Genomic DNA, 57671 nt, shown 5'->3' with positions numbered 1-57671 from the left:
GGCGGCTGCTCCCCGGCCCGCCCCGCCCCGCCGGGCACCGGCGAGCCCGGGGTGAGCCAGCCCTCGGCCAGTCCGCGCAACGGCACCGTGCGCAGCAGCGGGCGCAGCCACGCTCCCGCGTCCACGAAGGGGCGTCGCAGCCGCTCGCGCCGGGCTTCCCGGAGTGCCTGGGCGACGAGCCGGTGCTGGGTGGCGAAGTCTCCGCCCTCGCCTGCCGCCTGGGCTCTGACCAGAGCGGCCCGTACCGCGATGGCGGGGCCCGTACGGGCCTGTGGCCGCACTTCGTCGAGCAGTGCGGCCGCGGCCTCGGGTCTGCCCGCGGCGAGCTCGGCCTGCGCGGCTGCCACGAGGCACACCGGATCGCCGTCGGGCTGTTCCGCCAGCAGCTTGACGGCGATCTCCGGCCGGCCCTCGGCGAGGTGAGCGGCGGCGGCCACGCAGACCGTGTGCGCTTCGGCCCAGGGGGACGCCACATCGGCCACGACGGACCGGTCCGCCGCTTCGAGTGCGGCCTGTGTGTCGCCGCGGGCCAGGCACAGGCGCCCGGTGACGATGGACCGCTCCGCTTGTGCCACCGGGTCCAGCGGCAGGCCCTGTCCGTCCGCCGCGGCATCGAGGAACGCCTCGGCCCGGTCCAGCTCGTCGCGGTCGACGGCCACCGCGGCCAGGACCAGTGATGCCAGCCCCGGCCCGGGCGCCGGGGGCGGGCTGCCGCTCCCCGCCGTGGTGACCGTGGCCAACGCCTTGCGCTCGGCTCTGCCCGGCCAGCCCGTCAGATGGTCGATCAGCGCCAGGTGGCCCAGACACTCCTGGCGCGCCTGTGCCGTTGCCGCCGCCCGGCCGGAGTCGACCACCGCGGTCAGGGCCGCTCGGGCGTCCCGGACACGGCCGGCCCACAGGCGTGCCGAGCCGAGATGGGTGAGCAGAAGTGCGATCAGCTCGGGGTGCGCTTCCAGAAGCCGGCCGGGCACGTCGCGCCGAAGCTTCTCAGCCGCCTGTGCCGCCGCCTCCGCCCGTCCCGGCGCACCGGTCAGGCGCGCTGCCAGGGCTTCCAGGAAGGCGCAGCTCAGCCGGGTCGCGGCCAGGTCGTCCGCGGCGACGTCGTCGTCGCCGGCTGGTCCGTTGCGCGGTGCCAGGGCCTGTGCCGCCCGTTGCAAGCGGGACAGGCCGCGCTCGACGTCGCAATGGGACAGTTCGCGGGCCGCACGGACCAGGTCCGTGGCGGAACCGGTGGGCTCGGACCCCATGTGTGAGAACAGTTCGGACAGATCGTCCGCGTGCAGGCCGGTGAAGATCTCCCCGATGGCGAGATCGCCTATGAGGGCGCCGGCGGCGGTCTCCCAGTCGTGCGCCGCAGCCGCGTGGCCGAGCGTTTCACCGAGGGACCCGAAGTGCCGCAGCCAGTGGGCCGCGCGTCGGTGGAGTTCGGCTTCCAGCCCTGGAGAGCGCACCCGGAGGTGGGCGCGGAGGATCTCCCCGAACAGCGGATGGAGCCGGAACCAGGCGTGCCCAAGGTACTCGACGAATGCGTTCTCGCGGTGCAGCCCGGTCAGGACGCGTTCGGCGTCGGTGCGCCCGGTGAGGGCGTTGGCGAGCTCCGGACAGCAGCGTTCGAGGACGCTGATCCGCAGCAGCAGATCCTGCGTCTCGGCCCGCTGCCGCTTGAGCACCTCGGCCAGCAGGAAGTCGGCGATCGTGGTGCGGTCGGCCTCGAACTCCTTCAGATACCTGCCCGGGTCGGGCTCTCCCTGCGCGGCCAGGGCGCACAGCCGCAGTCCGGCAGCCCAGCCCCGGGTGCGCTCCACCAGCGCACCCACGTCGTCGGCCGGGAGGCGCAGCCCGTGCAGCGCCAGAAGATCCGCTGCCTCGTCGCGGGTGAAGGCCAGCTCGGCGTTCCTGATCTCCGTGATGGCGCCGGCCGCCCGGTACCGGTGCAGCGGGAGCAGCGGTTCGGTGCGGGTGACCAGGACCAGGCGCATGCCGTGTCCCGCCTGCTGGAGGACGAATTCCAGCTGATCCGCGATCTCGGGGTCGGCCGCCCGGTCGTACTCGTCGATGATCAGGATCACCGGAGCGTTCCGGGCGCTCAGTTCGGCGGCGAGCCGCGTGAGCAGCGTGTCGTGCACGTGGCCGGGTTCGGTGGGGAAGCCGACATCGGGGGTCAGGGGCACGCCGACAAGGCGCAGGGCCTTCAGGAGATACGCCCAGAAGGTTCCGCAGCCTTTGTCCGCCACCCGCGCGGTGAGCCAGGCGACGGGCCCGTCCCGCGCCGAGGCCCAGTCGGCGACCAGCAGCGTCTTGCCGGCTCCCGCGGCTCCATGGACCACGGTCAACGGGGTCGCGGGGGCCCCGTCGAGGTGACCGACCAGCCGGTCGCGGCGCAGGAACGTCACGGGCCGCGTCGGAACGGCGAACTGCGTCAGGAGGAACGGATCCCCTCGGGGATCGGCAGGGGATGTGGTCGGCGCCGGTCCGTTCCCGCCTGGTACGGCCATGGTGTTCACCACCACTCATGATCCTCAGGTAGCGGACAACGCTTCTCCCCCCACCATCAAGCATCTCCCCGCACTGTCACGCGGAACAGGGGCCACAGGTCCCTGGGAAGGGCAGGACAGCCCTGGCCGGTGCTTGTCCGGTCCCGCCCGCCGCACTAGGGCCTGTCCGGCGGATCAAGTCGGAGGGAAACAACGGGGCCTGATCAACGCAGATGGGCGTACCAGCCCCCGTGTCTCCGGCATGATCCGCCGGACAGGCCCTAGCCTCCGTGCGTGATCACTGGTGCACACGTGGTGCTCTACAGCAGGGACCCCGAGGCCGACCGGGCCTTTCTGCGGGGCACCCTCTGCTGGCCGTACGTCGACGCGGGCCGCGGATGGCTCATCTTCAAGGCGCCACCTGCCGAGGTGGCCTGTCATCCCACCGACGGCGAGCCCTCGCACGAGCTGATGCTGATGTGCGACGACCTGGACGAGACCCGGCGTCAACTCACCGAGCGGGGAGTGGAGTTCACCCGCCCGGTGGAGGAGGCCCGCTGGGGCAGGGTGACCGCCCTCAGCCTGCCGGGCGGCGGCGAACTCGCGCTGTACGAGCCGCGTCACCCGAGGCCGTAGACAGCAGGGCTTCAGCCCCGACCCGCTCGGCCCCTGTCGCCTGCTTCCCCGCGGCGCGGCCGAGCCGGTCGCCGATGTGCCCGAGGGGCGTGGGTGTGCGCGGACCGGAACGCGGTGGTCCGTGCGTGCGGGCGCGTCAGCCGGCCGCCCGCTCCGCCGTCAGGTAGGCGATCACCATGTCGCCGAGCATGGTCCGGTAGTGCTCCCGCTGCGCGGGGTCCACCAGGTCCCGGCCGAACAGGGCGCCGAAGGTGTGCCGGTTGGCCACCCGGAAGAAGCAGAACGAGCTGATCACCGCGTGCAGATCGACCGCGTCCACGTCGGCCGTGAACAGCCCCGACTCCTGCCCCGCGGCGAGGATCCGGCGGATCACCTCCAGCGCCGGCGAGCCGATCCTCCCGAGCTTCCGGGAGGCCGCGATGTGCTCGGCGCCGTGGATGTTCTCGATGCTGACCAGGCGGATGAAGTCGGGGTGGCGCTCGTGGTGGTCGAAGGTCAGCTCGGCCAGGCGCCGGATCGCGGCGACCGGGTCCAGATGCTCCACGTCCAGCTGCTGCTCGGCCTCGCGGATCACCCCGTACGCCCGCTCCAGCACGGCCGTGAACAGCTGTTCCTTGCCGCCGAAGTAGTAGTAGATCATCCGCTTCGTGGTGCGGGTGAGGGCCGCTATCTCGTCGACCCGGGCGCCGTCGTAGCCGGCCCGGGCGAACTCCTGCGTGGCCACGTCGAGGATCTCGGCCTTGGTGCGGGCGGCGTCGCGCACCCGTCCACCGGGTCGTACGGGCTCTTCGACGCTGGTCATCGGTGTCCTTCGGGCCGGTGGACGCCTGGGCGGCGCGCTCGCTGTGCGTGCCGGTGATTGTAGAAGCAGGGTCGCGGTCCGCGGCCGGGGTCTTCCTCACAGCACGTACGGCTGACAGCGCCACGAACACGCCGGTGCGGCTCGCGGCCCAGCACGCCGGGCGGTGGTGACAAGGCGGTGGAAAAGCGGTGGAAAAGCGGTGGAAGAGGAGGTGAAGGAGCCGGTGAGTCCGCGGTGAGACCTCGGTGAGACCCGGACCGGCCAGGCGCGACTCCCCGGTGGGGCGGTCGATACTCACACGGTCCGGGACGTAACCCGGTGTCCCGGACCGAGAGTCCCCGGACCGGGTGCCTGGACGTCCCATGCCGATACCCGCCGGCCGGCCGCTACTGCGCCCCGACCTGCCACCGACCGCACCCATCGCGCCCGCCGTGGCCCGCACCGAGCGCTACGAGCGGCCGGTGCTCGCCGCGATCGCCGTGCTCGCCGCCGTTCTGTGCCTGTGGGGCCTCGGCCACAGCACCTACCACGCCTTCTACGCGAGCGCGGTGCGCAGCATGACCGACAGCCCGGCCGACTTCTTCTACGGCTCCTTCGACCCGGCGGGCTCCATCACGCTGGACAAGCTGCCCGGCTTCCTGTGGCCGCAGGCCCTGGCCGCGCTGGTGTTCGGCTTCCACCCGTGGGTGCTGGTGCTGCCCCAGGCCCTGGAGATGGTGGCCTGCGTCCTGCTGCTGCATCTGCTGGTGCGCCGCTGGGCCGGGGTGCCCGCCGGGCTGCTGGCCGCCGCGTTCCTCACGCTGACCCCGGTGACGGTGGGCCTAGGCCGCTCGGTCACCGAGGACGCCCCGTTCGTGCTGCTCCTGCTGCTGGCCGCCGAGGCGACCTGGCGGGCCACCGAGAAGGCCCGCCCGCGCACCCTGCTGCTGGCGGGTCTCTGGGTGGGCCTGGCCTTCCAGTGCAAGATGCTGGAGGCCTGGGCGGTGCTGCCCGCGCTGGCCGTGACCTACCTCGTCGCCGCGCCCGCCGCACTGCGCCGCCGTATCGGCCATGTGGCCCTGGCCGGCGCGGTGACCGTGACGGTGTCGCTGTCGTGGATGGTGGCCGTCGCCCTCACCCCGGCGGGCGCCCGCCCGTACCTGGACGGCACCACCGACGACTCGCCGTTCGCGCTGGTCGTCGGCTACAACTTCCTGACCCGTTTCCACGACGTCGGCATCGACGCGGCCGGCACCGGCAGCATCGTGGCGAGCCGCACGGCGCACGAGGCCGGACACCTGGGACCGGGCATGGGCGACGGTGTGGGGAAGATGTTCAGCCCGGGCCTGGCCACCCAGACCGGCTGGCTGTACCCGCTGGCCGCGCTCGGCCTCGTCGGCGGGCTGCTGGCGCTGCGGCGGCGCCGCGTGCCGCGCACCGACCGGCTGCTGGCCGGGTATGTGCTGTGGGGGGTGTGGCTCGCGACCTTCTTCGCCGTCTTCAGCTTCGGCAGCGTCACCGGCCACACCTACTACATGGGAGTCGTCGCGGTAGCCGTCGCCGCGCTCGCCGCGGCCGGCGTCGTCCAGGCCCGGCGCTCCCGGGTGCTCGCCGCCGTCCTCGCCGTCGACCTCGTCTGGTGCGCGGTCCTCACGCTGTGGTACCCCCGCTTCCAGCCCTGGTCGGCGCCCTGTGCGGCCGCCGTCGGCCTGCTCGCCCTGCTGCTCGCGGGCCTGCGCCGGCCAGCCGCGCTCGCCACCGCCCTCGCCGCGGTCCTGCTGATCCCGGCCGTGTGGACGGCGTCCGCGCTGTCCCCGCGCTACAACCAGCCCGGCGGCTTCGGCCGGGTCGGCCCCACCAGCCCCCACGGCGGCGCGCCGGCCACCCTCGGGCCCCGGCACCGGCGGCTGCTCGCCTACCTGACCGCGCACCGCGACGGCGCCCGCTACCTGGCCGCCGTGCCCGGCTGGCAGAGCGCCGCGCCGTTCGTCATCGCCGCCGACGCCCCCGTGCTGCCGATGGGCGGTTTCACCGGCCGCGTCCCCTATCCGACACCGGCCGCCTTCCGCCGGCTGGTGGACACCGGGCGGCTGCACTACGTCCTGGTCCCGCGCGCCGATCTCACGGCCGCGGGTCCGGTCGGCGCAGTGCTGCGCTGGACCGCCGCCCACTGCGCGCTCGTCCCGCCGGCCGCCTACGACCCAGGTGACCGGACCCGGCTGCTGTACCGCTGCGGCCCGGCTCACCAGGGGTGAACCGGGCCGTGGGCAAAAGGCCTCGTGGGTAAAGAGCCTCGTGAGCGAAAGGCCCCGCGGCCGACAGGCCGTTACGGCCGTCTGTTCCACTCGGCGATCACGGGCCGCCCGTGCTCGGTGGACAGCCTGCTGACCGTCCCCGTGGCCAGCTGGAACAGCCGGCCCTCGGCGGGCGGCAGCCCCAGCCGGCGGGCGGTGAGCACCCGCAGGAAGTGGGCGTGGGCGACGAGGATCACGTCCCCCTCCGCCAGGGCCGGGGACACGCGAGCCAGCACCCGGTCGGCGCGGGCGCCGATCTGCTGCGGTGACTCGCCCGGGTGCCCCTCGGGACCGGGCGGCACCCCGTCCGTCCACAGGTCCCAGCCGGGGCGCGCCCGGTGGATGTCGACCGTGGTGACGCCCTCGTAGCCGCCGTAGTCCCACTCGTGCAGATCGGGGTCGGGCACGACGCCGGTCAGGCCCGCCAGTTCGGCGGTGCGCAGCGCGCGGTCCAGCGGGCTGGCCAGCGCCAGGGCACAGGTCCGGCCGGTGAGCAGCGGGGCGAGGGATTTGGCCTGTTCCTCGCCGGGCCCGGTCAGGGGCAGGTCGGTCCAGCTGGTGTGCTGTCCCGACCGGCTCCATTCCGTCTCACCGTGGCGGACCAGCAGGAGGTCCCCCACGGCGGGTCAGTCCTTCTTCTCGACCGCGTGGCCGCCGAACTGGTTGCGCAGCGCGGCGATCATCTTCATCTGCGGGGAGTCGTCCTGCCGCGAGGCGAACCGGGCGAACAGGGAGGCGGTGATCGCGGGCAGCGGCACCGCGTTGTCGATGGCCGCCTCGACCGTCCAGCGGCCCTCGCCGGAGTCCTCCGCGTAACCGCGCAGCTTCTCCAGGTGCTCGTCCTCGTCCAGGGCGTTGACCGCGAGGTCCAGCAGCCAGGAGCGGATGACCGTGCCCTCCTGCCAGGAGCGGAACACCTCGCGGACGTTCTCCACCGAGTGGACCTTCTCCAGCAGTTCCCAGCCCTCGGCGTAGGCCTGCATCATGGCGTACTCGATGCCGTTGTGGACCATCTTGGAGAAGTGCCCGGCGCCGACCCGGCCCGCGTGGACATAGCCGTACGGGCCCTCCGGCTTGAGCGCCTCGAAGATCGGCTGCAGCCGGTCCACGTGCTCCTTGTCGCCGCCGACCATGAGCGCGTAGCCGTTCTCCAGACCCCACACACCGCCGGAGACACCGGCGTCGACGAAGCCGATGCCCTTGATACCGAGGGCGGCGGCGTGCTTCTCGTCGTCCGTCCAGCGCGAGTTGCCGCCGTCGATCACCGTGTCGCCGGGCTCGAGCAGGTCGCCCAGTTCGTCGACGACCGTCTGCGTGGCGGTGCCGGCCGGGACCATCACCCACACCTGGCGCGGCGCGTCCAGCTTCTCGACCAGTTCGGCGAGGGACTTGACGTCGGAGACCTCGGGGTTGCGGTCGTAGCCGATGACGGTGTGGCCGGCGCGGCGGATCCGCTCGCGCATGTTGCCGCCCATCTTGCCGAGACCGATGAGACCGAGCTGCATGATCAGTTCACTTCCTGAGCGTTCTTGAGGGTGCGGTAGGCGGCGACGAGGGCCGTGGTGGACGGGTCGAGACCGGGGACGTCTGCGCCCTCGGTGAGGGCGGGCTCGACGCGCTTGGCGAGGACCTTGCCGAGTTCCACGCCCCACTGGTCGAAGGAGTCGATGTTCCAGACCGCGCCCTGCACGAACACCTTGTGCTCGTAGAGGGCGATCAGCTGGCCGAGCACGGACGGGGTCAGCTCGCCGGCGAGGATCGTGGTGGTGGGGTGGCCGCCGCGGAAGGTGCGGTGCGTGATCTGCTCCTGAGGCACGCCCTCCGCGCGGACCTCCTCGGCACTCTTGCCGAAGGCCAGCGCCTGGGTCTGGGCGAAGAAGTTGGCCATCAACAGGTCGTGCTGCGCCTTGAGCCCACCGCTCAGCTCGCCGACGGGCCGGGCGAAGCCGATGAAGTCCGCCGGGATCAGCTTGGTGCCCTGGTGGATCAACTGGTAGTAGGCGTGCTGCCCGTTGGTGCCCGGTGTGCCCCAGACGACCGGTCCGGTCTGCCACTGCACCGGCTCGCCGTCGCGCTGCACCGACTTGCCGTTGGACTCCATGTCCAGCTGCTGGAGGTAGGCGGTGAACTTCGACAGGTAATGGCTGTACGGCAGCACCGCGTGCGACTGGGCGTCGTGGAAGTTGCCGTACCAGATGCCCAACAGGCCCAGGATCAAAGGCGCGTTGGCCTCGGCGGGCGCGGTGCGGAAGTGCTCGTCCATCAGCCGGAAGCCGTCGAGCATCTCCCGGAAACGCTCCGGGCCGATGGCGATCATCAGGGACAGGCCGATCGCCGAGTCGTACGAGTACCGGCCGCCGACCCAGTCCCAGAATTCGAACATGTTGTCCGGGTCGATGCCGAACTCGGTGACCTTCTCCGCGTTGGTCGACAGCGCCACGAAGTGCTTCGCGACGGCCTTCTCCTCGCCCTCCAGCCCGTCGAGCAGCCACGTGCGCGCGGACGTCGCGTTCGTGATCGTCTCGATCGTGGTGAACGTCTTGGACGCGACGATGAACAGGGTCTCCGCCGGATCCAGGTCACGGGTCGCCTCGTGCAGGTCGGCGCCGTCCACGTTCGACACGAAGCGGAACGTCAACTCCCGTGCGGTGTACGGGCGCAGCACCTCGTAGGCCATCGCGGGGCCGAGGTCGGAGCCGCCGATGCCGATGTTGACGACGTTCCTGATCCGCTTGCCGGTGTGGCCGGTCCACTCGCCGGAGCGGACCCGGCCTGCGAAGCGGGCCATCTTGTCGAGCACGGCGTGCACCTTCGGGACGACGTTCTCGCCGTCGACCTCGATCACCGCGTCCCGCGCGGCGCGCAGCGCGGTGTGCAGCACGGCACGGTTCTCGGTGACGTTGATCTTCTCGCCGCGGAACATGGCGTCCCGGAGCGCGAACACGCCGGTGGCGGTGGCGAGTTCCTGGAGCAGGGCCAGGGTCTCGTCGGTGATCAGATGCTTGCTGTAGTCGATGTACAGGTCGCCGACCCGTACGACGTACCGCTCGGCGCGGCCGGGGTCCGCCGCGAACAGCTCGCGCAGGTGCGGCCGGCCCTCGGCGCGGTGGTCGGCGAGGGCCGCCCACTCGGGCCGGTTGCTGAGATCCGGGAACCTCGGAAATTCGGACTCTGCCATCTCAGGCGTTCTCCTTGGCGGCCTCGCCCCTGAGGGCGATGGCGTACATCTCGTCGGCGTCGAGGCGGCGCAGTTCCTCGGCGATGAGTTCGGAGGTGGGGCGGACCTTCAGGGCCAGGGTGCGCGGCGGCTGGCCCGGCAGGGACAGCGTGGCGAGGGGGCCCTCGGGGCGGTCGATGCGGACCTCGCCGTTCGCGGTGCCGAGGCGCACGGCCGTGACGACCGGGCCCCCGGTGACCACACGCTCCACGCTCACGTGCAGCCGGGCCTCCAGCCAGCGGGCCAGCAGTTCGGCACTGGGGTTGTCCGCCTCGGCCTCGACGGCCGCCGAGGTCACCTTCTCCCGGGCCTGGTCCAGGGCGGCGGCCAGCATCGAGCGCCACAGCGTGAGCCGGGTCCAGGCGAGGTCGGTGTCGCCGGGGGCGTAGTTGCGGGCGCGGGTGTCCAGGACCTCCATCGGCCGCTCGAACGCGTACAGGTCGGTGATCCGGCGCTGGGCGAGAGCGCCGAGCGGATCCCTGGACGGGGCGTCGGGCGCGTCCACCGGCCACCACACGACGACGGGCGCGTCCGGCAGCAGCAGCGGCAGGACGACCGAGTCGGCGTGCTCGGACACCTCGCCGTAGGTGCGCAGCACCACCGTCTCGCCGGTGCCCGCCTCGGAGCCGACCCGGACCTCCGCGTCGAGCCGGGAGTGCGTGCGGTCGCGCAGGGTGCGCACATGCCGCTTGATGACGACCAGGGTCCGCATCGGGTGCTCGTGCGAGGCGTCCTCGGCGGCCTTGATCGAGTCGTAGGCGTTCTCCTCGTCCGTGACGATGACCATCGTCAGGACCATGCCCACGGCCGGGGTGCCGATGGCGCGGCGGCCCTGCACCAACGCCTTGTTGATCTTGCTTGCCGTGGTGTCGGTCAGGTCGATCTTCATGGCCTGCGCCAGCTCCGTCCGTCTCGTGCGAGCATCTCGTCCGCTTCCTCGGGTCCCCAGCTGCCCGACGCGTACTGCGCCGGCCTGCCGTGCGCCGCCCAGTACTCCTCGATCGGGTCGAGGATCTTCCAGGACTCTTCCACTTCCTGGTGACGGGGGAACAAATTCGCGTCGCCCAGCAGTACGTCCAGGATGAGCCGCTCGTACGCCTCCGGGCTGGACTCCGTGAACGACTCGCCGTAGGCGAAGTCCATGGAGACGTCCCGGATCTCCATCGAGGTGCCCGGCACCTTCGAGCCGAACCGCACGGTCATGCCCTCGTCGGGCTGGACCCGGATCACGATCGCGTTCTGGCCGAGTTCCTCGGTGGCGGTGGAGTCGAAGGGGGAGTGCGGGGCCCGCTTGAAGACCACCGCGATCTCGGTGACCCGGCGGCCGAGCCGCTTGCCGGTGCGCAGGTAGAAGGGGACACCCGCCCAGCGGCGGTTGTCGATGCCCAGCTTGATCGCGGCGAAGGTGTCGGTCTTCGACGCGGGGTCGATGCCCTCCTCCTGCAGATAGCCGACGACCTTCTCACCGCCCTGCCAGCCGGCCGCGTACTGACCGCGTACGGTGTGCTCGCCGAGCTCCTCCGGCAGCCGCACCGACTTCAGCACCTTCAGCTTCTCGGTGAGCAGCGCCTCCGCGTCGAACGCGATCGGCTCCTCCATGGCGGTCAGCGCCATCAGCTGCAGCAGGTGGTTCTGGATGACGTCACGGGCCGCGCCGATGCCGTCGTAGTAGCCGGCCCGGCCGCCGATGCCGATGTCCTCGGCCATCGTGATCTGTACATGGTCGACGTACGACCGGTTCCAGATCGGCTCGTACATCTGGTTGGCGAAGCGCAGCGCCAGGATGTTCTGGACGGTCTCCTTGCCGAGGTAGTGGTCGATCCGGAACACCTGGTCCGGCTCGAACACGTCGTGCACGATCGCGTTCAGCTCGATGGCGCTCGCCAGGTCGTGCCCGAACGGCTTCTCGATGACCGCGCGCCGCCAGGAACCCTTGGGCGGACTCGCCAGGCCGTGCTTCTTCAGCTGCTGCACGACCTTGGGGAAGAACTTCGGCGGCACCGAGAGGTAGAACGCGAAGTTGCCGCCGGTGCCGCGGGAGGCGTCCAGCTCCTCGACGGCGTCCTTCAGCTGCTTGAACGCGGTGTCGTCGTCGAAGTCGCCGGGGATGAACCGCATGCCCTCGGCGAGCTGCTGCCACACCTCCTCGCGGAACGGGGTGCGGGCGTGCTCGCGCACGGAGTCGTGCACGACCTGCGCGAAGTCCTGGTCCTCCCACTCGCGGCGGGCGAAGCCGACGAGGGAGAAGCCCGGCGGCAGCAGACCGCGGTTGGCCAGGTCGTACACCGCCGGCATCAGCTTCTTGCGGGACAGGTCACCGGTCACACCGAAGATGACCAGCCCGGACGGGCCCGCGATCCGGGGCAGCCGGCGGTCGCGGGTGTCCCGCAGCGGGTTCTCCCAGCCGGCGGCCGGCGCCACCGGGACCTGCACCGCCTCGGGTGCGGGTGCCTCGGGGGCGGGTGCCTCCGGTGCGGGTGCCTCGGCGGCGGGTGCGTTCTCGGTCATCGGGCGTCAACTCCCTTGCTCTTCAGGGACGTCGCCACGGCCTCCAGCAGCTCCTGCCAGGCCGCCTCGAACTTGGCCACGCCCTCGTCCTCCAGTTGCTGGACGACCTCGTCGTAGGAGATGCCGAGCCGCTCGACGGCTGCCAGGTCGGCGTGGGCCTGCGCGTAGCCGCCGGTCACCGTGTCGCCGGTGATGTCTCCGTGGTCGGCGACCGCGTTCAGCGTGGCCTCCGGCATGGTGTTGACGGTGCCCGGCGCGACCAGCTCGTCCACGTACAGGGTGTCCTTGTATGCGGGATCCTTCACACCGGTGGACGCCCACAGCGGACGCTGCTTGTTGGCCTTGTCCCCGGCGAGCGCCAGCCAGCGGTCGGACGCGAAGACCTCCTCGTACGCCTCGTAGGCCAGGCGGGCGTTGGCGAGGGCCGCGCGGCCCTTGAGGGCGAGGGCCTCGTCGGTGCCGAGGGCGGTCAGCCGCTTGTCGATCTCGGAGTCCACGCGGGAGACGAAGAAGGACGCCACCGAGTGGATGGTGGAGAGGTCGATGCCGCGCTCGCGGGCCTTCTCCAGGCCGGCCAGATAGGCGGCCATGACCTCGCGGTAGCGCTCCAGGGAGAAGATCAGGGTCACGTTGACGCTGATGCCGAGCCCGATGACCTCGGTGATCGCCGGCAGGCCCGCCTTGGTCGCGGGGATCTTGATCATCACGTTGGGGCGGTCGGCGAGCCAGGCGAGCTGCTTGGCCTCGGCGACGGTGGCCGCTGTGTGGTGGGCCAGGCGCGGGTCGACCTCGATGGAGACGCGGCCGTCACGACCGGCGGAGGTCGTGTATACGGAATCCAGGATATCGGCGGCAGACCGCACATCGGCCGTCGTCATCATCCGCACCGCCTCGTCCACCGTCACCCCCCGTACGGCGAGGTCGGTCAGCTGCTCCTCGTAGCCCTCGCCGGAGCCGATGGCGGCCTGGAAGATGGACGGGTTCGTGGTGACACCGACGGCGCTCCCGCTCGCCACCAGCTCGGCGAGGCTGCCCGAGGTGATCCGCCTGCGCGACAGGTCGTCCAGCCAGATGGACACGCCCTCGTCGGCGAGGCGCTTGAGGGCTCCCGGGGTCGCGATTGCTTCGGTCACAGTGATCATCTTTCTTCTTGTGTCGGTATCGGGCGTCGGTGTCAGGCGCGGGCCGCGGCGAGCGACTCGCGGGCCGCCGCGGCGACGTTCCCGGGGGTGAAGCCGAACTCGGCGAACAGCGTCCCCGCGTCCGCGGAGGCACCGAAGTGCTCGAGGGAGACGATGCGTCCCGCGTCGCCCACGTACCGGTACCAGGTCAGCCCGATCCCGGCCTCGACGGCGACCCGGGCCTTCACGGCCGGCGGCAGCACCCGCTCGCGGTACTCGCGCGGCTGCTCCTCGAACCACTCCACGGACGGCATCGACACCACGCGCGTGCCGATCCCCTCGGCCTCGAGCAGCTCCCGCGCGGCCACGGCGAGCTGCACCTCGGAGCCCGTAGCGATGACGATCACCTCCGGGACCTCCGTCGAGGACTCGCGCAGCACATAGCCGCCCTTGGCCGCGTCCTCGTTCGGCGCGTACACCGGCACGCCCTGGCGGGTGAGCACGAGCCCGTGCGGGGCGGGGTTCGTGGCGTGCCTCTTCAGGATCTCGGCCCAGGCGATCGCGGTCTCGTTGGCGTCGGCCGGGCGGACGACGTTCAGACCCGGGATCGCGCGCAGCGAGGCCAGGTGCTCGACCGGCTGGTGGGTGGGGCCGTCCTCGCCGAGGCCGATCGAGTCGTGCGTCCACACGTACGTCACCGGCAGCTGCATCAGCGCCGACATCCGCACCGCGTTGCGCATGTAGTCGGAGAAGACCAGGAAGGTGCCGCCGTAGACGCGGGTGTTGCCGTGCAGGGCGATGCCGTTCATCTCCGCGGCCATGGAGAACTCGCGGATGCCGAAGTGGACGGTACGGCCGTAGGGGTCGGCCTCGGGCAGCGGGTTGCCCTTCGGCAGGAAGGAGCTGGTCTTGTCGATGGTGGTGTTGTTGGAGCCGGCGAGGTCGGCGGAGCCGCCCCACAGCTCCGGGATCACCGGGCCGAGCGCCTGCAGCACCTTGCCGGAGGCGGCACGGGTCGCGACCGACTTGCCCTCCTCGAACACCGGCAGCGCGTCCTGCCAGCCCTCGGGCAGCTCGCCCTTGGCGATCCGGTCGAACAGCCCGGCCCGCTCCGGCTGCGCGGCGCGCCACTCGGCGATCCGCCTGTCCCAGGCCACGTGCGCCTCGGCGCCCCGGTCCAGGGCCCGGCGGGTGTGCTTCAGGACGTCGTCGCCTACCTCGAAGGCCTGCTCGGGGTCGAAGCCGAGGAGCCGCTTGGTCGCGGCGATCTCCTCCTCGCCGAGCGCGGAGCCGTGGGAGGCCTCGGTGTCCCGCGCGTTCGGGGCGGGCCAGGCGATGATCGTGCGCATCGCGATGATCGAGGGCAGCCCCGTCTCGGCCTGCGCGGCCCTCAGCGCGGTGTACAGGGCCGGGACGTCGATGTCGCCGTCGGCGGTGGGCTCGACGCGCTGGGTGTGCCAGCCGTAGGCCTCGTACCGCTTCAGCACGTCCTCGGAGAAGGCGGTCGCGGTGTCGCCCTCGATGGAGATGTGGTTGTCGTCGTAGAGGAAGACGAGATTGCCGAGCTTCTGGTGGCCGGCCAGCGAGGAGGCCTCGGCGGAGACGCCCTCCTCCAGGTCGCCGTCGGAGACGATCGCCCAGATGGTGTGGTCGAAGGGGGAGGTGCCCTCGGCGGCCTCCGGGTCGAACAGGCCGCGCTCGTAGCGGGCCGCCATCGCCATGCCGACCGCGTTGGCGACGCCCTGCCCGAGCGGGCCGGTGGTGGTCTCGACGCCCGCGGTGTGGCCGTACTCGGGGTGGCCCGGGGTCTTGGAGCCGTGGGTGCGGAACGCCTTCAGGTCGTCCAGCTCCAGCTCGTACCCGGAGAGGAACAGCTGCGTGTACAGGGTCAGCGAGGTGTGCCCGGGGGAGAGGACGAAACGATCCCGGCCGGTCCACTCGGGGTCGGCGGGATCATGACGCATCACCTTCTGAAAGATCGTGTACGCGGCAGGTGCCAGGCTCATCGCCGTGCCCGGGTGCCCGTTGCCCACCTTCTGCACCGCGTCGGCCGCGAGCAGACGGGCGGTGTCCACGGCACGCCGGTCGAGGTCGGTCCACTCGAAGCCATCGGAAGTCTGCGTGGTCATCTTCAAGAAGTCCTCGTTCAGTGCGGAAGCGCTGGCTTGATGCGTTCAAACTTAAAAGTCTGACTTTTTCGAGGAAAGGTCGGGGTGTGTCAGCCTGTGGTGAATCTGGGACAGCGATCGCGCGACAGGGACGGCACGAAAAGGACATGGCTGACACAAACCCCGAAGCCGGCGGCGACGGCATCAGAACCTTCCCCTTCCCGGCCGAACTGGCCGTCGGCGGTGTCGGCATGCAGATCGGCCCGATGGGGACCGAGCGCACCTGGCACGCCGACGCCCCCCTGCACCGCGTGCACCGCATCGACTTCCACGTCGTCATGCTGTTCACCCACGGCCCCGTACGGCACATGATCGACTTCGCCGAGTACGAGGCCGGCGCCGGCGATCTGCTGTGGATCCGCCCCGGACAGGTCCACCGCTTCTCCCGCGAGAGCGCGTACCGCGGAACCGTCCTGACCATGCAGCCCGGCTTCCTGCCGCGCGCCACCGTCGAGGCCACCGGCCTGTACCGCTACGACCTCCCGCCCCTGCTGCACCCGGATCCGGCCCAGCTCACCGCCCTCCGGTCCGCCCTCGAACAGCTGCGACGCGAGTACGAGGACACCGCCACGCTCCCGCTGAGCCTGCACGCCGCCGTCCTCCGGCACACCCTCACGGCGTTCCTGCTGCGCCTCGCGCACCTGGCGGCCAGCTCGGCGGAGGCCACCCGGCAGCAGGCGGACAGCACGTTCACCCGCTTCCGGGACGCCGTCGAGCACGGCTTCGCCACCAACCACAGCGTCAGCGCCTACGCCGACGCCCTCGGCTACTCCCGCCGCACCCTCGTCCGGGCCGTCCGCGCCGCCACCGGCGAGACCCCCAAGGGCTTCATCGACAAACGCGTCGTCCTGGAGGCCAAACGCCTCCTCGCCCACACGGACATGCCGATCGGCCGCGTCGGGGCAGCGGTGGGCTTCCCCGACGCGGCGAACTTCACCAAGTTCTTCCATCTGCACACCGGGCAGACGCCGGTGGCCTTCCGGGCGGAACTTCGCTGAAGAGCCGCCGAGTCGCGCCGAACGGCTTCAGGGCCGTCGTCAGTGGCCGAAGTCGAACCAGTTGACGTTCACGAAGTCGGACGGCTGGCCACTGGTGAAGGTCAGATAGACGTCGTGCGTGCCCGTGACCGAGCCGATGTTGGCCGGGACGGTCCGCCAGGACTGCCAACCGCCGGTGTTGCCGACGGCGAAGCTGCCGATGGGAGCGTTGCCGCGGCTGTCCAGGCGCACCTCGACCAGTCCGCTGACGCCGTCGGCCGCGCCGCTCGCCACCCGGGCGTAGAACTGCGCGGCCGGTGTCGAGCCGAAGTTCACGCCCTTGTACAGCGCCCAGTCGCCGTTGGCGATCCAGCCGATGTCCTGGCCGCCCCCGGCGTCCGCGGTCGCCTCGGTGCTGATCCCGGACTGGCTGTCGCAGGACTCGGCCTGGACGGCGCTGTAGGCGTCGCGGTTGCCGGTCGGCGGGGGAGTGGTGCCGCCGCTGCCGGAGGACTGCAGGACCTGCACGTAGTCGACGACCATGGGGTGACCGGACTCCGTGGCGCCGGTCGGACCGCCGCCGAAGGCCGCGGGGAAGCCGCCGCCCATCGCCACGTTCAGGATGACGAAGAAGCCGTGGTTCGTGGCGTTGGCCCAGGTGGTCGCGTCCACCTGGTTCGCGGTGACCGTCTGGTAGTTCACGCCGTCGACGAAGAAGCGGATCGCCTCGGGGCTCGCCGAGCGGTCCCACTCCATGGTGTAAGTGTGGAAGCCCGACTGGCAGGTGGTGCCCGGACATGCCGTCGAGTTGCCGAGGCCCGTCGTCTCGTTGCAGGGGCCGCCCGGGTTGGTGCCGCAGTGCATGGTCGCCCAGGTCTTGTTCAGGCCCTGGACGTTCTCCATGACGTCCAGCTCGCCGACGCCCGGCCAGTTCTGGTAGTTGCCACGGTAGGGCGCGCCCAGCATCCAGAAGGCGGGCCAGTAGCCGGCGGCCGCGTCCCCGGTCACATCGGGCATCCGGATCCGGGCCTCCACGCGCAGCTTGCCGCCGGCCGGGGGCTGGAAGTCGGTGCGGGTGGTCTCGATCCGGCCCGAGGTCCAATTGCCGGAGGCGTCGCGGCGCGGGGTGATGAGCAGGTCGCCGTTGCCGTCCAGCGCCACGTTGTTCGCACTGGAGGTCATCGTCTCGACCTCGCCGGTGCCCCAGTTCGCGGCACCGCCCGGGTACGAAGTCCCGGTGTCGTACTGCCAGTTGGACGTGCTGACGCCGGAGCCCGCCGAGCCGTTGAAGTCGTCGAGGAAGACCTGTGTCCAGCCGGACGGGGGTGTGGGTGCGGAGGCGTCGGCGGGCAGGGTGCCGACGGTCGCCAGGGCCGCCGCGAGGCCCATCGTGCCGAGGACGGCGACGAGGATCCTGTGGACGGAACGCCGCCGCCGATGTACTGCATGCGGCTGTCTGTCGTCTGTATGCGATATGCCGGGGGTTTCGCTCATGGGGTGCCTCCCGGGGGCGGTGCCATGCGAGAGCGTCATCTGAGAGCGCTCTCAGGGTGCCGCCAATGTGCTCCCCGCCCCCTGGGCCGTCAAGGCTTGAAGCAAGGAAACTCCCCATCCCTCAAGGGAGTTCACCGGGTGAAGCCTCCCGTACCGGTTCGATAGGTGCGCCCCGCGAGGCGGCCCTGCCGCTCTACGCCGACGACTTCAACCCGGCAGGCCGCTGCGCCCTGCCGGTTCACCGCTCGCGCCGCTCCGGGCGCCAGCCCAGCGCCCGCGACATCCCCCGGGCCGCCAGTCGCACCGCCGGGGCCAGCGCCGGTATCTGGGCGCCCGCCCGGGGCACCACCACCGACACCGCGGCGACCACGTTCCCGGCCCGTCCGCGCACCGCCGCCGCCACCGACAGCGCGTCCTGCGTCACCTGACGTTCGCTCACCGCGACGCCCGAGCGGCGCACCTCGGCGAGCATGCGCCGCAGCAGCACCGGATCGGTGATCGTGTACGGCGTGAAGGCGGCCAGCGGCCCGGTGCAGTACTCCTCCTGGAGGTCCGGGTCCGCGTGGGCGAGGAGGGCGAGCCCGACGCCGGTGGCGTGCAGGGGCCAGCGGGCGCCGACCCGGATGTGCACGCCCACCGCCGAACGGCCCGACAGCCACTCGATGTAGACGACCTCGGCCCCGTCCCGCACCGCCAGCTGCACGTTCTCGTGGGTCGCCTCGTACAGGTCCTCCAGGTACGGCAGCGCCAGCTGCCGCAGGCCCAGGCCGCGCGGGGCGAGCGCGGCGACCTCCCACAGCCGCAGGCCCACGTGGTACACCCCGGACGCGTCACGCTCGAGGGCGCCCCACGCCGTCAGGGCGCCCGCCAGCCGGTGCGCGGTGGTCAGGCTGAGCCCGGCCCGGCGGCTGATGTCCGTCAGGGACAGGGCGGGGTGCTCGTGGTCGAAGGCGGCGAGCACGGCCAGCAGCCGGTCGGCCGCGGACCGCTCGCTCACGCGCACCTCGCCCTGTCGCCGTACGTTCCGGCCCGGATCGTAGCCGACGCCCTCCTGACGGGTGACTTACCGGGCCCCGGTCACATCGACGAAGGCGGGGTTGGAGTAGCACCACGTGTCGGCCCACGGGTCGCCGTCGCCGGGCTCGTGCGGGACCGGGCCGTGCGGGTCGACGGCCGCGCCGAGGTAGCCCGTGCCGTGCCGGTTGCCGTCGCTGCCGCGCAGGCGGACGTAGAAGGACTCCTCGCCGGCGGTGAGCGGGATGCGCAGGGTGTACGTCCCCGTGCGGCCGGACACGTCCGTCGTGTGGACGACGCCGGTGTCGGGCGCCTTCCAGGTGTCCCGGTCGGACACCGGGCCGCGCACCGCGCCCCGGATCACGTCCACGTGCGCCAACCGCGGCAGGATTCCTCGCGGGTTGGGGCGGGAGGCGGTCGTCACCGTCACGTACAGGGTGATCCTCTCGCCCTTGCGGACGCGCAGCCGGCCGCCCAGCGTGACACCGCGCCCGGGGTCGCAGTCCCGCTTCAGCCGGACGTCGAGCCCGTCGAGCAGGTGCCCGTGGTCGACCCAGACGCGGCCCGCGCGCAGGCCCGCCATCACGGCGCGGTAGCCGTAGCGGGTCACGCCGACGTGGGTGCGGCTGAACTCGCCCGGCCAGAAGTCGCTGCCGGGCTGCGGGGTGTCCGTGTTCACCGGGTCGGGGAGCCTGCCGGTGTTGTCGAAGTTCTGCCCCGGCGCCCAGTCGCCGTTCTTCCAGGTGTCGAAGACGGTCCGGTGGTTGTCGGAGTTGGAGGTGATCGTGAACAGCCGGCCCTCGGCCAGCATCGCGTCCCACAGCCCGCCGACGGTCGCGGTCGCCCAGTCGAAACCGCCGTACGTCGCATACGCGTCCGCCGGGTAGCCCGCCCAGGACTGGGCGGAGGGCTTGTTCTCGTACTCGCCGCGGATCGAGGTGGCACCCCGCCAGCCCGGGATGGCCGCGCCCTGGGCGCCGGGCGCGCCCTCCATGCCGATCATGATCTCGGGGGCCGCGTCCCGCCAGGCGCGCATCTCGTGCGGGGAGTCGATGCCGAGGCGCAGGGGGTGGTTGGCGAGCACGAGGACGTCGTCGACGTAGCCGGTGCGGCGCTGCTCGGCCAGCCACTGGATGGCCTTGACGGCGTGGGCCTCGTTGCGGGCGGTGTCGGCCGCTCCCGCGGAGCCCTCGGTGTAGCCGAGCACCTTGCCGTCGTAGGCCAGCTCGAACCGGGTGAGCAGGTCGGTCTCGTGGGGGCCGGGCGCGGCGAACACCGTGGCGTGCTCGGCGGCCGGGATGTACCACTCCAGGCCTTGGAAGATCAGCTGGCGCGGGTTGTCGGCGCGGGCCTTGAGGATCTCCTCGTGCTCCAGCTTCGCGCCGTAGGAGGCGTGCCCGAAGTTGGCGTGCTCGTTGAAGACCATCCAGTCCAGGCCGTACCGGGCGGCGGCCCGGGCCTGCTGGGAGAACGTGTACTTGGCGTCGTGGCTGTAGACGGAGTGGACGTGGTGGTCGCCGACGAGGTAGGCGAGCCGAGGGTCCTCGCCGCCGGGACCGCCCTGCGGGGAGGCGAGCGCGGGGGCAGCCGCCGGACCGAGGGCGAAGGCGGCACCGAACAGGCCCGCACGGGAAAGGAGTCGGCGCCTGGACATACCCTGGGCGTCGAGGCCGGCGGGGGAGACGGCCGGGTCGGCCCAGGCGGGCAACTGCTGCTCGGTCATGGTGATCCTCGTCAGGGGGTCAGTGGGTCATGAAGGCGGTGACGGGCAACGCCCGTGCGACGATGCGGACGTCGCCGAGCCGTCCGTGCAGGATCTGGTCGATCTTCCCGCCGTACTGGTAGCCGCCGATCAGCCACGGCTGCCCGGCCGACGCCACACCGTGCGCGCCGGCGTGCGGATTGCGGACCACCGGGCAGCCCTGGACGTACATCGTCGTGTGCCGTCCGTCGTTGACCACGGCGACGTGCCACCAGGTCTCCCGCGCCGTCTCGTCACCCCAGTTGGTCAGGAGGGCCTGCTGGTTCAGCGGGCGGGCCGCCCACTGCGGGCCCGGACCGTCGGTGATCGACAAGGTGGCGGGCGGCTCGTCCGGATCGTCCGTCGGCCGGCCGATGTCGCCGTTCCGGCCCGCCCGGCCGACCAGCCCGGACCAGGAGTTGTGGGAGCTGTCCCAGTCGGCGGGCAGCCGGTAGAAGGCCTCGATCGTGTAACCGTCCTCGAACACGGCCGAGTTGAGGGGCGCGCCGTCGACCGTGCGCAGGTAGGCGCCCCGCAGCGGCGACTTGTAGCCCTGGAACTCCAGGCTGCCGTGGCCCGGCTGGTCCGGGTGGTGGTCCGGTGACCAGCCGAGCGAGCCGCCGCCCACCGGGACCACGGTGAGGTCGTTGCCCCGGCCGGACAGGTCCCGGACGGTACCGGAGACGGGCGACTCGAAGCGCCAGTACGCGACCGTGCCCGGTGCCAGCATCCTCGACGCCGGCCGGGCCGGGCGGTCGGGCACCGGGTCGAAACCGGCGAAACGGGCGGCGAAGTCGATGCCGACCGAAAAGCGGTCCGCGTCGCCGCTGAGCTCGATCTCCCGCCGCTCCAGCTCGCCCAGCCCCTTCCCGGCCCGGCCGAGGATCCACGGTGAGACCGTCTCCACGTCGATGACGTCGCGGTCCAGGTCGAAGTGGTAGAGGCGGATCATCGCCGCGCCGCCGAAGTAGCGGTTCTGGTAGTTCGTCAGGTGCAGATGCACCTCGTTGCCGGCCGCGTTCTTGCGGATCGCGCGGTGCGCGGGCCAGTAGTGGCCGTTCAGGGTGAGGAAGATCTGGCCGTGGTCCTCGATCAGCTGGTCCCACAGCTGCTGCCCGTACGACGACAACGTGTCCTCGTCGGCGACCAGTTCGTGCGTGGTGAGGATCACCGGCGTCTTCGGGTGCCGGGCCAGCACGTCCTTCGCCCAGGCGTACCCCTTGGCCGACAGCCGCCAGTCCAGCGCGAGCACCATCCACTGGCGCCCGGCGGCCCGGAACAGATGGAAGGTGTTGTAGCCGTCCGGCGAGGCGCCCCCGAACGTCGGCTTGTCCCTGAAGCGCCGCGGCCCGAAGGTGTCCAGGTACGGCGTCGGGCCGCGCTGGTCGTCCGTCGACGACCTGACGTCGTGGTTGCCGGCCAGCACGCTGTAACCGACGCCCCGCCGGTCGAGGATCCCGAACGCCTCCCCGATCGCGGCGAATTCCTCCTCGGCGCCGTTCTGGGTGAGGTCACCGAGGTGGGTCAGGAAGACGATGTTGTCGTCCCCGCCGTGCTCCAGCAGATAGCGCAACGAGGCCTCGAGCGGCGCCGGGTAGATGCTGGGGCCGTCGAACAGGTACTGGGTGTCGGGCATCACCGCCAGCGTGAACCGGCGGCTGTCCGCATCCGGCCGCCGGCCGCCCTTCCCGGCCGCCTGCGCGACCGACGGCAGCGCGACCCCGGCCGTGGCGGCGGCGCCCAGCAGCGCGGTGGCCCTGAGGAAACCACGTCTCGCGGCACCGGCCTGCGGGGCCTCGCCCTGGTTGTGGTCATGCGACGTACACACGTGAACTCCGTGAAGGTGACGGGACGGGGGAAGACGGGGCCGGAGTGAGCATCGGTGCCGTCGTCGGCGGTGGATGTACCAGCAGTCCCTCGTCGTCCGCCTGCACCGCCCGTACCGGCCGGGCCGGGGCAGCCCTCCGCAGCCGGATCCGCGGTGCGCACACCTCCGTGCTGCGCGGCGCGCACGGTTGGTCCTCGGCCGTGACCACCCGCAGCGTCAGCCACGCCGCGCCGCCGTCCGCCGGCAGCGCGAAGGGAAACGGTACGGCCGCGGTCTCGCCCGGCCGCAGATCGGGCAGCTCGGCCGGAGCGGTGCGGATGCGGCCGTCGGCCGGCGCCAGCTCCCAGGTCGCCGCAAGCCCGCCAAGGCCCTCGAAGCGCTGGTGGTTGGCGACGACGATCCCCTCGTGCCGGTAGCACCGGATACGGACGGGCGCCTCGATGACGAACGGGCGGTCGCGCACGGCCTCGCCGGTGCCATCGCCGTACTCCCAGCAGTAGCCGGGCCTGGTGACACCGTTGTCGTACAGCCCGGCACCCGCGCGCCCGGCCGGTCTTCCGTCGCTCACGCGCTGCAGGATTGCGTGGTCCCAGGACTCCCGGATGAAGCGCCCCTGAAGGCCCGGGGTGGACTCGATGGCCGCCGAGTGGTCGGCGAGCGTGCCGGGCCGGCCCTTTCAGGCGCCCGTGTGCAGGTATGCCGCCCACAGGGTCGGAGCGGCTCGGTAGGTGTTGCGGGCGGCGCGGAGGCAGTGGTGGAGGGCGAGTGCCGGGTGCGGGGGCGGGGCCGTGCCGTGGCCGTCGGGTCGGGGCGAGTGGTAGAAGGAGGCGGCGAGGCGGGCGGCGAAGGCGTCGTTGACCGGCCACAGGGTGCCGATCACCGCCGGGAAGCCGGCCAGCTGGAAGGCGCTCGTGATGTGGATCGCCTCGTCGACCAGCCGTACGGCGTTGCGCGCGGTGTCGCAGGCCGACAGGAACGCCAGCCGGGAGCCGCTCAGTTCCATCCGGGAGATGTCCTGGACGGTCAGCGGGGTGTCGGCGTGGTCGTGGAGCAGCAGCCTGCTGAGCGACGGGTCGGACGGCTCGCTGACGGCGTGGCAGGCGAAGTGCACACCGCGGTGCCGGGCCATCGCCGCACGCACGGCCGCGGATGTCGCCTCCGCTCCGCTGAGCACCGTCGGCCGCCGGGCGCGCAGCGACTCGACCTCCCGTTGCGCACCAGGCAGGGGCCGCGCCCCGGGTGTACGGGGCATGGCGACGACGAGCAGACCGTCCTCGGCGGGCGGGGCCGCGATCCGGCCGCGGGCATGGACGAGCGCGCGCATGGTGGGCGTGTAGGAGGACGCCACCCGGTCGAGGACCGTACGGGGGCGGGCACCGTCCTCGTCGGCGCCTTCGTGGTGCCCGGCAGCGTGCAGCGGGAGGAAGACGAGCTGTCCGGTCGGCGACCACCAGACCCTGGGCGGCGCGCCGCCGTCGGGGCCGTCCGCTCCCGCGCCGAGGAGCCCGAGCGCTTCGAGCCGGTCCAGCACCGGTCCGGTGACGGTGTCCCAGAGCCAGCCCAGGATGCCGTGGACGGTCCGCTGGGCGGCCCGCTCGTCCCCTCCTGCGCCGGCCCCGTCGGCGACCGCCCGGTCGAGCCGCATGACCTGCTCCTCGACCGTCTGCGGGGTAAGCCCGGGCAGGGGGACCGTATCGACGCCGTCCGGGGTGACGAGCAGGGCGTCGCAGCGGTACACGCTGACGTTGACGACCACGATCGGTCCCTCGGCGGCGGCCCGCAGCAGCGCCCCGGCGTCCGGCGAGCCGAGGAAGTTCCCGAAGCCGGGCAGCTCCCGGATGCGGCCGAGCAGGTCCTCCCAGGCGCTCGTCACCTCCCGGGTCGCCTGCTCGGCCGCGGTCGCTGCGGTCCGGCCCGCGACGGTATGCGGCGCGAGGGTGTCCTCGTGGGCGTCGCCGTCCTGCAGCTGCGCGGTCAGCCGGGCGAACTCCGCGGCGAGGTCCGGGTACCGCTCGCGCAGCGCCGCCAGATCACCGCTCCCGTCGACCGTCCGGGCGAACAGCACCCCGCGGCCCTGTTCGAGAATCCGCAGCGCGCCCAGCGGATCCCCGGTCGTCAGAGCGCATGCCGCGGCGTCGGCGGCCAGGCCCATGTGCCGGCCCAGCCCGTATTCCTGGTCGTGCCGGGCCAGCGAGCGCGGGGCCACCCTCGGCAGGAGTCCCACGCCGAGCGCGAAGGCGTCGCGCGCCTCGGCCCACCGGCCGTCGGCGGCCAGCAGGACCCCCCAGTTCCGGGCGTCCTCCACGCGGTCCAGGGGCGGCGAGGCAGCGGTCAGCGCGGCCTCCCGGTACGCCTCCCTCGCCTCCTCCCGGGCCGCGTCGTCTCCCTGTACGTCGGCCTTCCTGCGCAGCGCGAACGCCAGGTTGCTCAGCCGTGAGGCTCGAGCGCCCCGGCCTTCCGGCACCATCGCCGCCGCCTGCCGCAGCAGGGTCACCGCCTCGTCCAAGTCGGCCGGGTCGCCCGTCCGTTCGGACCGCAGCCGCAGGGCCACGGCCAGGTTGTTGCGGTAGCTGCCCAGGTAGGCGTCCGCAGTGTGCCCGGTGTCCCGTACCACGGCGACGGCCTGCCGGTAGAGGCCGATCGACTCGTCGAGGGCGTCCGTGTCGCCGGTGCGCTGGAAGACCATCCGCAACGCGCCCGCCAGGCTCTCCAGCCTGCTGGCCCGTTCCGCGTGCCCCTGCGGGGTCAGTTCGACGGCCTGCCGGTACCGGCCCACCGCCTCCACGAGCGGTTCCGACATGTCGGTGCGCCGGGTGAGGGCGGTGAGGATCTCGGCGAGCACCGTCATGCGGTGAGCCCGGGCGGCGTGGCCGGGCGGGGTGAGCTCCAGTGCCTCGCGGGTGACGTTCATGGCCTCGATCAGCGCCTCGGAGTCGCCCACACTGTGGTAGCGGGCCTTGAGGGCGTACCCGAGCTGCATCAGCTTTCCGGCGCGCAGGGGGCCGTCCGGGGGGAGCGCGGCAAGGACCTTCCGGTGCAGCGCCAGCGACTCCTCAAGGACCTCCGGCCGGGAGTCGTAGCGGAACCACGCGCGCAGGACGTGCGCCAGGGTGCCCTGGGCGGACAGCCAGGCCGGGGTTCCTCGCTCCAGGAGACCGGCCGCCTCGCGGGCCAGGCCCACGGCCTCCTCCACCAGTTCCGGTGACTGGCCCCGGTAGTGGTCCAGTTCCAGCAGATCGACGGCGAGGTTCATCCGGACGAGCGCGTAGATCTCCTGACCGGGCGGCGCGTCCGCCACCGCCTGCCGGCGCAGGTCGATCGCCTCGTGCAGGACCGCTGGGTCGGCACGGCGCTCGAAGCCGGTCTTGAGCGCTCCCGCCAGGGTGCTGAGCAGGCTGACCCGGTCGACGGAGTCCCCGGGTGTGTCGCGCAGCCCCCGGCGCAGTACCGCGACGGCCTCGTCCAGGTCCGCCGGGCGGTCCGTGTGCTGGGCGAGGTCGAGCAGGGCCTGGCCCAGCGTGCCGAGCGCGGCAGGGCGGTGTACGTCGTCGGGCGCGGCCTCCACGGCGGCCCGCCCGGCCTCGACCGCCCGGTGCAGGGACACGGCGTGACCGGTGAACTCGTACCGCAGACGGCATGCCTGGCTCAGGTCCGTCAGCGCGGCACACCGGTTGGGGTCCGACGCGGAGACGGTGGCCACGGCCTCGTCGAAGAGTTCTACGGCCTCGTCGAGGACGGCGAGGTCACGCGTCCGTTCGGCGGTGTCCTTCAGCGCTGCGGCCGTGATGGCCAGTACGGTGCCGCGCAGCGGTTCGTCCCCGGGGGTCAGCGCCACCGCCTTGCGGCCCGTCACGACCAGCAGACGCAGGTCTTCCGGATCGGCCGCCAGCCGGTACCGGGTGTGGAGCGCCATCAGCAGATTGCGCCGGTACTCCGCTTCGTCCGGCATCCCGCTCCGCCCGATGGCCGCGTACAGCAGATTGTCGACGGCACAGTCCAGGTAGACGCGGTTGCCGGTCTCGAAGTACTGCTCCATCAATCCGATGGCGAAGTCGCTCCAGTCGGCCGGGCTCGCGCCGATCCGCTCGACGTGTTCGCGTACGACATCGGGTACCACACCCGGGTGAGTCACCGTCAGCGGCAGCAGATGCAGGCCCGCGCTGCGCAGCTCACGCATCGCGTCGGGCCCGAACGGCAGCTCGGCGAAGCGCCAGAAGCACAGCATCCCGATCCAGTACATGGCCTCCGGATCCTGACGCCCACGCAGGAGCGAGATCAAGCGGTCGACTTCCTCCGAGGCCTCCGGATCCAGCACCGGGGCCGGGTCACGCTCGTCCTGGCACCGCCGCACCCGATCCCGCACCTGCGCCACCAGGCGATCCCGCCGCTCGGCCCAGCCGGCCTGGCCACCGTCCGTCATGCTCGCTCCCCCTCAGGTGTCCTTCCGCAACGACTTCGTGACCTGTTCGCCCACCTCGCGCGTCAGCCGCTGCGGGCACTCGAAGCCCAGGGCCCGCGCCAGTCCGGCTCCATGGACGTCCACCACGGACTCGACCAGCAGGGCGAGCACCTCCGCGGTCGCCCTGCCGCGCCACCATCCCGCCACGCCCACCGCACCGGCGACCACCGCCGCGGGCCACCACCACACGGCCAGTACGGCGTAACCGCCGGCCCACGCGATCAGCTGGGCCGCGGTGGAGAAGGCGGCCCGTGCCTGGTGGAGGTCCGAGCGGGCACCGTCCGGCAGGACCAGCCACAGGCGGGGCCAGGCCGAGACGAGATCCAGGTCGTACGCCTCGTGAACGCGGGCTTCCGCGGCGGCCAGCCGGTCACCGATCCAGGTCGGGTGACACGGCTCGCGCAACGAGATCCGGTTGCGCACCGCATAGGCCCGCTCCGCCCGGCGGATCAGGGCCTGCCGCTCGTCCGGGCCCGCGGAACGCCCGGCTCGCGCCGCCGCCAGATGTGCGCCGTGGGCCGCATGCGCCGCCGTTAGGTACCGCGCACGCCGCCGTCGGATGAGCCACGCCACCGGCCCCGTCGCGTCGGGATCGCCCTCGATCAGCCATGCCCGTTCCACCAGGCCGCCGAGCCCGCGGGCCGTGACCGCGGCGCCCGCGGCGCAGGCCAGGAGCATGAAGACCGCCAGCAGAACGGCTCCGGGGCCATGACCGGCCGTGCCCGCCGCCGTCGCCGCGAGCCGTCGGTGCGCCTCCGGGGCGGGGTACCAGGGGTGCTGTCCCAGCGCGGCGGCGAGAACGGCGACCGCCACATACAGCAGACCGGGCAACGCCAGTGCCGTGGCCCAGCGTTCGGCGAGTTTCCCGCCGAGTGCCCCGAGCACGCCGGTGGTCACGCGATGCGGTCGCGTCGCAGGGCCCGCCCCCACACCGCGCACACGGGAGGGTCCTCCCGCGCCCCCCGGGGCAGTTCGACGCGCGGGCACCGGCCGGCGGGGCACACCAGGGCCTCCAGCACCGGATGCCCGCCCGCGGAGGCTCCCGGCAGCAGGGAGAACACCGGGCCCTGGCCGGTGCGGTAGGCCCCCAGCCCGCCGGCGTAACCGGCGCGCAGCAGGAGATCGTCGAGCAGGTCGAGCCCGGCCGTCGCGTCCCGGCCGGACCGCACCAGGTCGAGCACGCGCTCGGACGCCGCGGCGAGCTGCGGATCGGTGGCCAGTGGCCCCGCGCGGTCCGCCAGCCGCGCACACAGCTGGCCCAGGCGCGCGTCGACCCCCTCGCCCTCGCCCTCGGACGGACCGGTCACCGGCGTACCCCCTGTCAGCCGCATCGGCGGACGCGGGGCGCGACCGCCACCATCCGTCAAATCTATCGCGATGCCGGTGGGGTGAGCCGGAGACGCCGGCCGGAACAGCCGGATGCGACGCCCCTGCCTACGCGGAGGGCCCGGCGGGGCCCGGTGGGGCCCGGCGGGGCCGGGCAGTCCTCGGCAGGCCACTGGCCCAACGGTCGGCTGATCGGCGGAAGTTCTACTCTTGATCAATCAACTCGGCCGTCAACGGCCGCCCGGTGACAGGAGATTCGATGACCGCGAACCGCCCCACACTGATCGACGCCGCCGATGGACTCCCGGCAACGTCCGCCGGTGAGACGGACTCCTGGTGGTTCGGCGCCAAGCTGCACGACGGCGAGAAGGTCTTCTGGGCGAAGATCCACACGATGGAGATGAACGGTGCCAGTCTGAGCACGGTCGCGCTGCTCCAGGAGCCGGACGGCCGCGCGAGCGACGAGCACACCGTCGAGGGCGTCGACGGCGTGACGGTGTCCGCGGACTCGCTCGACGTGCGGACATCGATCCTGACCCTGAGCGGGGACCTGGACAAGCTGGAGATATCCGCAGCCACGGACAGCGCGTCGATCCGGCTCGCCCTCCGTCGCGAGGAACCGGTGCTCTACAGCGGCGGCGCCGGCGTGTTTCCCTTCTTCGGCGGGACGACGGGGCAGTACGCGCTGCCCGGCCTGACCACGTCGGGAACCATCACCGTCGAGGGGGTCACGCATGAGGTCACCGGACGCACATGGTTCGACCGTCAGTGGATCTCCGGGGCCACCGAGGCGCCGCGCTTCACCTGGCTCGGGCTCGACCTCGGCGCGGGCCGGTACGTGAGCGTCTGGGACGCCGGGGGAGACGGTACGTGCTGGCTCACCGAGCTCAAGGCCGACGGCTCACACCTGATCACCCAGGCGCAGCGAACCGACCGCGACGGGCACTGGGTCCTGACCGTTCCCAGCCTTGACGCATCCCTCGACATCACCCATCAGAAGCTGTTCAGCACCCAGGGCGCCTACACCGGCGCATGCCGGGTGACGGGCACCCTCGCGGGAGAGGACATCACCGGGCACGGCTTCACGGACGTCATCGGCTCCTAACGGGATACAGAATTCACCATGAAATCCGTCATCCGGGTGTGAGGTGGTCGGGGCGGGAGGCGAGGGAAGAGGGAAGGGTGCAGACGTGAAGCTGACGATTCTGGGCGGCGGCGGGTTCCGGGTGCCGCTTGTCTACGGCGCACTGCTGGCCGACCACGCCGAAGGGCGGGTCACCGAAGTCGTTCTCCAGGATCTGGACGACCGTCGACTGTATGCAGTGCGCCGTGTACTGGATGAACAGGCCGCCGGCATCCCCGACGCGCCCCGGGTGACCGCCACCACCGACCTCGACGCGGCGCTCGCCGGCGCCGACTTCGTCTTCTCCGCGATCCGTGTCGGCGGCCTGGAAGGCCGGGCGAGCGACGAGCGGGTGGCGCTCGCCGAGGGCGTCCTCGGCCAGGAGACCGTCGGCGCGGGCGGCATCGCCTACGGCCTGCGCACCGTCCCCGTCGCCGTCGACATCGCCGAGCGGGTGGCGCGCCTCGCCCCCGACGCCTGGGTCATCAACTTCACCAACCCGGCCGGCCTGGTCACCGAGGCCATGTCCCGGCACCTCGGCGACCGCGTCATCGGCATCTGCGACTCGCCCGTCGGGCTCGGCCGCCGTATCACCCGCGTCCTCGGCGCCGACCCGGAGGAGGCCTTCGTCGACTACGTCGGCCTCAACCACCTCGGCTGGGTGCGCGGTCTGCGCGTCGCCGGGCGCGACGAACTCCCCCGCCTGCTCGCCGACCCCGCCCTGCTGGGCTCCTTCGAGGAGGGAAGGCTGTTCGGCGCGGACTGGCTGCACTCGCTCGGCGCGATCCCCAACGAGTACCTGCACTACTACTACTTCAACCGCGAAGCCGTACGCGCCTACCGGGAGGCGGAGCAGACCAGGGGTGCCTTCCTGCGTGACCAGCAGGCCCGGTTCTATGCGGAGGCGGTGCGTACGGACAGGTCCGCCCTGGACGTGTGGGACCGCACGCGCGCCGAGCGCGAGGCCACCTACATGGCCGAGAACCGGGAGAGCGCCGGGGCGGGCGAGCGCGAGCCCGACGACCTGTCCGGCGGCTACGAGAAGGTCGCGCTCGCCCTGATGCGGGCCATCGCCCGCGACGAGCGGACCACGCTGATCCTCAACGTGCGCAACATGAACACGCTTTCGGCGCTCGACGCCGACGCGGTGATCGAGGTCCCCTGTCTGGTCGACGCGGGCGGCGCTCACCCCGTGGCCGTCGCCCCGCTGACCGGTCACGCCACCGGGCTGGTCTGCTCGGTCAAGGCCGTGGAACGGGAGGTGCTCGCCGCCGCCGAGTCCGGCTCCCGTCAGACGGCCGTGAAGGCCTTCGCGCTGCATCCGCTGGTCGACTCGGTCAACGTGGCCCGCAGACTGGTCGAGGGCTACACCGAGGTCCATCCTGGCCTGGCCTACCTCAAGTGACCGCCGTCCTCGGCCACTGAGCACGGCCGTGCCGACGGCCCGTGCTGCCCATCCGGGTCGGCCGGTCGCCCCCCGTTCCCGCGACCGACCGACCCGTTCCCCCGCGGCATCCCCCGTTGCTTCCCCCCCGGGCGGGTCCTCCGTTCCCGTCATGAAGAGCCGCGGGGCAGCGCTCTGATACACCCCGACGAAAAAAATGTCCCCCCGGTCCTGGAACCGGGGGGACACCGAGGGCGCGCTCAGCCGGTGAACCCGGCCGTGATCGAGGTGAACTGCCAGTTGTTCTGGCCGATGCCCGAACAGTTGCTCACCACGCCGCCGCCCGCGCACGGCCGGTCACGGTTGACCGACCAGAAGGCGAGCCGCGCGATGTGGTGGGAGTTCGCCCAGTCCCGGATCTGGGTCCAGATCGCCGGGGTGGTCGTCTCCTGCTGGTCGGACAGGCCGTTCATGCCCGAGATGCCGATGTGGGAGTAGGCGGTCGCGTCGTCCCAGCCGAACGTCGACTTCAGCTTGCTCTTCAGGCCCTCGGCGGCGTTTACCGTGTTGCCGTACATGTCCGAGCCGCCGCCGAAGTCGAACGGCATGATGGTGAACACGTCGATGTTCGCGCCGAGCGACTGCGCCTGCTCGATCAGCCGGTTGCCGTAGTACGTCGGCCCGGTGGTGGAGGTGCCGAAGGTGACGATGGTCCTCAGGCCGGGGTTGTTCGCCTTGAGCGTCTTCAGCGCGGTGAGGATCTTCGCCTGCACGGCCTCGTTCTCGAACTCGTCCGAGTTCTCGATGTCCATGTCGACGGCTTTCAGGCCGTAGGCGTCGATCACCTTCTGGATGGCCCCGGCGAGCGCGGCCGCGGAGGAGCAGTTGGCGCCGAGCTTGCTGCCCTGCCAGCCGCCGAAGGACGGGACGATGTCACCGCCCGCGGACCGGACGGCGTTGATGGCGCTCTGGTCGGCGCCACCGGTGAGCGGCCGGCTGCCGTCCCAGGCCGGGGTGCAGCCGCCGGAGTCCAGCACGAACGCCATCGTGAACCACTTGATCCCGGTCGCGCTCATCACCGTCGTCGGACTCGGCGGATCGCCCCAGCCCTCGTACAGATACGGCGCGGCCTGCTTGAACCCGCTGCCGCCGCCGCTGCCCGCGTCCGTCGTCACGGAGACGGCGTTGGAGGCCCCCGAGACGTTCCCGGCGGCGTCGTGCGCCTTCACCGTGAAGGTGTACGACGTGCTGGGCGACAGCCCGCCGACCGTGGCGGACGTGCCGGAGACGGTCAGCACCCGGTTCGAGCCGCTGTAGAGGTCGTACCCCGTCACGCCCACGTTGTCGGTGGACGCGTTCCACGACAGGGACACGCTGGACGACGTCTTGCCGGTCGAGGTGAGGCCCGTGGGGGCGGTCGGCGCCTGGGTGTCCCCGCCGCCCCCGCCGCCCGGGCCGTCCAGGCTGATGTCGTCGGCCCAGTAGGTGCCCTGGGCGTACCAGCCGTGGACATAGATGGTGGCGCTGGTCTGGGAGGCGCCCGTGGTGAAGGAGACACTGAGCTGGTTGTACGTCGACGGCGACGTCGTCCAGGTCGACGCGCCGCCGTTCACGCCCAGGTACACGTAACTGCCGCGCACCCAGCCGCTGAGGCTGTACGTCGTGTTCGGCTGGACGGCGACCGTCTGGCTGCACTGCGCGTTGTCGCTCGACGTCACCGCGCCCTGCAGCGCCTTGCCGCCGCTGTGCACGGGTGAGGAGACGACCGAACCGAGATTTCCGGTGCAGGTCCAGGGGGAGAGGCCGCCGGACTCGAAGCCGGCGTTGGAGAGGATGTTGGCCGCCTGAGCGGTACCCGGAAGGGCGATGACCCCGCCGACCGCGAGGGCGACGGAACCGAGCAGAGCGAGAAGCCGACGTCTGGGACGTCCGAGTGGATTGCGCACGCGATCTCCCTGTGGGGATGGGGTGTTCGGGAGTGCACGGATGTGCGGAGGTGCGCCAAAGAATTTGGTATGGACCAATCCTGCTGTCAAGGAAAGAAACAGAACTGGTCCATACCGGTGAACTACAGCGGCAGGACCTCCACCGCCGAAGCGGCCTGCACGGGCAACGCCGGCAGGGCGATCTCCGCTTCCCGCTGCCGAGGAAGTGCCGTGGGCAAAAGGGATCGCGGCCCCGAAACCACCGTGTAGTCCTGCCCCAGGAACGGCAGCTCGATCACCCCGGGATCCTCGCCCAGGGCCAACCGCACGGCAGCCCAAGGCATGTTCACCCCGCACAGCGACACCTGGTGCAAGCCCCCGGAGGGCCTCGTGTTGACATCGAGCAGCACCGGCCGGTCGCCGAGCATGCGGAACTGGATGTTGGACAGGTGGTGCAGCCCGAAGCCCTCGGCGATCAGCCGGGCCGGCTCCAGCCACCGCTCGTCCAGGGTGAAGCCCCTGCGACGGCCGTTCTTGGTGCGGCCCACCGCGAGCCGCAGCCGGTTGTCCGGCCCGGTCAGGCAGTCGACGGACACCTCGGGCTGCTCCAGGCGCGGCATCACCAGCCAGTCCACCGGCTCCCCGGATCGCCGCAGCGCCTCGACGACCAGGTCCAGCTGGACGTACGGGCTCGGGAACCCCTCGAGGCCGGCCAGTGAGAACGGGGTGCGGGTGATCACCCGGAAGCCGACCCCGCCGGCACCGGCGGCCGGCTTGAAGCAGGCCTTGTGCCCGGCCGCCTCCAGCTCCTCCACGGCGGCGAGGAGTTCGTCCACCGTACGCACCCGCCACCACGGGGGTACCGGGACCCCCACCGAGCGGACCGCCTCGTACGCGGTCGCCTTGTCCTCGAACACCGCCACCGCCTCGGGCGTCGGCGCCAGCAGCGCCGTACCGGCCGCCGCGAACTCCGCGCGGTGCCTCACGATCGCCGCCTGGTGCAGCCGCGGCACGAACACATCGATGCCGCGCCGGGCACACTGGTCCAGGGCGTACTCGACGTACGCGGCCGGGGACAGCCCCTCCGGCTCCAGGTCGGCGGTGTCGGCGGCGGCCAGCACGGGGGAGTCGGGGTCCCCGTGCGTGGCATGGATCTCCACCGCGCGATCGCTGGGATTTCTGCGCAGCTGATCCATGAAGAACACGTTCTCCGCGTACGTGCGGTTGAGCCAGACGCGTACGCGAGAGAGCATGCAGGCCGCCTTTCAGGGTTTTCGGGCAGGGCTCGGTGGCCCGTGCCCGGGCAGGAGGGAGGAAGGGACGCCGAACAACCCCTGAGAAGAGGGAGGTTGGGGTGATGGTGTCGGGGCGATCATACGGCTTTCAAGAGCCCGCGCGTGCAACGCGGATGTTACGGATTTCCGGGCCTTGTCCAGCAGGCTCGCCGGGGCCTGCCCAGAAGGCCTCCGGGGTCCGGGCCCACCGGAACCGGCCCGTTGCCACGCCCGCGCGGCGGGCGGCCGGGTAGTCACTTGTCCCGTGTCCGGGAATGTGTTGTTGTGGTCCCGGCAGAGGATGATCGGAAGGGGTGCAGGGGTGGAGTCCGAGGCCGATGCCGGAGAGCTGCTGGCCATCAGCGACCTGCACATCTCCTATGCGGAGAACCGTGCCCTGATCGAGGACATGCGGCCGACGAGCGACGAGGACTGGCTGATCGTGGCCGGTGACATCGGCGAGGTGGTCGCCGACATCCGCTGGACGCTCGAGAAACTGGCGGGCCGCTTCCGCAAGGTGCTGTGGGCCCCCGGCAACCACGAGCTGTGGACCCACCCGAAGGATCCGGTCACCCTGCGCGGCGTCGCCCGCTACGAGCACCTGGTGGGGCTGTGCCGCGAGCTGGGCGTCGTCACCCCCGAGGACCCCTACCCGGTCTGGCGCGGCCCCGGCGGCCCGGTCGTCGTCGCCCCGCTGTTCCTGTTGTACGACTACTCGTTCCTGCCGTCCGGCTGCGCCACCAAGGCCGAGGGCCTGGCCTACGCCGAGAGCACCGGCGTGGTCTGCAACGACGAGTACCTGCTGCACCCCGATCCCTATCCGACCCGTGAAGCCTGGTGCCGGGCGCGGGTCGCCGAGACCGAGCGCAGGCTCGCCGAGCTGCCCCCGGACCTGCCCGTCGTACCGGTCAACCACTATCCGCTGCACCGGCATCCCACCGAGGTGCTGTGGTATCCCGAGTTCGCCATGTGGTGCGGCACCATGCTGACCGCCGACTGGCACCGACGGTTCCCCGTCGCCACCATGGTCTACGGTCATCTGCACATCCCGCGCACCACCTGGCACGACGGAGTCCGCTTCGAAGAGGTGTCCGTGGGATATCCCCGCGAATGGCGCAAGCGCCCGGGACCGCCGGGAAGGCTGCGCCGCATTCTGCCGACGGAGGTCGAAGCCGGTGATCGAGGAGCTGCTCCCGGAGTCGGTCGTGGCCGTGGAGGCACACGCTGACGACCCGCTGTGGGACGCCCCGCTCTATCCCGGTGAGGCAGCGCTCGTAGCGCGTGCGCTGACCAAGCGCCGCCGGGAGTTCACCGTCGTACGCGGCTGCGCCCGGCGCGCCATGGAGAAGCTCGGCGTGCCCGCGCAGTCCGTGCTCAGCGGCGAGCGGGGCGCACCGTGCTGGCCGGCCGGCCTGATCGGCAGCATGACCCACTGCAACGGCTATGGCGCCGCCGCCCTGGCCCGCGCCGCCGATCTGGTCTCCCTCGGCATCGATGCCGAACCGCACGGACCGCTCCCGGTCGGTGTCGGTCCCTCCGTCTTCCTGCCCGCCGAGGCCGAGCGGCTCGACCGGCTCGCCGGGCAGCGGCCCACCGTGCACTGGGACCGGATCCTGTTCAGCGCCAAGGAGTCCGTCTACAAGGCGTGGTTCCCGCTGACCCGCGCCTGGCTGGACTTCTCCGAGGCCGACATCACCCTCCACCCCGGCCCCGGCGACGAGCCCTACGGCACCCTGCGCGCCGAACTCCTCGTCCCCGGGCCCCGGGTCGGCGACCGCCGGATCCAGGTCTTCGACGGCCGGTGGGCCGTGGGCGACGGAGTACTCGCCACCGCCGTGGTCGTCCCGCACTCCTGAATGCCCGGCAGCGGCGGCTCCGGGCGCCGCGCCCGGGCCGGTCAGGCCGGCGGGCACCAGTCGCGCAGCAGCCGGAAGAACCCCTCCTCGTTGCCCACGAGACCCGCGCGCGCCAGGGCCTGCTCGGCCTCGGCCAGCACGGCGGGGGGTACCACGGCGGGCCGGCCGCCGTCCGGTGGCCCGTCGAAGGCGGCGCGCACCGTATGCAGCAACCGCAGGTAGGCCTGTACGGCGGTGCGCTCACGGTCGGTCAGTACGGCGGTGGGCATCGTTCGGCTCTCCCCGAGTAGGCGTCACGGTCGCGCCGCACTGCGGCGCACCCTCCAGCTTGCCGCCCACCACTGACAACGGCGTCCGGCTCCGCCCCGGTTCGCCCGCTCAGCGCAGGCCGAAACCTTCCGCTTGAGGCCGGTAGGGGTGGCCGACGCGCCGCCCGCGACTCGTCCCACGCCGAGGGGGCGGGGCGCGCGGAACTGGGCGAGCAGCCGAGGACGGCCGGCCGAGGCCGGCCAGTGGTCCCGCGCACGACGCACGACGTCTGGCCCTGCGGCGAGAACGCTCGGGTCAGCGCCACGACGGAATGCCCTAGGGGCAGCCCCGCGACGGAAACGCCCTCGGGCCGCCCGCGACGGAGTGCCGTCGGGTCGGCCCCGCGGTGGAACGCCCCGGGTCAGCCCTGCGTTGGAACGCCCCAGGGTCAGCCCTGCGGCCCCGGATAGCCCAGGGAGGCCTCGATGCGCCCGGCGACGTCGTCACGCTGCACCGGGCCGCGCAGGGCCGAACCGGCCAGCCGAGTACGGCACTTGCGGGCCAGGAGCAGACCGAAGGTCTCGGCCTCCCGCTCCTCGGCGAGGTCGAACCGGGTCCGGGCCGCCACCCGCTGCACCGTGGCCTGGAGTGCGTCCTGGTCCGTGTCGTCGTACAGCAGCCGCGTGGCGACCCCGATGCCGTCGACGTGGTGGCCGCGGTGGTCGGCCTGCATGTGCCACAGCTCGTGGCCGAGGATCACCAACTGGTGGTCGGGCGCGGTGCGTTCCTCCACGACGACCAGGTCACGGTCGGTCAGGTCCAGCCACAGCCCGCTCGCCGTGCCCGGCGGGAAGGCGGCCGCGCGGAAGTGCACCGGGCGGCCGCGGCGGCGGCTCATCGCCTCGCACAACGCGTGGTACAGCTCCTGCGGCGGCGCCGGCCTGGGCAGCGCCAGGCCGCCCACCAGCTCGTTGCACAGCCGGCGCATGTCCCTGCCGATGCCCACAGTCCTCCCCCGGCTCACGACTCGGGCCGTTTGACGCTCTCCAGGAGCATGTCGAGCCACTCCGCGACCTTGTCCCGGTGCTGATCGGTGGGCAACTGCGCGGCCCGCCAGGCTATTCCGCGCACCCCGTGGTCCTGCAGCAGCTGCTCCAGCGGGTCGCCCGCGGCCCCGGCGGCGGCCCGCTCCCGGTCGGCCAGCTTCTGCAGCAGCTCCTGCTCGGTGCGCTGCAGCGCGCCCGCCAGCGCCTCGGGGTCCTCCGCGGTGAGGAAGCCGGCGTGCACCCGGAAGAAGCGCTGCAGCGCGTCGCAGTGCTCCATGGTGGGCCGCCGGTCGCCGTTGATGAGCGCGCCGGCCTGCTGCCGGGACATGCCCGCGCCGTCGGCGATCTCCTGCTGGGTGTATTTACGGCCGTTCGGTTTCAGCCGGGTACGGCGCAGCAGGCCCAGGCGCTGCAGAAAGCGTGCCTGGACGTCCGGTTCGCCGGCCGGCCGGCCCGCGAGCAGGGCCTTGACCACCGCCTCCGGGACACCGCAGGCCACGGAGAGCCGCCCGACGTCGAAGACCTCGGCCTGCGGCACGCCGAGCCGGTCGGCGAGCGCGGTGACGCGGGCGACGACGGCCGGCAGCTGGGCGGTCGCCGTGGCGCCCGGATCCTCGTAGCCATCCGTCACCGACAGAACTCCTACGTCTCTCGAGGGTTTCAGATGCGTCCGTGCTTCTCACGAGCTTCTCACAAGCGGTCGCCGTGAACTTCCCGGAGAGTAGCGGGTGCCTCGAACTCACATCCAGGTGTCGCCACAACTGTGGCGAATTTCAGCCGTCAACGGGCACGGAATGCCACGATAGTTGACACGGTCTTGTTGAGAGCCGCAGGATCGCAGGGCCGCGTGAAGGCCGCAGAGGCAAGAGGGGTGACCTCCCGATGGCACATCAGGCAGGAGGGCAGCGGCCGGCACCGCGGCCCGTCCCCGAGACCTGCGAGACCCAGGCGTACCTCCAGGACTACGCCGTACTGCTGGATGCCCTCGCCTGCCCGTCCCTGGTCGTCGACCACCGCTGGGACGTGCTCATGGCCAACGGCGCGTTCGAGACACTTTTCCGCGGGGTGCGACGGCACACGACGGCCATGCCCGGGGAGAACTTCCTGCGGTTCGTCCTGTTCCACCCGGACGCGGCCGACGTCCTCGGCGAGCACGAGCAGGGCTGGTGCCTGCCGATGCTGGCCCACCTCAGGACCAGCCTGGAGACGTACGGTCACGACCACGAACTCCAGGCGATCCGCCGGGACGTCGCCCAGGACCCGCTGATGGAGGCCGCCTACCGGCAGGGCCTGCCGCACTGGATCCGGGCTGTCGGCGAGAGCGGGACCCGGCTCGACGGGGCCGTCCGGCTGCTGTTCCACCCCGATCCGCGCCGTGGCCCCACCGAGTGCCGCATCGTCGAGGAGACGCCCGAGGTCCTGCGCGACCTCGGCTACCGGCGGCTGACCCTGGTCCTCCGCGAGAACCGCCGGCCCACCGCGCCGGTACGCCGCCCACGCCGGCGCGGCGGGACGGCCCACCTCACGGTCGTCTCACCCCCCGAGGACTGACCCGGCACCGCCGGCGTTCAGGTCGCCGGCGGCGCCGGGTCGGAAAACCGCCCGGGCCACGCCGCGCACCATCGCCTCCGTGTCAGCCGCCTCTGGTTCGCGCAAGCGCCCTGAACGCGCGTCGGCCGCCCCTCCGCGCATGGAGGTGCGGGCATGCCCCTTTACGCAAGCGACTTGCGTAACTTGCGCTAAGCTTGCGTACATGACGCGACGACTTGCGGAAGTGGCGAAGAAGGTCGGGGTCAGCGAGGCCACGGTCAGCCGGGTGCTCAACGGCAAACCCGGGGTCTCCGAGGCCACGAGGCAGGCGGTGCTGACGGCTCTCGACGTTCTCGGCTACGAGCGCCCCACCCAGCTGCGCGGCGAACGAGCCCGGCTCGTCGGCCTGGTCCTGCCGGAGCTGCAGAACCCCATCTTCCCGGCGTTCGCCGAGGTCATCGGCGGCGCGCTGGCCCAGCTCGGGCTCACTCCGGTGCTGTGCACACAGACCAAGGGCGGCGTCTCCGAGGCGGACTACGTCGAACTGCTGCTGCAACAGCAGGTCTCCGGCGTCGTCTTCGCCGGCGGCCTGTACGCCCAAGCCGACGCCCCGCACGACCACTACCGGCTGCTCGCCGAACGCAACATCCCCGTCGTGCTGGTCAACGCGGCCATCGAACACCTCGGTTTCCCGGGCGTGTCCTGCGACGACGCCGTCGCCGTCGAGCAGGCGTGGCGCCATCTGGCCTCCCTCGGCCACGAGCGCATCGGACTGGTCCTCGGCCCCGGCGACCACGTGCCCTCGGCACGCAAGCTGGCCGCCGCGCGGGCGATGGCCGGCGACCTGCCGGAAGAGTTCGTCGCCCGGGCGATCTTCTCCATCGAGGGCGGTCACGCGGCCGCGTCCCGGCTGATCGACCGGGGGGTCACCGGCATCATCTGCGCATCCGACCCCCTCGCGCTGGGCGCCGTCCGGGCCGCGCGCCGCAAGGGGTACGACGTCCCGGGCCGGATCTCCGTCGTCGGCTACGACGACTCGGCCTTCATGAACTGCACCGAGCCCCCGCTCACCACCGTCCGCCAGCCCATCGAGGCCATGGGCCGCGCGGCGGTCGAGCTGCTGAACGCGCAGATCGGCGGCACCGCCGTACCCGCCGAGGAGCTGCTGTTCGAGCCCGAGCTGGTGGTGCGCGGCTCCACCGCGCAAGCCCCGCGCGGCTGAGATCGGAGAGCATCCAGGGGCTGTTAGAAAATTACAGAATCTGCGCGATATCTTGCGTCAACATGTCGCCGGTGCTTGAGTGTGCGCACCCACCGCTCCTGCCATGAGTGCCACCAGGGGGTCCACCGATGAGAAGCACCGGGTTCCGCCGTACCTTCGTCGCGATCGGCGTCTGTTCCTCGCTCGCCCTCGCCGCCACCGCCTGCGGGTCGGGTGACGGCGACTCGGCGAGCGGCAAGACACGGATCACCGTCAACTGCGAGCCGCCGAAGAGTGCCAAGGCCGACCGGAAGTTCTTCGAGGAGGACCTCGCCTCCTTCACGAAGCAGAACCCGGACATCGACGTCGCCGCACACGACGCCTTCCCCTGCCAGGATCCGAAGACCTTCGACGCCAAGCTCGCCGGCGGTCAGATGGAAGACGTCTTCTACGCGTACTTCACCGACGCCCGGCACGTCGTGGACATCAACCAGGCGGCCGACCTCACGCCGTACCTCAAGGACCTGAAGTCCTACGACACCATCCAGAAGCAGCTGCGCGACATCTACACCGTGAACGGGAAGGTCTACGGCATACCGCGTACCGGATACAGCATGGGGTTGATCTACAACCGCAAGCTCTTCCAGGAGGCCGGTCTCGACCCCGACAAGCCCCCGACGACGTGGGACGAGGTCCGCGCCGACGCGAAGAAGATCGCCGCCCTCGGGAACGGCACCGTCGGCTACGCCGACTACAGCGCCCAGAACCAGGGCGGCTGGCACTTCACCGCCGAGCTGTACGCGCAGGGCGGCGACGTCGTCGGCGCCGACGGCAAGAAGGCCACCATCGACACCCCCGAGGGCCACGCCGTCCTGCAGGCCCTGCACGACATGCGGTGGACCGACAACTCCATGGGCAGCAAGCAGCTCCTCGTCATCAACGACGTGCAGCAGATGATGGGTTCAGGCAAGCTCGGCATGTACCTCGCCGCTCCCGACAACATCCCGATCCTGGTCAAGGAGAAGGGCGCCGACTACGACGACATCGCCATCGGCCCCATGCCCGGCGGCCGGGCCACGCTCATCGGCGGCGACGGCTACATGTTCAACAAGCACGACACGCCCGCCCAGATCCGGGCCGGCCTGAAGTGGCTCGACCACATGTTCCTCACCCCCGCAACGGGCTTCCTCGGCGACTACGCCCGCGCCAAGAAGAGCAACGCCCCCGTCGGCCTGCCCGAGCCGCGCCTGTTCACCGGCGCCGCCGACGCCAAGGACCAGCAGGTCAAGAAGGCCAACGCCAATGTCCCGGTGGGGAACTACCAGGCCTTCCTCGACGGCAACCAGAAACTCCGGATGAAGATCGAGCCCCCGGACGCGCAGCAGATCTACTCCGTCCTCGACTCCGCCGTCTCCGCCGTCCTCACCAACAAGGACGCCGACATCGACCAGCTCCTCAAGGGCGCCTCCGGCAAGATCGACGGCATCCTGGCCCGGAGCTGACCGCCATGACGAAAACGGCCGAGCGGCGGCCCGTGACGAAAGCCGCCGTCCATCCGGTCCCGGCGCCGCCCTCGGTAGGGGGCCGGAGGCGGCGCCGCCTCGCCGACCAGGCCCGCGCCTACGCCTTCCTGCTCGGCGGCCTCGTCTGCTTCGCCCTGTTCTCCTGGTACCCGGCGATCCGCGCGCTCGTCATCGCCTTCCAGAGGTACACGCCCGGCTCGAAGCCCGAGTGGGCCGGCACCGCCAACTTCACCCGCGTCCTCAACGACCCCGAGTTCACCGCGGCCTGGCGCAACACCCTCACCTTCACCCTGCTGGCCCTGCTCATCGGCTTCGCCATCCCCTTCCTCCTCGCCCTCGTCCTCAACGAGCTGCGGCACGCCAAGGCGTTCTTCCGGGTGGTCGTCTACCTGCCGGTGATGATCCCGCCGGTGGTCAGCGCCCTGCTGTGGAAGTGGTTCTACGACCCCGGAGCCGGCCTCGCCAACGAGGCGCTGCGCTTCCTGCACCTGCCGACGTCGAACTGGTCCAACGGCACCGACACCGCGCTCGTCTCCCTGGTGATCGTGGCCACGTGGGCCAACCTGGGCGGCACCGTCCTCATCTACCTCGCCGCCCTCCAGTCCATCCCCGGCGAGCTGTACGAGGCCGCCGAACTGGACGGCGCGAACCTGCTCCAGCGCATCCGGCACGTCACGGTCCCGCAGACCCGGTTCGTGATCCTGATGCTGATGCTCCTCCAGATCATCGCCACCATGCAGGTGTTCACCGAGCCCTTCGTCATCACCGGCGGCGGCCCGGAGAACGCCACGGTCACCGTCCTCTACCTCATCTACAAGTACGCCTTCCTCTACAACGACTTCGGCGGCGCCTGCGCTCTCAGCGTCATGCTCCTGGTCCTGCTCGGCGCGTTCTCCGCCGTCTATCTGCGGCTCACCCGCAGTGAGGGGGACATCGCATGAGCACCCGCACCCTGATCTCCCCGGCCACCCTCGCCCGCCCGCGCGGCAAGGCCGTCTACTGGACGGTGTTCACGGCCGTCGTCGTCCTCTTCGCGCTCGCCTTCCTCTTCCCGGTCTACTGGATGGTGACCGGCGCGATGAAGTCCCCGGACGAGGTGGCCCGGACGCCGCCGACGATCGTCCCGGAACACTGGCACCTCGGCGGCTACACCGACGCCTGGGACCTGATGCAGCTCCCGCAGCACCTGTGGAACACCGTCGTACAGGCCGCCGGCGCCTGGGCGTTCCAGCTGGTGTTCTGCACGGCCGCCGCCTACGCCCTGTCCAAGCTGAGACCGGCCTTCGGCAAGGTGATCCTCGGCGGCATCCTCGCCACCCTCATGGTCCCGGCGCAGGCCCTCGTCGTACCGAAGTACCTGACGGTCGCCGACCTGCCGCTGATCCACACCAGTCTACTCAACGACCCCCTCGCCATCTGGCTGCCGGCCGTCGCCAACGCCTTCAACCTCTACCTGCTCAAACGGTTCTTCGACCAGCTGCCCCGCGATGTCCTGGAGGCCGCCGAGATCGACGGCGCCGGCAAGCTGCGCATTCTGTGGTCGGTGGTGCTGCCCATGTCCCGGCCGGTGCTCGGGGTGGTGTCGATCTTCGCGCTGGTCGCGGTCTGGCAGGACTTCCTGTGGCCGCTGATGGTCTTCTCCGACACCGACAAGCAGCCGATCAGCGTGGCCCTGGTCCAGCTGTCGCAGAACATCCAGCTCACCGTGCTCATCGCCGCGATGGTGATCGCCAGCATCCCGATGGTGGCGCTGTTCCTCGTCTTCCAGCGGCACATCATCGCCGGGATCAGCGCGGGCAGCACCAAGGGCTGACGCCGCCGCCTCGTCTACAGAAAGGGAAGCCCCGTGGGACAGCCCACCCGTGCCCCGAAGGACCGCGACTGGTGGCGCTCCGCCGTCATCTACCAGGTCTACGTCCGCAGCTTCGCGGACGGCGACGGCGACGGCACCGGCGACCTCGCGGGCGTCCGCGCCCGGCTGCCGTACCTTGCCGAACTCGGCGTGGACGCCCTGTGGTTCAACCCCTGGTACCTGTCCCCGATGAAGGACGGCGGTTACGACGTCGCCGACTACCGGGCCGTCGACCCGGCCTTCGGCACCCTGGCCGAGGCGGAGAAACTCATCGCGGAGGCACGGGAGCTGGGCATCCGGACCATCGTCGACATCGTGCCCAACCACGTCTCGGACCAGCACCCCTGGTTCCGGGCCGCCCTCGCTGCCGGGCCCGGCAGCCCCGAGCGGGAGCTGTTCCACTTCCGGCCCGGGCGGGGCGCACACGGTGAACTCCCGCCGAACGACTGGCCGTCCCAGTTCGTCGGCTCCACCGGACCGGTGTGGACCCGACTTCCCGACGGCGACTGGTACCTGCACCTGTTCACACCCGAGCAGCCGGACCTCAACTGGGCCCACCCGGCGGTCCGCCAGGAACACGAGGACATCCTGCGCTTCTGGTTCGAACGGGGCGTCGCCGGTGTTCGCATCGACTCCGCCGCCCTGCTCGCCAAGGACCCGGACCTGCCCGACCTCGCCACGCATCCCGAGCCGCACCCCTTCGTCGACCGTGACGAACTCCACGACATCTACCGCTCCTGGCGGGCCGTCGCCGACGCCTACGACGGCGTCTTCGTCGGCGAGGTCTGGCTCCCCGACCCCGAACGCTTCGCCCGCTATCTGCGCCCCGACGAACTCCACACCGCCTTCAACTTCTCCTTCCTGTCCTGCCCCTGGGACCCCGACCGGCTGCGCGCCTCCATCGACACCACCCTCGCCGAACACGCCCCCGTCGGCGCCCCGGCCACCTGGGTGCTGTGCAACCACGACGTCACGCGCACGGTCACCCGCTACGGCCGCGAGGACACCGGGTTCGACTTCGCCGCCAAGGCCTTCGGTACGCCGAGCGATCCGGTGCTGGGGACCCGGCGGGCCCGCGCGGCCGCGCTGCTGTCGCTGGCGCTGCCGGGGGCGGTGTACATCTACCAGGGGGAGGAGCTGGGGCTGCCGGAGGCCGAGATCCCGGTGGACCGCATACAGGATCCGATGTACTTCCGATCGTATGGAGTCGCCCCCGGTCGGGACGGCTGCCGGGTGCCGCTGCCATGGGCCGGCGGTATGCCGTATGCGGGATTCGGTTCACAGCAGGAGCCGTGGCTACCGCAGCCGGTCGACTGGCCATCGTATGCAGTCGACCGCCAACAGCAGGACTCGGACTCCATGCTCACCCTCTACCGCCAGGCCATCGCCACCCGCCCCCTCTTCGGCGGCGGCCCGCTGACCTGGCTGCCCACCCCCGAGGGCGTCCTCGCCTTCGCCCGCGCGGGCATGACCTGCATGGTCAACCTCGGGCCCACCCCCTCCGAGCTACCCGAACACTCCCAACTCGTGCTCGCCAGCGGCTCGCTGGACGACCAGGGCCGACTGCCGCAGGACACGGCGGCCTGGCTGCGGAGCTGAGCCGCCGACGCACCGCGCCATCCCCGCACCCCACTCCGAAGGGACCAGTACATGCACAGCACCATGGTCAGATCTGTCAGGAGCATGTCAGGCCTTGCGGCCGCTGTGACCCTCGCCGCCGGCATGCTCGTCGCCGTCGCGCCCGCCGCCCACGCGGCTGTCGGCGCCGGCCTCCCCTTCACCTCGGTGGAGGCGGAGTCGGCGACCACCACGGGCAGCAAGATCGGCCCCGACTACACCCAGGGCACGCTCGCCTCCGAGGCCTCCGGACGGCAGGCCGTGCGCCTCACCTCCGGGCAGCGCGTCGAGTTCACGGCGCCCCGGGCCGCCAACGCCGTGAACGTCTCCTACAGCGTCCCCGACGGCCAGTCCGGCACGCTCAACGTGTATGTCAACGGGGTCAGGCTCGCGAAGACCCTGCCCGTCACCTCCAAGTACTCCTACATCGACACCGGCTGGATCCCCGGCGCCAAACAGCACCACTTCTTCGACAACGCCCGGATGCTGCTGGGCCAGAACGTCCAGCCCGGCGACAAGGTCGCCTTCGAGCCGACCGGCACCCAGGTCACGGTCGATGTCGCCGACTTCGAGCAGGTGGAGGCCGCCGCCACGCAGCCCGCCGGCTCGGTCTCCGTCGTGTCCAAGGGCGCCGACCCCAGCGGCAACGGCGACTCCACCCAGGCCTTCCGGGACGCCATCGCCGCCGCGCAGGGCGGAACAGTGTGGATCCCGCCAGGCGACTACCGCATCACGTCCTCGCTCAACGGAGTGCAGAACGTGACCCTTCAGGGCACCGGCAGCTGGTACTCGGTCGTGCACACCTCCCGCTTCATCGACCAGTCCAGCTCCTCCGGGAACGTCCACATCAAGGACTTCGCGGTGATCGGCGAGGTCACCGAGCGCGTCGACTCCAATCCGGACAACTTCGTCAACGGCTCTCTCGGCCCCCACTCGTCCGTCTCCGGCATGTGGATCCAGCACATGAAGTGCGGCATGTGGCTGATGGGCAACGACGACAACCTGGTGGTGGAGAACAACCGCATCCTGGACACCACCGCCGACGGCATCAACCTCAACGGCACGGCCAAGGGCGTCGTCGTCCGCAACAACTTCCTGCGCAACCAGGGCGACGACTCGCTCGCCATGTGGTCGCTGTACTCGCCGGACACGAACTCCAGCTTCGAGAACAACACGATCTCGCAGCCCAACCTCGCCAACGGCATCGCGATCTACGGCGGCACCGACATCTCGGTGAAGAACAACCTGATCTCCGACACCAACGCCCTCGGCAGCGGTATCGCGATCTCCAACCAGAAGTTCCTGGACCCCTTCTCGCCGTTGTCGGGCACCATCACGGTCGACGGCAACACCCTGGTGCGCACCGGCGCGATGAACCCCAACTGGAATCACCCGATGGGCGCGCTGCGCGTCGACTCCTACGACAGCGCGATCAACGCGATAGTGAACATCACCGACACCACCATCACCGACAGCCCGTACAGCGCCTTCGAGTTCGTCTCCGGCGGCGGGCGGGGATACCCCGTCAGGAACGTCAACGTCACCGGCGCGAGCGTGCAGAACACCGGTACGGTCGTCGTCCAGGCCGAGGCGCAGGGCGCGGCCACCTTCAAGAACGTCACCGCCGGCCAGGTCGGGGCCGCGGGCATCTACAACTGCCCCTACCCGGCCAACTCCGGCTCGTTCACCCTCACCGACGGCGGCGGCAACTCCGGCTGGTCCAGCACCTGGTCGGACTGCTCCACCTGGCCCCGGCCCGGCCAGGGCAACCCCGACCCCGATCCGAACCGCAACCTCGCCAAGGGCCGGCCGGCCAGTGCGACCGGCTCCCAGGACGTCTACACGCCGGGCAAGGCGGTCGACGGTGATGCCAACTCCTACTGGGAGTCGGCCAACAACGCCTTCCCGCAGTCCTGGACGGTCGACCTCGGCTCGTCCTACGCCGTGCGCCGCCTGGTGCTGAAGCTGCCCCCGTCGTCGGCCTGGGGCGCCCGCACCCAGACCATCACCGTGCTCGGCAGCACCGACGGCTCGAACTACTCCACCGTCGTGGGCCCCCAGGGCTACCGCTTCGACCCGGCCACCGGCAACACGGCCACCGTCTCCCTGCCGAACACCACCGACCTGCGCTACCTCCGCCTCACCGTCAGCGCCAACACGGGCTGGCCGGCCGGGCAGTTCAGTGAGGTGGAGGCGTACCTGACGTCCTGATTCAGGACCGCGTCACAGATCCAGCACCAGCCGGGCGCCCTGGCACCGGGACACGCAGATCATCATCGTGTCACCCGCTGCCCGCTCCTCCTCGGTGAGGACCGAGTCCCGGTGATCCGGGGCGCCCTCCAGCACGTCCGTCTCGCAGGTGCCGCACATCCCCTCCGTGCAGGAGTACAGCACCTCGACGCCGGCGCCGCGCACCGCGTCCAGCACGGACACGTCCGGCGGGACGGTGAGGCTCCGGCCGCTGCGGGCGAGCACCACCTCGAACTCCTCATCCGTACCCGCCTGTTGGTCCTTCGGCTGGAACCGCTCCACCCGCAGCGCCCCGCCGGGGCACCGCTCCTCGACGGCGTCCAGCAGCGGCCCCGGACCGCAGCAGTACACGAGGGTGCCATCGGCAAGGCCGTCCAGCACGGAGCCCAGGTCGAGCAGGCCGGTCTCGTCCTGTGGGGCGAGGGTGACCCGGTCGCCGTAGCGCGCCAGCTCGCCGGTGAACGCCATGGAGGCGCGGGTGCGTCCGCCGTAGAGCAACGTCCAGTCGGCGCCCGCCCGTTCGGCTGAGGCGAGCATGGGCAGGATCGGGGTGATGCCGATGCCGCCGGCGATGAACCGGTAGCCGGACGCGGGCTCCTGCCGGAAGTGGTTGCGCGGCCCTCGTACCCGTACCTTCGTGCCCTCGTGCAACTGCTCGTGCACATGGGCCGATCCGCCGCGGCCCGCGGGTTCGCGCAGTACCGCGAGCCGCCACCCCGACCGGTCCGCGGGATCGCCGCACAGCGAGTACTGCCGCTCGAGGTCCGGTCCGAGCAGCAGGTCCACATGGGCGCCCGGCTCCCAGGCGGGCAGCTCGCGGCCCAGTGGATCGCGCAAGGTCAGCACCAGCACCTCTTGGGCGGCGAACTCCCTTGCCGCCACGACGAGTTCGAGTTCGGTCACGTTACGGCCTCTCCGATGTCGTGTCCTTCGGGATGCGCCAGCATCCACTCCCACATCATCACAGGGTCGTCGGCGGTGTGCCGGGCGCCGCAGTGGCATGTGCCGTGCAGCACATCGGTGCCCGGCAGCCAGTCGACGCGGCAGACCTCGCCGGTGCCGGGGCTCACCGGACCTTCTCCACGGGCTTGTCGCCCTCCTCGGCCAGACGGGCGAGGATACGCCGGGCGGCCAGGCCGCCGGTGTCGATGTTGATGCTCAGCTCCTGGTAGCCGGTGCGTTCGGTGCGGAGGGTGCGCTGCAGCAGGTTGAGCGCGTCCACGTCCTGCATGACGACGGTGTGGTTGTTGGCCCGCAGGAACCCGGTGACCTCGGCGTCCTCGGTCGCCCAGTCCCGGGAGACCGCCCAGAAGTCGTACACCTTGCCGTCGGCCGACGGCGTGATGGCGTAGGTGATCTCGGTGTGGAAACCGTGCGGGTCGCTGCCGTCCGGCTCCGGTACGGCGCCCACCGGCGCGATCCGGCTGTGCAGCAGATACAGGCAGGGTGCGTGGTACTCGATGTCCTGCCAGCGGGTGATCCGGCCCTCGATGCCGGTCGAACGGGCGTAGAACGACGGGCACTCGGCGTCGTCCATGTGCCGGCTGACCCGGACCACGCCGGCGCCCTCGTCCACCTCGGTGGTGATGGGTGTCTCGGCGACCTCCGGAGTGCCGATGTAACCGCCGTGCAGATACGTCTCGTGGGACAGGTCGAGGAGGTTGTCGACGAGCAGCCCGTAGTCGGCGTCGATCGGCTCCATGCCGCGTACGGTGGTCCAGCCGGGGGAGTCGAGGTGCCGGGCCCGCGGGATCGTCTGCGGGTCGGCGAGCGCCGGGTCGCCGATCCACACCCAGACCAGCGAGTCCTGTTCCACCACCGGGTAGGGGGCGACGCGCGCGGTGCGCGGGATGCGTTTCTGGCCCGGCACATACACGCAGGCGCCGGTCGGGTCGTAGGTGAAGCCGTGGTAACCGCAGACGATCCGGTCGCCGTCCAGGCCGCCGGCGGACAGCGGATAGCGGCGGTGGACGCACCGGTCGTGCAGGGCGACCGGGGTGCCGTCCTCCGCGGCGCGGTAGAGGACGAGCGGTTCCCCGAGGATCGTCCGGCCGAGCGGCTCGCGCCCGACCTCCTCGCTGTAGGCGGCGACGTACCACTGATTCCTCGCGAAAGCGGTCATATGCGGCATTACTCCGGCTCCCTACTGTGGTGATGGCCACATCGTCGGGAGACGCCGCACGGTACACAATGCCAACTTCCGCCAGGCGGAAGCCTTCCCGGAAGCCGCTGTCGCACCGGGCGCTGGTGGCGGAAACGGCACCGCACGGACCGCCGAGTTTCACACAGGCGCCACCAGACCCTTCCCTGACGTTTGTTGCTCTTGGAACACTCGCTCCGCGCAGATTCCGTCATTTGCACGGCATCACGACGGCATCACGTACGTCAGGACGAGAGGACCCTCACAGCCATGGCCGAAGTCAACCGGCGCCGCTTCCTTCAACTCGCGGGCGCCACCACGGCGTTCACCGCGCTCTCCAGCAGCATCCAGCGCGCCGCCGCGCTGCCCGCGCACCACCGCACCGGGACGGTCCAGGACGTCGAGCACGTCGTCGTCCTTATGCAGGAGAATCGATCCTTCGACCACTACTTCGGCACGCTCCGCGGCGTCCGCGGCTTCGGCGACCCCCGTTCCGTCTCGCAGAACGGCCGGTCCGTCTGGAAGCAGTCCGACGGGACCAAGGACATCCTGCCCTTCCACCCGGACGCCGACGACCTGGGCCTGGCCTTCATCCAGGACCTGCCGCACGGCTGGCAGGACACGCATGCCGCCTTCAACGGGGGCAAGTACGACAAGTGGGTGCCGGCCAAGGGCACGACGACGATGGCCCACCTGACCCGCAAGGACATACCGTTCCACTACGCCCTCGCGGACGCCTTCACCATCTGCGACGCCTACCACTGCTCGTTCATGGGCTCGACCGACCCGAACCGCTACTACATGTGGACCGGTTACGTCGGCAACGACGGCCAGGGCGGCGGCCCGGTCCTCGGCAACGACGAGAAGGGCTACGGCTGGACCACGTACCCCGAGCGCCTGGAGAAGGCCGGGGTCTCCTGGAAGATCTACCAGGACGTCGGCGACGGCCTCGACGCGAACGGCGGCTGGGGCTGGATCGACGACGCCTACCGCGGCAACTACGGCGACAACGCCCTGCTCTACTTCAACCAGTACCGGGGCGCCAAGCCCGGCGACCCGCTGTACGACAAGGCCCGCACCGGCACCGACGCCAAGAAGGGCGAGGGCTTCTTCGACCAGCTGAAGGCCGACGTCAAGGCCGGCAAGCTGCCGCAGGTCTCCTGGATCGTCGCCCCCGAGGCCTTCACCGAGCACCCCAACTGGCCCGCCAACTACGGCGCCTGGTACGTCGCCCAGGTCCTGGACGCGCTCACCGCCAACCCCGAGGTGTGGGGCAAGACCGCGCTGTTCATCACCTACGACGAGAACGACGGCTTCTTCGACCACGTCATACCGCCCTTCCCGCCGGCCTCCGGCGCCCAGGGCAAATCGACCGTGGACCCCGCCCTCGACCTGTACAAGGGCGACGCGAGCCATGTCGCTGGCCCCTACGGGCTCGGCCAGCGGGTGCCGATGCTGGTCGTCTCCCCGTGGAGCAAGGGCGGTTACGTCTGCTCCGAGACCTTCGACCACACCTCCATCATCCGGTTCATGGAGCGCCGCTTCGGTGTTCACGAGCCGAACATCTCGCCCTGGCGCCGCGCCATCACCGGCGACCTGACCAGCGCCTTCGACTTCTCCCGCAAGGACACGAAGCCGGTCGCGCTGCCCTCCACAGCCGGCTACCAGCCGCCGGACCACAACCGCCACCCCGACTACGTGCCCAAGCCGCCCGCCAACCCCGCCCTGCCCGAGCAGGAGCGCGGCAGCCGGCCCACCCGCCCGCTGAAGTACGCCCCGGTGGTGGACGGTTCCGCGGACACCGCGGCCGGCACCTTCCGGCTCACGTTCGCCTCGGGCGCGCACGCGGGCGCCGGCTTCCTCGTGACCTCCGGCAACCGCACCGACGGCCCCTGGACCTACACCACCGAGGCCGGCAAGTCCCTCTCCGACACCTGGAACTCGGCTTACTCCGGGGGCGTCCACGACCTCGCGGTGCACGGCCCCAACGGCTTCCTGCGCGTCTTCAAGGGCAAGGGCAGGACCGCCGGGCCGGAGGCGACGGCCCGGCACGTGGGGGACAGTCTGGAACTCACCTTCACCAACAAGGGTTCCGGCACCGTGAAGCTGAAGGTGGCGAGCGGCTACGGCGGCGACCCGGCCACCGTGACCGTACGGCCCGGCGCGACCGTCAGGCACACCGTCGACCTCACCGCGAGCAAGCGCTGGTACGACGTGACGGTCACCTGCGAGGCCGACCCGGCCTTCCTGCGCGGCTTCGCCGGCCATGTCGAGAACGGTCACCCCGGCGTCAGCGACCCGGCGATCGCCTCGGAGTGAACGGGCGATGAACACCGCTCCGTGCGGACTGGTCAGGTACCGGTCACATCAGGGTAGTGTGCCCCGGTGACCACGCAATCGAACACTCCGGCAGGCTGGTACCCGGATCCGCACGGAGCCCCGCAGACGCTGCGCTACTGGGACGGCGCCCAGTGGACCCAGCACACCAACCCGGCGCAGCAGCCCGCCGGGCAGGTCCCGCAGCAGCAGGCCGCTCCCCAACAGCAGGCCGCTCCCCAGCAGTACGCCGCCCCACAGGCGCAGACCGCCGACGCCAAGGTGCAGCGCCAGGTGCAGCAGCAGGCGGGGGTCGCGGCCGGCGGCCCCGGCGGCGGCACCCTCTTCACCGAGCCCGTCCTGGTCGTGAACCAGAAGGCCAAGCTGATCGAGGTGACCAACGAGTACAAGGTCATGGATCAGAACGGCCGGGACATCGGCTCGGTCACCGAGGTCGGGCAGGGTGTGCTGCGGAAGATCTTCCGCTTCATCTCCAACTGGGACCAGTTCCTGACCCACAAGCTGGAGATCCGTGACGCCTACGGCCAGCCGCAGCTGCTGCTCACCCGTCCCGCGAAGATCTTCAAGTCCCGGGTCATCGTGACGCGTCCGGACGGTTCGCAGGTCGGCGAGATCGTCCAGCAGAACATGATCGGGAAGATCAACTTCGCGATGAACGCGAACGGCCAGCAGGTCGGCGCGATCAAGGCGGAGAACTGGCGGGCGTGGAACTTCGCGATCGTCGACCACGCGGACAACGAGGTCGCCCGGATCACCAAGACCTGGGAAGGCCTCGCCAAGACGCTGTTCACGACCGCGGACAACTACGTCCTGCAGATCCACTACCAGCTGCCCGAGCCGCTGCTGAGCCTCGTGGTGGCGACGGCCCTGACCGTCGACACCGCGCTCAAGCAGGACTCGCGGGGCTGGAACTGACCAGTCCCCCACGGGGGAGAACGGTGCCGGGGGAGAACCGGGCACGAGGAGCACGGCGACGGCGGCCGGGGCGCGCGGAGTGCGTGCGCACCGGCCGCCGTCTCTGCCGTGACGGGCCCGGACGGCTCCCGGGGCGGCAGGGCTAGACGGCGAACGCGTCGACGCCCGTCAGCTGGGCCGACAGCTCCCACAGCCGGGAAGCCTGCTCCGGGTCGATCGCCCAGTCCCTGACACCGAGGCGCTCATCGCCCTCCCGCGCGAGCTCGGCGATGTCGCAGTCCTCGAGGTAGACGCCACCGAGCCCGTCCAGCTGGGGCGAGGTCGCCGCCCACACCTGGGTGGCCGCACCCTGCTGCGGGGTCTTGAAGCCCTCGGGGTTGAGCACGTTGCCGTCCTCGTCGATCCAGCCGCGCTCGACCATCTCCTCCTTGGGCAGATGCCGTTGGAGCGGGGTGATGATGCCGCCGGGGTGCAGGGCGAAGGCGCGGACGCCCGCGTCGCGGCCGAGCCTGTCGAGCTGGACGGCGAACAGGACGTTGGCGGTCTTGGCCTGGCCGTAGGCCTCCCACTTGTCGTAGCGCTGCCGCCAGTGGACGTCGTCCCAGCGGATGCCGGAGAAGTGGTGGCCTCGGGAGGAGACGGAGACGACGCGGGCACCGCCCGGTGCGATCGCGGGCCACAGCCGGTTGACGAGGGCGAAGTGACCGAGGTGGTTGATGGCGAACTGCGCCTCCCAGCCGGGCCCCACCCTGGTCTCCGGGCACGCCATGATCCCGGCGCTGTCGATCACGATGTCGATGTTCCGCCCGGAGGCGAGGAACCGCTCGGAGAAGCCCTGCACGCTCTCCAGGTCACCGAGGTCCAGCTCGTCCAGTTCGACGCCGGGGACACCGGCCAGCGCCTGCTCGGCGGTGGCCGGGCGGCGCGCGGGCACGACCACGTGGGCGCCGGCTTTCACGAGCGAGCGGGTGGTCTCGAGGCCGATCCCCGAGTAACCACCGGTGACCAGGGCGAGCTTCCCGGTCAGGTCGATGCCCTGCAAGACGTCGTCGGCGGTGCTGGTGGCGCCGAAACCCGAACCGATTTTGTGCTGTGCGGTACTCATGTCCGGAACGCTACGAATTCGAGTGCGCTCGAAGTCAAGCGCGGCTCCGGGCCCCGGTGGAAGCCGGCGGACACCGGGCGGGGTCCCGGGCGGCACGGCCCTTTCGGACTCAGAGCGCCGTGAGGTGTCCGGGCTGTTCCGGCTGCCGGGGCACCAGGGCCGGTTCCGTGGTCGCCGTGCCCGGTTCCAGGGCCAGTACCGCGGCCACGGGGTGGTCGTCGTCCGCGTGCACCGGTTCCGGTGCGGCCTCCGGCGTGACCCGGGTGAGCAGGACCACCCCCCAGGACGCCAGGACCGCGCCCGCGAGGGCCAGCAGCACACCGGTGGGGCCGCCCTGGAGGCCCTGGCCGAGCAGGGTGAGGCCGATGACCGCGGCGGCCACCGGGTTGGCGAGGGTGACGACGGCCAGCGGTGCGCCGAGGCCGCCGCGGTAGGCGGTCTGGGACAGCAGCAGCCCGCCGACGGCGAACGCGGCGACGAGTACGGCGACCACCATCACCTCGGTGCTCAGGACCGGGCCCGTGCGGTCCGTGGCCGCCACGGTCACCGTCTGGGTCAGCGCCGAGGCCACACCGGAGGCGAAGCCGGACGCCGTCGCGTGCCGCAGGCCCGGCCGGGCGCCGGGCCGGGAGAGCAGGCCGATCGCGGCAGCGGTCGTGGCGGCGACCGCCAGCGCCTCGCTCAGCGACAGCACCCGCATGGGTGCGGGACCGGAGGCGGTGATGAGCAGCGCGGCGAGCCCGAGCAGCGTCAGCGCCGTACCGCGCCACTCCGCCGTGCTGACCCGGCGCCCGGCCGCCCGCGCGCCGAGCGGTACGGCCGCGACGAGGGTGAGGGCGCCCAGCGGCTGGACGAGGGTGAGCGGGCCGTACTTGAGGGCGACGACGTGCAGCAGGGCGGCGGCCGCGTTCAGGCCGACCGCCGACCACCAGGCGCCGGTGCCCAGCAGCCGCAGCAGGCCGGTGCCGTGGGTGCGGGAGGCGAGGCGTTCCTGCGCGACGGCGGCCAGCGCGTAGGCGACGGCCGAGACGAGGGAGAGGGCCACGGCGACCAGGGCGGCGGCGCTCATCGGCCCGCTCCCGCCAGGACGCGCTCGCGCGGTGCGAGCCGGCCGGTGCCGCGTCCCGCCGTGGTGGCCGTCCGGTGCGGCGGGTGGATCACGGCGAGGGTGATACCGAGCATGGCGGTCGCGACGATCGCGTCGAGCCAGTAGTGGTTCGCCGTGCCCACGATCACCAGCAGGGTGATCAGCGGGTGTGCCAGCCACAGCCAGCGCCAGCGGGAGCGGGTGGCCACGACCAGGCCGATCGCCACCATCAGCGCCCAGCCGAAGTGCAGCGACGGCATCGCCGCGAACTGGTTGGACAGATGGTCGCTGGAGGGCGGGCCGTACACGGACGGGCCGTACCGGCGGGCGGTGTCCACCAGCCCGGTGCCGGTCAGCATGCGCGGCGGGGCCAGCGGGAACGTGAACGGCAGCACCAGCGCGGCCGTGGTGACGACGGCGAGGACCCGGCGGGCCCACACGTAGTGCGCGGGCCGCCTCAGGTACAGCCAGACCAGGAAGGCCAGCGTCGCCGGGAAGTGGACGGTGGCGTAGTAGGTGTTCGCCAGGCGGACGAGGGCGGATCCGTGCAGCAGTGCGGACTGCACGGCGTTCTCGTGGGGGAGATGCAGCGCGCGCTCCAGGTCCCACACGCGGTGGGCGTTGTGGAAGGCGTTCGCGGTGTGTCCGGTGGCCAGCTGCCGGCCGAGCTTGTAGACGAGGAAGAGCCCCGCGACCAGCAGAAGCTCACGTATGAGTGCCGGGCGTGCTGTCGCGTCCGGCGGCTCCGGTTCTGCCTCTGCAGGCTCGGTTCGGGCATTCATCCCCCGGCCCCTTCGCTGACGGTGGTGCGTGTGGCGTGCGAGCCCGGCCGGAGCCGGAAACTCATCGATACGTTCTCGTACCGATACGCCAGTGTACCGATACGCCCGAGTACCGGTACACTGGCGTATCGATTGATGTGCGACACACTGGAGACACGGTCGCGGGATTCGCTCGAGCCATGCTCGAGCCGGCCGCGCGGAACCGACCGCCGGACACGAGTGAGGGGAAGCACCGCATGACGTCGCAGGAGGCCGCGGACGAACCGGAGACGGTCGTCGCCTCGCGCCGCTCCAAGATCACGCCGGAGCGTGAGCGGGAGTTCTTCGACGCCGTGCTGGAGCAGATCCGCGAGTGCGGCTACGAGTCGGTCACCATGGAGGGCGTCGCCGCCAGCACCCGGTGCAGCAAGTCCACGCTCTACCGGCAGTGGAAGACCAAGCCCCAGTTCGTCGCGGCCGCACTGCGCGCCAACCGCCGGGTGCGCTTCGCCGGCATCGACACCGGATCGCTCGCCGAGGACCTGCGCCAGGCCGCGCGGGCCGCGGGGGACTGGTCCGGCAAGGACACCAGGCTGCTGCAGGCGCTCGGACACGCCGTGACGGCCGACCAGGAGCTGGCCCAGGCGCTGCGCGAGGCGCTGGTGGACCCGGAGATCGCCGCGCTGCAGGAGATGCTCGCGCGGGGCGCGGCTCGGGGCGAGGTCCGGGCGGACAACCCGGCGCTGGAGTACGTTCCCGCCATGATGTTCGGCGTGCTGCGCGTCCGGCCGGTGCTCAGCGGCCAGTACGCCGACGCCGACTATCTCGCCCGGTTCGTGGAGGCCGCCGTACTGCCCGCGCTCGGACTGACATGAAGCCCAGGCCGCCGTTCACGGGATGAATGAACGGTGACCTGCCCGCGCCGCACCGTGGGGACGGGGGCGGCGCGCACCCCCCGGCCGGGTGGGACTCCTCTTGAGCGGAGGGGGGTCCCACCCGGCCGCACCATGTCCCCCGGGGGCGGTGCTCAGACGTCCTGGCCGTTCCCGCTGCCGGACGAGACCTTGATCCCCTTGAGGATCTCGTCGATGACCGCCGTCTTCTGCCCGACGTCGATGCCGAAGCGCACCACCACGATCTGCTTGGCGTCGTCGGGCGAGGGGAAGGCGACCGACTCCACATAGCCGTCGGCGCCCTTGCTGGTCACCGCCTTCCAGCGCACCATGTAGCCCTTCTGCCCGGCCACCGTCACCGCCCCGGAGTCCAGCACCTGGTGCGAGGTGATGCTGCCGTAGGTGGTGCCGCCGTAGGACTGCTTGGCATTGGCCGCGATGTCCGCCTCGGCCACCTTCTCGGCCGTGTCGCCCGAGGCGCCCAGCGCCTGGGCCGGAGCGGTGTAGGCGCCGCCCGAGGTGCAGGTCTGGGCGGAGTTGCCCGGGCACTTGTAGGAGTCGTCGGAGGTCACCTGCGCACCGACGCTGATCGTCTGCCCCGTCCAGCCCTGGGGCACCGGCAGGCTGATGCCGTTGACCGGGTCCGGCACCGTGCCTCCGCCCTTGACCTTGGGCGCCTCGGACTGGTTCGGCGACGGCGATGCCCCGCCGGACCCGCCGGGACCCCCGGAGCTGCCCGAACCCCCGGACCCGGACCCGTCGGAACCCCCGGATCCGCCCGGCCCGCCGAAGCCGCCGCCCGGCCCGCCGTTCTGCCCGCCCGTGGCCCCCTGCCGCGACCCGGCCCGGTCGGCGTTGCCGCTGCCGGGGTCCTTGGTGAGCGCCCACACGCCGACTCCGATGCACACCAGCACCGCGGTCGCCACCGCGACGGCTATACCGTTGCGCACCCCGCGCCGGGGCCCGGTCTGCGGCGGGGCGGGGTAGCCCGGATACGCCGGATACCCGGGCTGCGCACCGTACGCGGGGAGGGCCGAGGGCACCGCCGGGTGCGCCGGCTGCGGGCCGCCGGGCGCGGGCGGCTGCGGCGGGGGACCCCATGGGGCGGCCGTCCCGGCGGGGCGGGTCTGGTCCGTCCAGGCCTTGCCGTCCCACCAGCGCTCGGTGGGCGGACCGTCGTTCGTCTGCCCGGGGTCGGGGTACCACCCGGGAGGAGTCACCTGCGTCATGCCCCCACCGTATGAGGCGTCGGTGAAAGCGCGATGAGAGGGATCCGCCGCCAATCGAGCGGACCGGACATTTCGGCCCGAGAATTTTTCCGCCGGCACGCCACGGCCGACGGCGGCGAAGGCGTGGACCGAACCCGCACCACTCGGCGAGATCGCCCCGTCGGCGAGATTTCCCCCGGAACCGGCCCCGCTCCCGCGATGGTTGACGCCCCGTCCGCTGCTGACCAGCCGCTCCGGCCGGTTGCGCGTCGCCCGGGCGCACCCACTTTCACCCACGGGGGCAACAGCTGCCCCGACCGGTCACCACACGTCCCATCGGACGGCTACGCTCGTGCT

Annotated in this window: 44 protein-coding genes and 1 pseudogene (1 of these 45 running past the window's edge); 17 read left to right on the top strand and 28 right to left on the bottom strand. The window is 71.6% G+C overall.

What is annotated here, in order from left to right; translation table 11 throughout:
* Nucleotides 1-2495: the 5' portion of a LuxR C-terminal-related transcriptional regulator gene (locus tag ACWC0C_RS30025; RefSeq protein WP_450867145.1), read on the bottom strand. 205 nt of this gene lie to the left of the window's left edge; the window shows 2495 of its 2700 coding nt (coding positions 1-2495); its start codon is at nucleotides 2493-2495; its stop codon lies beyond the left edge, outside the window.
* Nucleotides 2496-2768: 273 nt separating this feature from the next.
* Between ACWC0C_RS30025 and ACWC0C_RS30020 the strand changes: the two genes are divergently transcribed.
* The gene (locus ACWC0C_RS30020) at nucleotides 2769-3110 is read left to right on the top strand and encodes a VOC family protein (protein WP_450867144.1); all 342 of its coding nucleotides are present in this window, start codon (nucleotides 2769-2771) and stop codon (nucleotides 3108-3110) included.
* Nucleotides 3111-3246: 136 nt separating this feature from the next.
* Here ACWC0C_RS30020 and ACWC0C_RS30015 read toward each other — a convergent pair whose 3' ends face one another.
* Nucleotides 3247-3912 carry a TetR family transcriptional regulator gene (locus ACWC0C_RS30015; protein WP_450867142.1) on the bottom strand — a complete coding sequence of 222 codons (666 nt, stop codon included), beginning with the start codon at nucleotides 3910-3912 and terminating at the stop codon, nucleotides 3247-3249.
* 362 nt (nucleotides 3913-4274) lie between these two features.
* On the opposite strand from ACWC0C_RS30015, the gene ACWC0C_RS30010 reads away from it, so the two are divergent.
* Entirely contained in the window at nucleotides 4275-6146 is a 1872-nt protein-coding gene (locus tag ACWC0C_RS30010) for an ArnT family glycosyltransferase (RefSeq protein WP_450867140.1), read from the top strand.
* Nucleotides 6147-6217: 71 nt separating this feature from the next.
* Here ACWC0C_RS30010 and ACWC0C_RS30005 read toward each other — a convergent pair whose 3' ends face one another.
* The 7 genes from ACWC0C_RS30005 to tkt are packed head-to-tail and all read right to left on the bottom strand — an operon-like array spanning nucleotide 6218 to nucleotide 15160.
* A complete protein-coding gene (locus tag ACWC0C_RS30005; protein WP_450867138.1) occupies nucleotides 6218-6805 on the bottom strand; it encodes a histidine phosphatase family protein in 588 nt (195 codons plus the stop codon).
* Nucleotides 6806-6811: 6 nt separating this feature from the next.
* On the bottom strand, nucleotides 6812-7690 hold the full coding sequence (gene gnd / locus ACWC0C_RS30000) for a phosphogluconate dehydrogenase (NAD(+)-dependent, decarboxylating) (protein WP_449201191.1): 879 nt from the start codon (nucleotides 7688-7690) through the stop codon (nucleotides 6812-6814).
* Nucleotides 7691-7692: 2 nt separating this feature from the next.
* On the bottom strand, nucleotides 7693-9363 hold the full coding sequence (pgi, locus tag ACWC0C_RS29995) for a glucose-6-phosphate isomerase (RefSeq protein ID WP_450867137.1): 1671 nt from the start codon (nucleotides 9361-9363) through the stop codon (nucleotides 7693-7695).
* Nucleotide 9364: 1 nt separating this feature from the next.
* Nucleotides 9365-10291 carry a glucose-6-phosphate dehydrogenase assembly protein OpcA gene (gene opcA / locus ACWC0C_RS29990; protein ID WP_450867136.1) on the bottom strand — a complete coding sequence of 309 codons (927 nt, stop codon included), beginning with the start codon at nucleotides 10289-10291 and terminating at the stop codon, nucleotides 9365-9367.
* A complete protein-coding gene (gene zwf, locus ACWC0C_RS29985; RefSeq protein WP_450867134.1) occupies nucleotides 10288-11910 on the bottom strand; it encodes a glucose-6-phosphate dehydrogenase in 1623 nt (540 codons plus the stop codon). Before zwf ends, opcA begins: the two co-directional genes overlap by 4 nt.
* The gene (gene tal / locus ACWC0C_RS29980; RefSeq protein ID WP_450867132.1) at nucleotides 11907-13052 is read right to left on the bottom strand and encodes a transaldolase; all 1146 of its coding nucleotides are present in this window, start codon (nucleotides 13050-13052) and stop codon (nucleotides 11907-11909) included. Before tal ends, zwf begins: the two co-directional genes overlap by 4 nt.
* 32 nt (nucleotides 13053-13084) lie before the next feature.
* Nucleotides 13085-15160: a transketolase gene (gene tkt / locus ACWC0C_RS29975; RefSeq protein WP_450867131.1), complete on the bottom strand. Its 2076-nt coding sequence runs from the start codon at nucleotides 15158-15160 to the stop codon at nucleotides 13085-13087.
* A 146-nt stretch (nucleotides 15161-15306) separates the two neighbouring features.
* Between tkt and ACWC0C_RS29970 the strand changes: the two genes are divergently transcribed.
* Entirely contained in the window at nucleotides 15307-16197 is an 891-nt protein-coding gene (locus tag ACWC0C_RS29970; RefSeq protein ID WP_450867129.1) for a helix-turn-helix domain-containing protein, read from the top strand.
* A gap of 39 nt (nucleotides 16198-16236) precedes the next feature.
* On the opposite strand, the gene ACWC0C_RS29965 is transcribed toward ACWC0C_RS29970, so the two are convergent.
* The 7 genes and pseudogenes from ACWC0C_RS29965 to ACWC0C_RS29935 form a co-directional block, all read right to left on the bottom strand.
* On the bottom strand, nucleotides 16237-17670 hold the full coding sequence (locus ACWC0C_RS29965) for a glycoside hydrolase family 16 protein (RefSeq protein WP_450867127.1): 1434 nt from the start codon (nucleotides 17668-17670) through the stop codon (nucleotides 16237-16239).
* A 238-nt stretch (nucleotides 17671-17908) separates the two neighbouring features.
* On the bottom strand, nucleotides 17909-18667 hold the full coding sequence (locus ACWC0C_RS29960; RefSeq protein WP_450867126.1) for an IclR family transcriptional regulator: 759 nt from the start codon (nucleotides 18665-18667) through the stop codon (nucleotides 17909-17911).
* Between the two features lie 66 nt (nucleotides 18668-18733).
* Entirely contained in the window at nucleotides 18734-20407 is a 1674-nt protein-coding gene (locus ACWC0C_RS29955) for a histidinol-phosphatase (protein WP_450867125.1), read from the bottom strand.
* Between the two features lie 19 nt (nucleotides 20408-20426).
* Nucleotides 20427-22253 (bottom strand): LamG-like jellyroll fold domain-containing protein, encoded by a 1827-nt coding sequence (locus ACWC0C_RS29950; RefSeq protein WP_450867123.1) that lies wholly within the window; start codon nucleotides 22251-22253, stop codon nucleotides 20427-20429.
* Between the two features lie 43 nt (nucleotides 22254-22296).
* Nucleotides 22297-23898, bottom strand: a pseudogene (locus tag ACWC0C_RS29945) (CHAT domain-containing protein); the annotation flags it as partial.
* 2787 nt (nucleotides 23899-26685) lie between these two features.
* Nucleotides 26686-27609, bottom strand: a complete 924-nt coding sequence (locus ACWC0C_RS29940; RefSeq protein ID WP_450867121.1) for a hypothetical protein — start codon at nucleotides 27607-27609, stop codon at nucleotides 26686-26688.
* Nucleotides 27606-28019 (bottom strand): hypothetical protein, encoded by a 414-nt coding sequence (locus tag ACWC0C_RS29935; protein ID WP_450867119.1) that lies wholly within the window; start codon nucleotides 28017-28019, stop codon nucleotides 27606-27608. Before ACWC0C_RS29935 ends, ACWC0C_RS29940 begins: the two co-directional genes overlap by 4 nt.
* Before the next feature lie 278 nt (nucleotides 28020-28297).
* Between ACWC0C_RS29935 and ACWC0C_RS29930 the strand changes: the two genes are divergently transcribed.
* The gene (locus tag ACWC0C_RS29930; protein ID WP_450867117.1) at nucleotides 28298-29143 is read left to right on the top strand and encodes a lipocalin-like domain-containing protein; all 846 of its coding nucleotides are present in this window, start codon (nucleotides 28298-28300) and stop codon (nucleotides 29141-29143) included.
* A gap of 85 nt (nucleotides 29144-29228) precedes the next feature.
* Nucleotides 29229-30566 (top strand): 6-phospho-beta-glucosidase, encoded by a 1338-nt coding sequence (locus ACWC0C_RS29925; protein ID WP_449199542.1) that lies wholly within the window; start codon nucleotides 29229-29231, stop codon nucleotides 30564-30566.
* Between the two features lie 239 nt (nucleotides 30567-30805).
* On the opposite strand, the gene ACWC0C_RS29920 is transcribed toward ACWC0C_RS29925, so the two are convergent.
* Nucleotides 30806-32491, bottom strand: coding sequence for a carbohydrate binding domain-containing protein (locus ACWC0C_RS29920; protein WP_450867115.1), 1686 nt, complete (start codon nucleotides 32489-32491; stop codon nucleotides 30806-30808).
* Nucleotides 32492-32613: 122 nt separating this feature from the next.
* Nucleotides 32614-33723 (bottom strand): ATP-grasp domain-containing protein, encoded by a 1110-nt coding sequence (locus tag ACWC0C_RS29915; RefSeq protein WP_450867113.1) that lies wholly within the window; start codon nucleotides 33721-33723, stop codon nucleotides 32614-32616.
* 322 nt (nucleotides 33724-34045) lie between these two features.
* Here ACWC0C_RS29915 and ACWC0C_RS29910 point away from each other — a divergent pair, with 322 nt between their 5' ends.
* Nucleotides 34046-34972, top strand: coding sequence for a metallophosphoesterase family protein (locus tag ACWC0C_RS29910; RefSeq protein WP_449199545.1), 927 nt, complete (start codon nucleotides 34046-34048; stop codon nucleotides 34970-34972).
* A complete protein-coding gene (locus ACWC0C_RS29905; protein WP_450867112.1) occupies nucleotides 34920-35600 on the top strand; it encodes a 4'-phosphopantetheinyl transferase family protein in 681 nt (226 codons plus the stop codon). The genes ACWC0C_RS29910 and ACWC0C_RS29905 overlap by 53 nt, the downstream gene beginning before the upstream one ends.
* A gap of 41 nt (nucleotides 35601-35641) precedes the next feature.
* Here the strand turns inward: ACWC0C_RS29905 and ACWC0C_RS29900 are convergent, their stop codons facing one another.
* From ACWC0C_RS29900 to ACWC0C_RS29890, 3 genes are all read right to left on the bottom strand, one after another.
* On the bottom strand, nucleotides 35642-35869 hold the full coding sequence (locus ACWC0C_RS29900) for a hypothetical protein (RefSeq protein WP_449199547.1): 228 nt from the start codon (nucleotides 35867-35869) through the stop codon (nucleotides 35642-35644).
* 428 nt (nucleotides 35870-36297) lie between these two features.
* Entirely contained in the window at nucleotides 36298-36837 is a 540-nt protein-coding gene (locus ACWC0C_RS29895) for a toxin-antitoxin system, toxin component (RefSeq protein WP_450867190.1), read from the bottom strand.
* Between the two features lie 32 nt (nucleotides 36838-36869).
* Nucleotides 36870-37526 (bottom strand): helix-turn-helix domain-containing protein, encoded by a 657-nt coding sequence (locus ACWC0C_RS29890; protein ID WP_450867110.1) that lies wholly within the window; start codon nucleotides 37524-37526, stop codon nucleotides 36870-36872.
* 251 nt (nucleotides 37527-37777) lie between these two features.
* Between ACWC0C_RS29890 and ACWC0C_RS29885 the strand changes: the two genes are divergently transcribed.
* From ACWC0C_RS29885 to ACWC0C_RS29855, 7 genes are all read left to right on the top strand, one after another.
* Nucleotides 37778-38446 carry an MmyB family transcriptional regulator gene (locus tag ACWC0C_RS29885; protein ID WP_450867108.1) on the top strand — a complete coding sequence of 223 codons (669 nt, stop codon included), beginning with the start codon at nucleotides 37778-37780 and terminating at the stop codon, nucleotides 38444-38446.
* Nucleotides 38447-38648: 202 nt separating this feature from the next.
* Entirely contained in the window at nucleotides 38649-39647 is a 999-nt protein-coding gene (locus ACWC0C_RS29880) for a LacI family DNA-binding transcriptional regulator (RefSeq protein WP_450867107.1), read from the top strand.
* Nucleotides 39648-39775: 128 nt separating this feature from the next.
* Complete coding sequence (locus ACWC0C_RS29875) at nucleotides 39776-41128, top strand: ABC transporter substrate-binding protein (RefSeq protein WP_450867106.1); 1353 nt, start codon at nucleotides 39776-39778, stop codon at nucleotides 41126-41128.
* Between the two features lie 5 nt (nucleotides 41129-41133).
* Nucleotides 41134-42090, top strand: coding sequence for a carbohydrate ABC transporter permease (locus ACWC0C_RS29870; protein WP_450867105.1), 957 nt, complete (start codon nucleotides 41134-41136; stop codon nucleotides 42088-42090).
* Nucleotides 42087-42962 (top strand): carbohydrate ABC transporter permease, encoded by an 876-nt coding sequence (locus ACWC0C_RS29865; protein WP_449199553.1) that lies wholly within the window; start codon nucleotides 42087-42089, stop codon nucleotides 42960-42962. Before ACWC0C_RS29870 ends, ACWC0C_RS29865 begins: the two co-directional genes overlap by 4 nt.
* 33 nt (nucleotides 42963-42995) lie before the next feature.
* Nucleotides 42996-44600, top strand: a complete 1605-nt coding sequence (locus ACWC0C_RS29860; protein ID WP_450867103.1) for a glycoside hydrolase family 13 protein — start codon at nucleotides 42996-42998, stop codon at nucleotides 44598-44600.
* A gap of 84 nt (nucleotides 44601-44684) precedes the next feature.
* Nucleotides 44685-46829, top strand: coding sequence for a discoidin domain-containing protein (locus ACWC0C_RS29855; RefSeq protein ID WP_450867102.1), 2145 nt, complete (start codon nucleotides 44685-44687; stop codon nucleotides 46827-46829).
* Nucleotides 46830-46841: 12 nt separating this feature from the next.
* Here the strand turns inward: ACWC0C_RS29855 and ACWC0C_RS29850 are convergent, their stop codons facing one another.
* From ACWC0C_RS29850 to ACWC0C_RS29840, 3 genes are read right to left on the bottom strand one after another with little or no spacing between them, the layout of a single operon-like run.
* Nucleotides 46842-47771: a PDR/VanB family oxidoreductase gene (locus ACWC0C_RS29850; protein ID WP_450867100.1), complete on the bottom strand. Its 930-nt coding sequence runs from the start codon at nucleotides 47769-47771 to the stop codon at nucleotides 46842-46844.
* Nucleotides 47768-47938 carry a hypothetical protein gene (locus ACWC0C_RS29845; protein WP_449199557.1) on the bottom strand — a complete coding sequence of 57 codons (171 nt, stop codon included), beginning with the start codon at nucleotides 47936-47938 and terminating at the stop codon, nucleotides 47768-47770. The genes ACWC0C_RS29850 and ACWC0C_RS29845 overlap by 4 nt, the downstream gene beginning before the upstream one ends.
* Nucleotides 47935-48999, bottom strand: coding sequence for an aromatic ring-hydroxylating dioxygenase subunit alpha (locus tag ACWC0C_RS29840; protein WP_449199558.1), 1065 nt, complete (start codon nucleotides 48997-48999; stop codon nucleotides 47935-47937). The genes ACWC0C_RS29845 and ACWC0C_RS29840 overlap by 4 nt, the downstream gene beginning before the upstream one ends.
* A gap of 279 nt (nucleotides 49000-49278) precedes the next feature.
* Between ACWC0C_RS29840 and ACWC0C_RS29835 the strand changes: the two genes are divergently transcribed.
* Nucleotides 49279-51327 (top strand): phosphocholine-specific phospholipase C, encoded by a 2049-nt coding sequence (locus ACWC0C_RS29835; RefSeq protein WP_450867098.1) that lies wholly within the window; start codon nucleotides 49279-49281, stop codon nucleotides 51325-51327.
* A gap of 66 nt (nucleotides 51328-51393) precedes the next feature.
* Nucleotides 51394-52260 carry a phospholipid scramblase-related protein gene (locus ACWC0C_RS29830; protein WP_450867097.1) on the top strand — a complete coding sequence of 289 codons (867 nt, stop codon included), beginning with the start codon at nucleotides 51394-51396 and terminating at the stop codon, nucleotides 52258-52260.
* A 142-nt stretch (nucleotides 52261-52402) separates the two neighbouring features.
* Here ACWC0C_RS29830 and ACWC0C_RS29825 read toward each other — a convergent pair whose 3' ends face one another.
* The 3 genes from ACWC0C_RS29825 to ACWC0C_RS29815 all read right to left on the bottom strand — a co-directional run bounded on the left by ACWC0C_RS29825 (nucleotide 52403) and on the right by ACWC0C_RS29815 (nucleotide 55234).
* Nucleotides 52403-53365: an SDR family NAD(P)-dependent oxidoreductase gene (locus ACWC0C_RS29825; RefSeq protein ID WP_450867095.1), complete on the bottom strand. Its 963-nt coding sequence runs from the start codon at nucleotides 53363-53365 to the stop codon at nucleotides 52403-52405.
* Nucleotides 53366-53474: 109 nt separating this feature from the next.
* A complete protein-coding gene (locus ACWC0C_RS29820; RefSeq protein WP_450867093.1) occupies nucleotides 53475-54434 on the bottom strand; it encodes a hypothetical protein in 960 nt (319 codons plus the stop codon).
* Nucleotides 54431-55234, bottom strand: coding sequence for a phosphatase PAP2 family protein (locus ACWC0C_RS29815; protein WP_450867092.1), 804 nt, complete (start codon nucleotides 55232-55234; stop codon nucleotides 54431-54433). The genes ACWC0C_RS29820 and ACWC0C_RS29815 overlap by 4 nt, the downstream gene beginning before the upstream one ends.
* A gap of 236 nt (nucleotides 55235-55470) precedes the next feature.
* Between ACWC0C_RS29815 and ACWC0C_RS29810 the strand changes: the two genes are divergently transcribed.
* Nucleotides 55471-56088 carry a TetR/AcrR family transcriptional regulator C-terminal ligand-binding domain-containing protein gene (locus ACWC0C_RS29810; protein WP_449199564.1) on the top strand — a complete coding sequence of 206 codons (618 nt, stop codon included), beginning with the start codon at nucleotides 55471-55473 and terminating at the stop codon, nucleotides 56086-56088.
* 152 nt (nucleotides 56089-56240) lie between these two features.
* On the opposite strand, the gene ACWC0C_RS29805 is transcribed toward ACWC0C_RS29810, so the two are convergent.
* Nucleotides 56241-57335: a DUF2510 domain-containing protein gene (locus tag ACWC0C_RS29805; protein WP_449199565.1), complete on the bottom strand. Its 1095-nt coding sequence runs from the start codon at nucleotides 57333-57335 to the stop codon at nucleotides 56241-56243.
* Nucleotides 57336-57671: the final 336 nt, after the last annotated feature.

The organism is Streptomyces sp. NPDC001709 (assembly GCF_053596375.1).
This window is presented reverse-complemented; position numbering and strand designations above follow the sequence as displayed.

Coding starts and splice junctions, on each gene's coding strand:
- ACWC0C_RS29915 (WP_450867113.1), bottom strand. CDS start 33,723: ATGCTCTCTCGCGTACGCGTCTGGCTCAACCGCACGTACGCGGAGAAC.
- pgi (WP_450867137.1), bottom strand. CDS start 9,363: ATGGCAGAGTCCGAATTTCCGAGGTTCCCGGATCTCAGCAACCGGCCC.
- ACWC0C_RS29930 (WP_450867117.1), top strand. CDS start 28,298: ATGACCGCGAACCGCCCCACACTGATCGACGCCGCCGATGGACTCCCG.
- ACWC0C_RS29805 (WP_449199565.1), bottom strand. CDS start 57,335: ATGACGCAGGTGACTCCTCCCGGGTGGTACCCCGACCCCGGGCAGACG.
- ACWC0C_RS29875 (WP_450867106.1), top strand. CDS start 39,776: ATGAGAAGCACCGGGTTCCGCCGTACCTTCGTCGCGATCGGCGTCTGT.
- tkt (WP_450867131.1), bottom strand. CDS start 15,160: ATGACCACGCAGACTTCCGATGGCTTCGAGTGGACCGACCTCGACCGG.
- ACWC0C_RS30015 (WP_450867142.1), bottom strand. CDS start 3,912: ATGACCAGCGTCGAAGAGCCCGTACGACCCGGTGGACGGGTGCGCGAC.
- ACWC0C_RS29865 (WP_449199553.1), top strand. CDS start 42,087: ATGAGCACCCGCACCCTGATCTCCCCGGCCACCCTCGCCCGCCCGCGC.
- ACWC0C_RS30010 (WP_450867140.1), top strand. CDS start 4,275: ATGCCGATACCCGCCGGCCGGCCGCTACTGCGCCCCGACCTGCCACCG.
- ACWC0C_RS29820 (WP_450867093.1), bottom strand. CDS start 54,434: ATGAGCGCCGCCGCCCTGGTCGCCGTGGCCCTCTCCCTCGTCTCGGCC.
- ACWC0C_RS29880 (WP_450867107.1), top strand. CDS start 38,649: ATGACGCGACGACTTGCGGAAGTGGCGAAGAAGGTCGGGGTCAGCGAG.
- ACWC0C_RS29910 (WP_449199545.1), top strand. CDS start 34,046: ATGATCGGAAGGGGTGCAGGGGTGGAGTCCGAGGCCGATGCCGGAGAG.
- ACWC0C_RS29885 (WP_450867108.1), top strand. CDS start 37,778: ATGGCACATCAGGCAGGAGGGCAGCGGCCGGCACCGCGGCCCGTCCCC.
- ACWC0C_RS29955 (WP_450867125.1), bottom strand. CDS start 20,407: ATGACCGAGCAGCAGTTGCCCGCCTGGGCCGACCCGGCCGTCTCCCCC.
- opcA (WP_450867136.1), bottom strand. CDS start 10,291: ATGAAGATCGACCTGACCGACACCACGGCAAGCAAGATCAACAAGGCG.
- ACWC0C_RS29810 (WP_449199564.1), top strand. CDS start 55,471: ATGACGTCGCAGGAGGCCGCGGACGAACCGGAGACGGTCGTCGCCTCG.
- ACWC0C_RS29965 (WP_450867127.1), bottom strand. CDS start 17,670: ATGAGCGAAACCCCCGGCATATCGCATACAGACGACAGACAGCCGCAT.
- ACWC0C_RS29970 (WP_450867129.1), top strand. CDS start 15,307: ATGGCTGACACAAACCCCGAAGCCGGCGGCGACGGCATCAGAACCTTC.
- ACWC0C_RS29855 (WP_450867102.1), top strand. CDS start 44,685: ATGTCAGGCCTTGCGGCCGCTGTGACCCTCGCCGCCGGCATGCTCGTC.
- gnd (WP_449201191.1), bottom strand. CDS start 7,690: ATGCAGCTCGGTCTCATCGGTCTCGGCAAGATGGGCGGCAACATGCGC.
- ACWC0C_RS29815 (WP_450867092.1), bottom strand. CDS start 55,234: ATGAATGCCCGAACCGAGCCTGCAGAGGCAGAACCGGAGCCGCCGGAC.
- ACWC0C_RS29895 (WP_450867190.1), bottom strand. CDS start 36,837: ATGCGCCGGCTGTGCAACGAGCTGGTGGGCGGCCTGGCGCTGCCCAGG.
- ACWC0C_RS29870 (WP_450867105.1), top strand. CDS start 41,134: ATGACGAAAACGGCCGAGCGGCGGCCCGTGACGAAAGCCGCCGTCCAT.
- ACWC0C_RS29840 (WP_449199558.1), bottom strand. CDS start 48,999: ATGCCGCATATGACCGCTTTCGCGAGGAATCAGTGGTACGTCGCCGCC.
- tal (WP_450867132.1), bottom strand. CDS start 13,052: ATGATCACTGTGACCGAAGCAATCGCGACCCCGGGAGCCCTCAAGCGC.
- ACWC0C_RS29835 (WP_450867098.1), top strand. CDS start 49,279: ATGGCCGAAGTCAACCGGCGCCGCTTCCTTCAACTCGCGGGCGCCACC.
- ACWC0C_RS29825 (WP_450867095.1), bottom strand. CDS start 53,365: ATGAGTACCGCACAGCACAAAATCGGTTCGGGTTTCGGCGCCACCAGC.
- ACWC0C_RS29900 (WP_449199547.1), bottom strand. CDS start 35,869: ATGCCCACCGCCGTACTGACCGACCGTGAGCGCACCGCCGTACAGGCC.
- zwf (WP_450867134.1), bottom strand. CDS start 11,910: ATGACCGAGAACGCACCCGCCGCCGAGGCACCCGCACCGGAGGCACCC.